General features: G+C 68.4%; 51 protein-coding genes and 4 pseudogenes (2 of these 55 only partly in view). 33 read left to right on the top strand and 22 right to left on the bottom strand.

Going from position 1 to position 56,594, the window contains the following annotated elements:
• The 5 genes in view from SGFS_RS11025 to SGFS_RS11005 are tightly spaced (at most 57 nt apart) and all read right to left on the bottom strand, a layout consistent with a single transcriptional unit that may run on beyond the window.
• On the bottom strand, nt 1-4 hold the 5' end (the start) of the coding sequence (locus SGFS_RS11025) for an aminotransferase class V-fold PLP-dependent enzyme (RefSeq protein WP_286249627.1). It extends 1,091 nt beyond the left edge of the window; the window shows 4 of its 1,095 coding nt (coding positions 1-4); its start codon is at nt 2-4; the stop codon falls past the left edge of the window.
• 10 nt (nt 5-14) lie between these two features.
• Nucleotides 15-1,655, bottom strand: a complete 1,641-nt coding sequence (locus SGFS_RS11020) for an ABC transporter substrate-binding protein (RefSeq protein ID WP_286249626.1) — start codon at nt 1,653-1,655, stop codon at nt 15-17.
• Between the two features lie 57 nt (nt 1,656-1,712).
• On the bottom strand, nt 1,713-3,614 hold the full coding sequence (locus SGFS_RS11015) for a dipeptide ABC transporter ATP-binding protein (protein ID WP_286249625.1): 1,902 nt from the start codon (nt 3,612-3,614) through the stop codon (nt 1,713-1,715).
• Nucleotides 3,611-4,489, bottom strand: a complete 879-nt coding sequence (locus tag SGFS_RS11010; RefSeq protein ID WP_286249624.1) for an ABC transporter permease — start codon at nt 4,487-4,489, stop codon at nt 3,611-3,613. Before SGFS_RS11010 ends, SGFS_RS11015 begins: the two co-directional genes overlap by 4 nt.
• Complete coding sequence (locus SGFS_RS11005) at nt 4,489-5,451, bottom strand: ABC transporter permease (RefSeq protein ID WP_286249623.1); 963 nt, start codon at nt 5,449-5,451, stop codon at nt 4,489-4,491. Before SGFS_RS11005 ends, SGFS_RS11010 begins: the two co-directional genes overlap by 1 nt.
• 276 nt (nt 5,452-5,727) lie before the next feature.
• Between SGFS_RS11005 and SGFS_RS11000 the strand changes: the two genes are divergently transcribed.
• The 3 genes from SGFS_RS11000 (at nt 5,728) to SGFS_RS10990 (ending at nt 7,712) form a co-directional block, all read left to right on the top strand.
• Nucleotides 5,728-6,408, top strand: a complete 681-nt coding sequence (locus SGFS_RS11000; RefSeq protein ID WP_286249622.1) for a helix-turn-helix transcriptional regulator — start codon at nt 5,728-5,730, stop codon at nt 6,406-6,408.
• 83 nt (nt 6,409-6,491) lie between these two features.
• Complete coding sequence (locus tag SGFS_RS10995; protein ID WP_286249621.1) at nt 6,492-6,980, top strand: TetR/AcrR family transcriptional regulator; 489 nt, start codon at nt 6,492-6,494, stop codon at nt 6,978-6,980.
• A 306-nt stretch (nt 6,981-7,286) separates the two neighbouring features.
• Entirely contained in the window at nt 7,287-7,712 is a 426-nt protein-coding gene (locus SGFS_RS10990; RefSeq protein WP_286249620.1) for a hypothetical protein, read from the top strand.
• Between the two features lie 195 nt (nt 7,713-7,907).
• On the opposite strand, the gene SGFS_RS10985 is transcribed toward SGFS_RS10990, so the two are convergent.
• Nucleotides 7,908-8,510, bottom strand: a complete 603-nt coding sequence (locus tag SGFS_RS10985) for a hypothetical protein (RefSeq protein WP_286249619.1) — start codon at nt 8,508-8,510, stop codon at nt 7,908-7,910.
• A gap of 106 nt (nt 8,511-8,616) precedes the next feature.
• On the opposite strand from SGFS_RS10985, the gene SGFS_RS10980 reads away from it, so the two are divergent.
• Complete coding sequence (locus tag SGFS_RS10980; protein ID WP_286249618.1) at nt 8,617-9,201, top strand: TetR/AcrR family transcriptional regulator; 585 nt, start codon at nt 8,617-8,619, stop codon at nt 9,199-9,201.
• 206 nt (nt 9,202-9,407) lie between these two features.
• Here SGFS_RS10980 and SGFS_RS10975 read toward each other — a convergent pair whose 3' ends face one another.
• Genes SGFS_RS10975 through mhpA form a run of 4 tightly spaced genes read right to left on the bottom strand, consistent with a single transcriptional unit; the run spans nt 9,408 to nt 14,033 of the window.
• The gene (locus SGFS_RS10975; protein ID WP_286249617.1) at nt 9,408-10,490 is read right to left on the bottom strand and encodes a maleylacetate reductase; all 1,083 of its coding nucleotides are present in this window, start codon (nt 10,488-10,490) and stop codon (nt 9,408-9,410) included.
• Nucleotides 10,487-11,356 (bottom strand): dioxygenase family protein, encoded by an 870-nt coding sequence (locus SGFS_RS10970; RefSeq protein WP_286249616.1) that lies wholly within the window; start codon nt 11,354-11,356, stop codon nt 10,487-10,489. The genes SGFS_RS10975 and SGFS_RS10970 overlap by 4 nt, the downstream gene beginning before the upstream one ends.
• Before the next feature lie 2 nt (nt 11,357-11,358).
• Complete coding sequence (locus tag SGFS_RS10965; RefSeq protein WP_286249615.1) at nt 11,359-12,480, bottom strand: alpha/beta hydrolase family protein; 1,122 nt, start codon at nt 12,478-12,480, stop codon at nt 11,359-11,361.
• Nucleotides 12,477-14,033 carry a bifunctional 3-(3-hydroxy-phenyl)propionate/3-hydroxycinnamic acid hydroxylase MhpA gene (mhpA, locus tag SGFS_RS10960; RefSeq protein WP_286249614.1) on the bottom strand — a complete coding sequence of 519 codons (1,557 nt, stop codon included), beginning with the start codon at nt 14,031-14,033 and terminating at the stop codon, nt 12,477-12,479. Before mhpA ends, SGFS_RS10965 begins: the two co-directional genes overlap by 4 nt.
• A gap of 251 nt (nt 14,034-14,284) precedes the next feature.
• Here mhpA and SGFS_RS10955 point away from each other — a divergent pair, with 251 nt between their 5' ends.
• The 3 genes from SGFS_RS10955 (at nt 14,285) to SGFS_RS10945 (ending at nt 17,210) form a co-directional block, all read left to right on the top strand.
• Nucleotides 14,285-14,932 carry a TetR/AcrR family transcriptional regulator gene (locus SGFS_RS10955; RefSeq protein WP_286249613.1) on the top strand — a complete coding sequence of 216 codons (648 nt, stop codon included), beginning with the start codon at nt 14,285-14,287 and terminating at the stop codon, nt 14,930-14,932.
• Between the two features lie 47 nt (nt 14,933-14,979).
• Nucleotides 14,980-15,855 carry a PaaX family transcriptional regulator gene (locus SGFS_RS10950; RefSeq protein ID WP_286249612.1) on the top strand — a complete coding sequence of 292 codons (876 nt, stop codon included), beginning with the start codon at nt 14,980-14,982 and terminating at the stop codon, nt 15,853-15,855.
• A gap of 185 nt (nt 15,856-16,040) precedes the next feature.
• Nucleotides 16,041-17,210 (top strand): acyl-CoA dehydrogenase family protein, encoded by a 1,170-nt coding sequence (locus SGFS_RS10945; protein WP_286249611.1) that lies wholly within the window; start codon nt 16,041-16,043, stop codon nt 17,208-17,210.
• A gap of 43 nt (nt 17,211-17,253) precedes the next feature.
• Here the strand turns inward: SGFS_RS10945 and SGFS_RS10940 are convergent.
• Nucleotides 17,254-17,494 (bottom strand): annotated as a pseudogene (locus tag SGFS_RS10940) (IS5/IS1182 family transposase); the annotation flags it as partial.
• On the opposite strand from SGFS_RS10940, the gene SGFS_RS10935 reads away from it, so the two are divergent.
• From SGFS_RS10935 to SGFS_RS10920, 4 genes are all read left to right on the top strand, one after another.
• Complete coding sequence (locus tag SGFS_RS10935; protein ID WP_286260454.1) at nt 17,437-17,637, top strand: hypothetical protein; 201 nt, start codon at nt 17,437-17,439, stop codon at nt 17,635-17,637. The pseudogene SGFS_RS10940 and the gene SGFS_RS10935 overlap by 58 nt on opposite strands.
• An 86-nt stretch (nt 17,638-17,723) precedes the next feature.
• On the top strand, nt 17,724-18,692 hold the full coding sequence (locus SGFS_RS10930; protein ID WP_350283992.1) for a GntR family transcriptional regulator: 969 nt from the start codon (nt 17,724-17,726) through the stop codon (nt 18,690-18,692).
• Nucleotides 18,693-18,853: 161 nt separating this feature from the next.
• Nucleotides 18,854-19,081: a hypothetical protein gene (locus tag SGFS_RS10925; protein ID WP_286249609.1), complete on the top strand. Its 228-nt coding sequence runs from the start codon at nt 18,854-18,856 to the stop codon at nt 19,079-19,081.
• Nucleotides 19,078-20,208 carry a DUF3500 domain-containing protein gene (locus SGFS_RS10920; protein WP_286249608.1) on the top strand — a complete coding sequence of 377 codons (1,131 nt, stop codon included), beginning with the start codon at nt 19,078-19,080 and terminating at the stop codon, nt 20,206-20,208. Before SGFS_RS10925 ends, SGFS_RS10920 begins: the two co-directional genes overlap by 4 nt.
• A 26-nt stretch (nt 20,209-20,234) precedes the next feature.
• Here the strand turns inward: SGFS_RS10920 and SGFS_RS10915 are convergent, their stop codons facing one another.
• The 3 genes from SGFS_RS10915 to SGFS_RS10905 all read right to left on the bottom strand — a co-directional run bounded on the left by SGFS_RS10915 (nt 20,235) and on the right by SGFS_RS10905 (nt 23,074).
• On the bottom strand, nt 20,235-20,978 hold the full coding sequence (locus SGFS_RS10915) for an IclR family transcriptional regulator (RefSeq protein ID WP_286249607.1): 744 nt from the start codon (nt 20,976-20,978) through the stop codon (nt 20,235-20,237).
• Between the two features lie 149 nt (nt 20,979-21,127).
• The gene (locus tag SGFS_RS10910; RefSeq protein ID WP_286249606.1) at nt 21,128-21,946 is read right to left on the bottom strand and encodes an alpha/beta fold hydrolase; all 819 of its coding nucleotides are present in this window, start codon (nt 21,944-21,946) and stop codon (nt 21,128-21,130) included.
• Between the two features lie 18 nt (nt 21,947-21,964).
• On the bottom strand, nt 21,965-23,074 hold the full coding sequence (locus SGFS_RS10905; RefSeq protein ID WP_286249605.1) for an LLM class flavin-dependent oxidoreductase: 1,110 nt from the start codon (nt 23,072-23,074) through the stop codon (nt 21,965-21,967).
• Nucleotides 23,075-23,346: 272 nt separating this feature from the next.
• Between SGFS_RS10905 and SGFS_RS10900 the strand changes: the two genes are divergently transcribed.
• From SGFS_RS10900 to SGFS_RS10890, 3 genes are read left to right on the top strand one after another with little or no spacing between them, the layout of a single operon-like run.
• The gene (locus SGFS_RS10900) at nt 23,347-25,113 is read left to right on the top strand and encodes an FAD-dependent monooxygenase (RefSeq protein ID WP_286249604.1); all 1,767 of its coding nucleotides are present in this window, start codon (nt 23,347-23,349) and stop codon (nt 25,111-25,113) included.
• Nucleotides 25,114-25,168: 55 nt separating this feature from the next.
• Nucleotides 25,169-25,753 (top strand): flavin reductase family protein, encoded by a 585-nt coding sequence (locus SGFS_RS10895; protein ID WP_286249603.1) that lies wholly within the window; start codon nt 25,169-25,171, stop codon nt 25,751-25,753.
• On the top strand, nt 25,750-26,631 hold the full coding sequence (locus SGFS_RS10890) for an LLM class F420-dependent oxidoreductase (RefSeq protein ID WP_286249602.1): 882 nt from the start codon (nt 25,750-25,752) through the stop codon (nt 26,629-26,631). Before SGFS_RS10895 ends, SGFS_RS10890 begins: the two co-directional genes overlap by 4 nt.
• A gap of 44 nt (nt 26,632-26,675) precedes the next feature.
• Here the strand turns inward: SGFS_RS10890 and SGFS_RS10885 are convergent, their stop codons facing one another.
• The 3 genes from SGFS_RS10885 to SGFS_RS10875 all read right to left on the bottom strand — a co-directional run bounded on the left by SGFS_RS10885 (nt 26,676) and on the right by SGFS_RS10875 (nt 28,365).
• Nucleotides 26,676-26,900: a hypothetical protein gene (locus SGFS_RS10885; protein ID WP_286249601.1), complete on the bottom strand. Its 225-nt coding sequence runs from the start codon at nt 26,898-26,900 to the stop codon at nt 26,676-26,678.
• Between the two features lie 116 nt (nt 26,901-27,016).
• Nucleotides 27,017-27,853: an SDR family oxidoreductase gene (locus tag SGFS_RS10880; RefSeq protein WP_286249600.1), complete on the bottom strand. Its 837-nt coding sequence runs from the start codon at nt 27,851-27,853 to the stop codon at nt 27,017-27,019.
• Between the two features lie 83 nt (nt 27,854-27,936).
• Complete coding sequence (locus tag SGFS_RS10875) at nt 27,937-28,365, bottom strand: nuclear transport factor 2 family protein (protein WP_286249599.1); 429 nt, start codon at nt 28,363-28,365, stop codon at nt 27,937-27,939.
• A 148-nt stretch (nt 28,366-28,513) separates the two neighbouring features.
• Here SGFS_RS10875 and SGFS_RS10870 point away from each other — a divergent pair, with 148 nt between their 5' ends.
• From SGFS_RS10870 to SGFS_RS10850, 6 genes and pseudogenes are all read left to right on the top strand, one after another.
• Nucleotides 28,514-29,740 (top strand): CaiB/BaiF CoA transferase family protein, encoded by a 1,227-nt coding sequence (locus SGFS_RS10870; protein ID WP_286249598.1) that lies wholly within the window; start codon nt 28,514-28,516, stop codon nt 29,738-29,740.
• 10 nt (nt 29,741-29,750) lie between these two features.
• A complete protein-coding gene (locus tag SGFS_RS10865; protein ID WP_286249597.1) occupies nt 29,751-30,635 on the top strand; it encodes a fumarylacetoacetate hydrolase family protein in 885 nt (294 codons plus the stop codon).
• 5 nt (nt 30,636-30,640) lie between these two features.
• Entirely contained in the window at nt 30,641-31,423 is a 783-nt protein-coding gene (locus SGFS_RS10860) for an enoyl-CoA hydratase-related protein (RefSeq protein ID WP_286259885.1), read from the top strand.
• 118 nt (nt 31,424-31,541) lie between these two features.
• On the top strand, nt 31,542-33,170 hold the full coding sequence (locus tag SGFS_RS10855; RefSeq protein ID WP_286249596.1) for a class I adenylate-forming enzyme family protein: 1,629 nt from the start codon (nt 31,542-31,544) through the stop codon (nt 33,168-33,170).
• 406 nt (nt 33,171-33,576) lie between these two features.
• Nucleotides 33,577-33,719, top strand: a pseudogene (locus SGFS_RS51805) (IS481 family transposase); the annotation flags it as partial.
• Between the two features lie 224 nt (nt 33,720-33,943).
• Nucleotides 33,944-35,080 carry a serine hydrolase domain-containing protein gene (locus SGFS_RS10850; RefSeq protein ID WP_286249595.1) on the top strand — a complete coding sequence of 379 codons (1,137 nt, stop codon included), beginning with the start codon at nt 33,944-33,946 and terminating at the stop codon, nt 35,078-35,080.
• A 326-nt stretch (nt 35,081-35,406) separates the two neighbouring features.
• On the opposite strand, the gene SGFS_RS10845 is transcribed toward SGFS_RS10850, so the two are convergent.
• Nucleotides 35,407-37,206: a CocE/NonD family hydrolase gene (locus SGFS_RS10845; protein ID WP_286249594.1), complete on the bottom strand. Its 1,800-nt coding sequence runs from the start codon at nt 37,204-37,206 to the stop codon at nt 35,407-35,409.
• Here SGFS_RS10845 and SGFS_RS10840 point away from each other — a divergent pair.
• The 13 genes and pseudogenes from SGFS_RS10840 to SGFS_RS10780 all read left to right on the top strand — a co-directional run.
• Nucleotides 37,205-38,203 carry a PaaX family transcriptional regulator gene (locus tag SGFS_RS10840; RefSeq protein WP_286249593.1) on the top strand — a complete coding sequence of 333 codons (999 nt, stop codon included), beginning with the start codon at nt 37,205-37,207 and terminating at the stop codon, nt 38,201-38,203. The two genes, SGFS_RS10845 and SGFS_RS10840, sit on opposite strands and share 2 nt — an antisense overlap.
• Nucleotides 38,204-38,347: 144 nt before the next feature.
• On the top strand, nt 38,348-38,995 hold the full coding sequence (locus SGFS_RS10835; protein ID WP_286249592.1) for a TetR/AcrR family transcriptional regulator: 648 nt from the start codon (nt 38,348-38,350) through the stop codon (nt 38,993-38,995).
• A gap of 213 nt (nt 38,996-39,208) precedes the next feature.
• On the top strand, nt 39,209-40,438 hold the full coding sequence (locus SGFS_RS10830) for a cytochrome P450 (RefSeq protein WP_286249591.1): 1,230 nt from the start codon (nt 39,209-39,211) through the stop codon (nt 40,436-40,438).
• 25 nt (nt 40,439-40,463) lie between these two features.
• Entirely contained in the window at nt 40,464-40,655 is a 192-nt protein-coding gene (locus SGFS_RS10825) for a ferredoxin (RefSeq protein WP_286249590.1), read from the top strand.
• 31 nt (nt 40,656-40,686) lie between these two features.
• Complete coding sequence (locus SGFS_RS10820; protein WP_286249589.1) at nt 40,687-41,838, top strand: NAD(P)/FAD-dependent oxidoreductase; 1,152 nt, start codon at nt 40,687-40,689, stop codon at nt 41,836-41,838.
• Nucleotides 41,839-42,007: 169 nt separating this feature from the next.
• Nucleotides 42,008-42,814: pseudogene (locus SGFS_RS10815) on the top strand (SDR family NAD(P)-dependent oxidoreductase).
• A 144-nt stretch (nt 42,815-42,958) separates the two neighbouring features.
• On the top strand, nt 42,959-43,261 hold the full coding sequence (locus SGFS_RS10810) for a transposase (RefSeq protein ID WP_286249588.1): 303 nt from the start codon (nt 42,959-42,961) through the stop codon (nt 43,259-43,261).
• Nucleotides 43,258-44,142, top strand: a complete 885-nt coding sequence (locus SGFS_RS10805; RefSeq protein ID WP_286249587.1) for an IS3 family transposase — start codon at nt 43,258-43,260, stop codon at nt 44,140-44,142. Before SGFS_RS10810 ends, SGFS_RS10805 begins: the two co-directional genes overlap by 4 nt.
• 142 nt (nt 44,143-44,284) lie before the next feature.
• The gene (locus SGFS_RS10800; protein WP_286249586.1) at nt 44,285-44,938 is read left to right on the top strand and encodes an FAD-binding oxidoreductase; all 654 of its coding nucleotides are present in this window, start codon (nt 44,285-44,287) and stop codon (nt 44,936-44,938) included.
• Nucleotides 44,939-45,228: 290 nt separating this feature from the next.
• Complete coding sequence (locus tag SGFS_RS10795; RefSeq protein ID WP_286249585.1) at nt 45,229-45,399, top strand: FAD-linked oxidase C-terminal domain-containing protein; 171 nt, start codon at nt 45,229-45,231, stop codon at nt 45,397-45,399.
• 329 nt (nt 45,400-45,728) lie between these two features.
• Complete coding sequence (locus SGFS_RS10790; protein WP_286249584.1) at nt 45,729-47,987, top strand: LuxR C-terminal-related transcriptional regulator; 2,259 nt, start codon at nt 45,729-45,731, stop codon at nt 47,985-47,987.
• Nucleotides 47,988-48,463: 476 nt separating this feature from the next.
• Nucleotides 48,464-48,598 (top strand): hypothetical protein, encoded by a 135-nt coding sequence (locus SGFS_RS10785; RefSeq protein ID WP_286249583.1) that lies wholly within the window; start codon nt 48,464-48,466, stop codon nt 48,596-48,598.
• A 172-nt stretch (nt 48,599-48,770) separates the two neighbouring features.
• A pseudogene (locus SGFS_RS10780) lies at nt 48,771-49,756 on the top strand (sugar ABC transporter permease); the annotation flags it as partial.
• A gap of 287 nt (nt 49,757-50,043) precedes the next feature.
• On the opposite strand, the gene SGFS_RS10775 reads toward SGFS_RS10780, so the two are convergent.
• From SGFS_RS10775 to SGFS_RS10760, 4 genes are all read right to left on the bottom strand, one after another.
• Nucleotides 50,044-51,972 (bottom strand): pectinesterase family protein, encoded by a 1,929-nt coding sequence (locus SGFS_RS10775; protein WP_286249582.1) that lies wholly within the window; start codon nt 51,970-51,972, stop codon nt 50,044-50,046.
• Between the two features lie 318 nt (nt 51,973-52,290).
• Nucleotides 52,291-54,222 carry an ATP-binding protein gene (locus tag SGFS_RS10770; RefSeq protein WP_286249581.1) on the bottom strand — a complete coding sequence of 644 codons (1,932 nt, stop codon included), beginning with the start codon at nt 54,220-54,222 and terminating at the stop codon, nt 52,291-52,293.
• A 585-nt stretch (nt 54,223-54,807) separates the two neighbouring features.
• Nucleotides 54,808-56,181 carry a 3-hydroxyacyl-CoA dehydrogenase gene (locus SGFS_RS10765; protein WP_286249580.1) on the bottom strand — a complete coding sequence of 458 codons (1,374 nt, stop codon included), beginning with the start codon at nt 56,179-56,181 and terminating at the stop codon, nt 54,808-54,810.
• Nucleotides 56,178-56,594: the 3' portion of an acetate--CoA ligase family protein gene (locus tag SGFS_RS10760; protein ID WP_286249579.1), read on the bottom strand. It continues 1,752 nt past the right edge of the window; 417 of the gene's 2,169 nt are visible here — the last part of the coding sequence; its start codon lies beyond the right edge, outside the window; the stop codon is at nt 56,178-56,180. Before SGFS_RS10760 ends, SGFS_RS10765 begins: the two co-directional genes overlap by 4 nt.

The following is a 56,594-nucleotide window of genomic DNA, read 5'->3' as shown; positions in this document are numbered from 1 at the left end:
TCATCAGCTGGTCCTCACTTGGCCTGGGTGGCCCGGAGGTTCAGCGCCCACCGGCCGTCGAAGTAGTCGTCGACGGTGACCTTTCCGGTGGATGAGGCGAACCCCTTGCCGACAGCCATGAGGAAGTCCTGTGCGGCGAGCGGTACGTAGGGAACCTGGTCGGCGATCTGGGTCAGCAGTGTCTGCGTGGCGTCCCAACGGGTGGCGTCGGTACCCGCCGTGTTCACCACGGGGAGCGACTTCTCGACCTCGGGGGTGGTGAAGTTGGCGATGTTGACCTTCTGGGGGCCGATGTTCTCCTTGCCCACCGCAGAGCCGAGCAGAGAAGCCGGATCCGTGCCTGAGGTGGTGAAACCGAAGGCCAGGGAGATGCCGGTCAGCTTGTGCTCGTAGAACTTGGCGGACCAGGCGTTGAGGGTGACGGACTTGACGGTGACGTCGATGCCCAAGGTTTTGAGGTTTTGTTGGAGCGACAGTGCCAGCGCCTTGGTCGCCGGCACGGCGTCGATGTACTCGATCGTGGTGCTGAACCCGTCGGCGTGACCGGACTTGACCAGTTCCGCCTTGGCCTTCTTCAGGTCGATGGCCTGACTGGGCAGGGAGTCGAGGAACCTCTGCGCCGCCTCGTTGCCGCCGGCCACCCCGGCGAGGTTCTTGGCCGGCAGGAAGCCCTTGAGCGGTGTCGCCTCACCTCCCCAGGCGGCCTTCACCAGGCCCGGGATGTCCGTCGCGTAGGCGACCGCCCTGCGTACGTGCACGTCGTCGAAGGGAGCCTTGGTCACGTCCATCGCGAGGAAGTTGACCGCGTCGGAGGCTGCGGAGTAGACGTGGGTGCCCGGCACGGCGCGCCACTGCGGCGCCGACTTGACATTGGTCAGCACGCGCATGTCGACGTCGCCCGAGCGCATGGCCAGTTGGGCGCTGTTGTCGTCGGTGATCACCTTGAGGTTGAGCTTCTTGACCTTTGGCTTGCTGCCCCAGTAGCCGTCCCTGCGAGTGAGCGTGACGCCGGAGGCATTGGCCGAGGTGACCTCGTAGGGACCCGTGCCGACAGGGATCGCGGCACTGGTACCCAGCTTCGAGGCGTGAGCCGTGGCGAACTTCTTCTCCTGGACGAGCGTCGCGCCTGCCAGCCCGGCCCTGGCCGTGGGTATCGCGGCACTGAGCTTCACCGTCACCTCGAGATCCCCGGTCACCTTCGCGCTGGAGAAGCCACGAACGCTCGCAGAGGTCTGCGCGGGCGGGGTCGCCGTGTGCGTCAGGCTCCAGGCGACGTCCTCAGCGGTGAGCGGCTCGCCGTCGGAGAACTTCACCCCCGAGCGGAGCTTGTACACGATGGTCCTGGAATCGGGCTGGACGACCTTCTCGGCGAGGGCCGGGATGTAGGAGCCGTTCGGTGCGACGCGCTCGAGCGGCTCCGTGACCAGGGACATGAAGCTGCCGGTGACCACCGGCTGGGTGCTCGTCGCCTTGTCGTAGCCGGGAGGCTGCGAGGGAAGCGCGAACGTGAACGTGGGTATGTCGTCGTCGGTCAGCTTTGCCGCGGCACCGTCGTCGGTGGTGTCTGTTCCGGCGCACGCGGTGGCCGTGAGGCTCATCAGAAGCAGACCGCCCAGGACGGTGGGCGCCGTGCGTCGTGATCGTCTGTTGAGCATGAGGAGGGAGTTCCTTCCTGGGAACAGGGGGAGGGGCAACGACTGGGCGGGAGCGCGTCAGGGTTTGCGGGAGGGCTCCCGCGAGCCGTCACCCGAGGTGGTGTCGACCGTGGCGGCTCGGGGGCCGGGCACGGAGGCGACCAGACTCTTGGTGTAGGGGTGCCGCGGAGCGTCCAGGAGCTGAGCGGTGTCGCCTGCTTCGACGATCGTGCCGTCCTTGAGGACCAGGGTCCGATCGGTCATCTGACGTACGACTGACAGGTCGTGGGTGATGAAGAGCATGCTGGTGCCGTAGCGGGTGCGGATGTCACGGAGCAGTTCGAGGATCTGGGCCTGGACGGAGACGTCGAGCGCGGCCACCGGCTCGTCGCAGATGAGCAGTTTGGGCCGTACCGCCAGCGCCCGGGCGATCGCGACGCGCTGTCGCTCACCGCCGGACAGGGCACTGGGGCGGCGTCGAGCGTGGATCTGTGGCAGACCGACGAGGTCCAGCAGCTCGGCAACCGTCCCGGGTGCGCCGTGAACGCCCGCTCCACCGGCCGTGATGGCTTCTCCCAGAGCCGTCTCGATCGTCATCGACGGATTCAGCGACGCGTAGGGGTCCTGGAAGACGACCTGGACAAGACGGCGTACCCGTGCGCGCTGCTCGCGGGAGAGTCGCCGGTAGTCACTGATGTCGAACCCGTCGAGCTCGATGGCGCCGGATGTGGGGGTGGACAGACCCAGGACGCACCGAGCCGTCGTCGTCTTGCCCGATCCGGTCTCCCCCAGCAGGCCCAGCGACTCGCCCTCGGCTATCTCGAACGTGACGTCCGCGAGTGCGACGTTCTCCTTGCGCCGGCCGGTCAGGGAGGCCGTTCGGAAGGTCTTGCTCAACGCCCTGACCTGCAGCAGTGGCGCGCCGAGACCGCGTACGGGTGGCTCGTCCGCGGTGGTGGACCGGGAACGTATCGCGGCGTCCAGCTCGTCGCTCAGGTCCGCGGCGCGGACACATGCCGAGTGGTGCTCGACAACAGCGCCTGGCGCACTCACCTCGGCCAGGAGTGGCGGGCCCGAGGTGCACGCGTCACGGCGCCACTGGCATCGGTCCGCGAACGCGCAGGTCTGTGTGACGGAGTGGGCCGGCGGCACGTTTCCGGGAACCGAGGCGAGGCGTTCCTGATAGCGGTTGACCGGCGGTTCCGCCAGCATCAGACCGAGCGAGTACGGATGACGGGGCCGACGCGCCATCTGCTCGGCCGGCGCGTGCTCCAGAACGGTTCCCGCGTACATCACCATGATCCGGTCGCACACCGAGAACGCGACGCGGAGGTCGTGGGTGATGAGGATCAGTGCCATGCCGCGGTCGCATTGCAGCGTGCGCAGGAGTTCGAGGACCTGTGCCTGAGTGGTCGCGTCCAGGGCCGTGGTCGGCTCGTCCGCGATGAGGAACGCGGGGTCCTGGGCGAGCGCCGTGGCGATGGCCACCCTCTGACGCATGCCGCCGGACAGCTGGAACGGATAGCGGTCGGCGACCTCCGCCGCGAGACCGACCTCGGCCAGCCGCCGCGCGACCTCGGTACGGGCTTCCGCCTTGTTCCTGCGGACGGCCGGCCCCAGCGACTCGCGCAGGTGCTCGCGAACGGTCTGCAGCGGATTGAGAGCCGTGAAGGGATCCTGCAGCACCATCGCGATGCGGGACCCGCGCAGGGGACGCAGTTCACGCTCGCTGATATCGAGCAACGAAGTGCCGTCGAAGACGACTTCGCCCTCCGCCGAGACACCGTCGGCCAGAGCACGTGCCAGCGCGCGGGCCGTCATCGTCTTGCCGCTGCCCGATTCCCCGACGATGCCGAGTACTTCACCGGCCCTGAGGTCGAAGCTCGTGCTATTGAGCAGGATCCGGCCCTGCCGGGTCTTCACCCGCAGGTCGCGCACGGACAGCAGGGGCGCCGCCGACTGCCGCTGTATGCCCGTCACCGTTGTCCTCCTCGGGCGGAGTAGCGGTCGTACATCCAGTCTCCCAGGAGGGTGATGCTGGTGGCGGTCAGCAGGATCAGCAGGCCGGGGGCGAGGGAGACCCACGGGTTGACGGTGAGCATGCTCTGGCCGTCCTGGAGGAGGGATCCCCAGTCGGGTGTTCCGGGGGGAGCGCCGAGGCCGAGGAAGGAGAGTCCTGACAGACCGATGAGCGCTCCGACGAAGTCCAGCAGGAAGGTGGCGAGGATCGTGGGGAAGATGTTGGGAAGGATGTGGCGGAAGACGATGCGTGGGACGGACAGCCCCAGTGTCCGGGCCGCCTCGATGTAGGGCAGGCGTACCTGGGCAGCCGCCACGCTGCGCGTCATGCGGAACGCGGTCGGCAGGGACAGCAGCAGGAGCACCCCGACGGCGAGCCAGTAACCTCCGCCGAGCACGCCGACGATGACCACGATGACGAGCAGTCCGGGCAGTGCGTACATGAGGTCGGCGACTCGGCTGATGAGGGAGTCGACGAATCCGCCCTTCCATGCCGCGGCCATGCCGAGCGTCGTACCGAAGAGGACGGCGCCCGCCGCGACGATGACCGGACCGATGACCGCGATGCGGGCTCCGGCGAGGAGGAGGGACAGTACGTCCCGGCCCAGGCTGTCGGTGCCCAGGGGGTGGCCGCCTCCCGGGCCGGCCGCGGTGTTCATCAGATCCTGGTGGGTCGGGTCGAACGGAGTGGTCCATGGACCGATCACCACCAGAACGGCGATCGCCGCGGCGACTGACCCGGCCAGGAGGATCAGAATGGGCGGTCGCTTCCGTCGGCGCCCTTCGATCTGCTCGGGTGCTTCCACGGTCTGGGCGACAGCGGTCAGTTCGGCCATCACGCACCGTCCTTCACGGCGAACCGCGTCCGCGGGTCCAGTGCCAGTCCCAGGAGGTCCACGGCGAGATTGGTCAAGATGACTGAGGCGCCGAGCACCAGCACCGCTCCCTGCACGACAGGCACGTCGTTGTTGGTCACCGCCGCCAGCAGCAGCGTGCCGATTCCAGGCAGCGAGAACACCTGCTCGATGAAGAGCGTGGAGGTCAGAGCCGCTACGAGGATGAGGCCGAGGCTGGTGACGACGGGCAGTGCGGCATTGCGCAGTGCGTAGCGCACGAGGACCCGGCCGTGGCTGAGACCGCGCAGCCTGGCGAAGGTGATGAAGTCCTGGGACACCGCCGTGAGCATGGCGGCGCGGGTCTGGCGGACCAGAATGCCGGACAGCACGGTCGCCAGGGCGACAGCGGGCAGGGTGAGGTGCGAGACGCGCTCGGCGAAGCCGGTACCGGTCCCGTAGACCGGGAACCACCTCAGGGCGACTCCGAAGACGTAGAGCAGGACGATCGCGAGGACGAAGGCCGGTGCGCTGATGGCGACGGTCGCGCCCGCCGAGATGGCCCGGTCCGTGCGGCGCCCCCGCCGGATGCCGGCCAGCATGCCGAGCGGGATGCCGACGAGCAGGATCAGAACGAGGGCGTAGCCCCCCAACTGCAAGGTCAGGGCCATCCGTTCGGAAAGGATCTGCCCGACCGGGGCGTCGCTCTGCACGGAGATCGACTGCCCGAAGTCGAGTGCGCAGACGCCCGCGAGCCATCGCCCGTACTGCACCAGGAAAGGGTCGTCGAGGTGGTAGCGGGCGTTGAGGGAGTCGACCAGCTCGGGTGATGCCGGCCTGGTCCCCAGCAGGGCTTGGAGCGGTGTGCCCGGGCTGAGGCCAAGCAGGCAGAACACGAGGAAGCTCAGCGTCAGCAGGAGCAGGATGCCGGCCCCCAGGCGTCTCAGAACGAAGGTCGCTACCATGGCCGGCCTCCTCTCGGCGGGCATGCGAGGAACATGCTGGGCACCTCGTTTCTGGGTCTGTCAGCGCCAAGCTCGGTGGAAGTGTCAACTTGCTGTTGATGTTCTCGACAAAAAGTTGCACATAAATCGCAGCGATGGAAGCCCTGTGCGGCTGGGTTCTCCGGGGATCTACCGCATTGACTTCGCAGACCTGCCACTGCCACACTTTGTGGAATGGCAGCCAATCCGCGTCCAACCCGCAAGCGCCCAACCGAGGAGACCGGTTCCGGCAGGGGGATGGCGTTCACGCTGAGCCAACGCGCCTACGCCGCACGGGTGGTCGAGATCGTGGCCCCGATCGTCCCTGCCCTGGCGAAGGCGCTCCAGCCGCGCACGGAAGTGGTTCTGCACGACCTCACCCGCATGCCGAACACGATCGCGGCCATCGCCGGTGCCGTCACCGGCCGTGAGGTCGGTGGTCCGCCGACCGACCTCGGTCTGCGCACGTTCCGTTCGAATCAGCCCGAAGACATGATCAACTACCGTACGGAGACCGCGGAGGGGCTGGTGCTGCGGTCTTCGAGCATGTTCTTCCGCACCCCGTCGGGCGTTCCGGTGGCCTGTCTGTGTGTCAACTCCGACGTTCACGACCTCCAGCGGGCCAAGGAGGTCCTGGAGGCACTGACCGCTTTCAACGGCGCGACGGGAGCATCGGTCGCGGAAGTGCCCGTGGAAACCTTCCCCGCCACGGTGGACGACCTCGCTGACGGCATCATCCGTCAAGCCATCGAGGACGTGGGTGTCCCGCTCCACCTGATGAAGAAGAGTCATAAGGTGGAGGTGGTGCGCGACCTGGACCAGCGCGGGTTCTTCGCCATCCGGGAGGCTGTGGATGTGATCGCGCAACGGCTGGGTGTGAGCCGCTACACGATCTACAACTACCTTAACGAGATCTCCAGCGATGCGGAGACGGGCTGAGCGGCCGATGCCGGTCGGCCTCCTGGATCCCTTTGAGTTCGGCGTTTCGTTGAATCTTTCTCTCTTTCGTTGAACGTTCCTGCATGGCTTCCACCAACGGTCTGCGTGTCCGGCGCCGTCGGCAGACGCGGCGAGATGTCCATGCGGCCGCACTGTGGCTGGCTCGGGAACATGGCTTCGACAAGATCACCGCCAACATGATCAGTGCGGAGGCCGAAGTCTCGCCGCGCACGTTCTTCAACTATTTCCCGAACAAGGAAGCGGCCGTACTGCCAGGCCCCACCGAGCTGCCCGAAGGGTTGGCCGCGGAGTTCATCGCGCGCGGAGCCGCGCACCCCAGGGAAGTACTCGCGGACCTGACCCAGCTGCTGGTACGGGATCTGGCCGACAACGCGCCGCAACGTCAGGAGACGCACGCCGTCTTCGCGCTCACGCGCAGCCACCCCGCCCTGCCGGCCGCGATGCCGACCCGCTTCGACTGCTTCCAGCGCTCGATCGCCGAGGCGGTCGCGCAGCGGCCGAGCAACGGCCCGACGGTGAGGTGCCGGCCTTGCTCGCCGCCCTCGCCCTGACCGCGATGCACACCGGCCTGGAGCGCTGGGCGTGCGAGGAGTCCCAGAGCGCGACGGACGAATCCCGGTCCCGTACGTCGAACGCTCCGCGGAACTCCTGCGCACCCTGCTGCCCCCGTGACGGCCGGATCGGCCCTACGCGAGCCCGGTCCCGATGCGTGACGTGCTCTTCTCCACAACTTTCGATGTCAGGAGCCTCGTTGAGCGACTCAACCCCGGCCGTGGAGGCGGGGAGCAGAGCTCCTCCGGCACTCCGCGCCACTTCGGCCTCGTATTCGCCGCCCGCATGGCCGCGATGCTGTCGCCATGCCCGTCTACGGCCGCCTCGGCGACCCCGGCACTGATGCGGGCACCGCGACCTCCGCCCACGACTTCTTCCGCGAGATCGGCGCCACCCTCGACACCTCGGGTGTCGGCGCGGTGTTCACCCACCGCCTCACCGACCAGCTGGCGACCGCCTCAGTGGCGCCTCCGCCGGGCGCGGTGGGCGACACCCGCTCGCCCACTCCGGCGCTGGTCCACTCCCTCCCCGACAACGTCCAGGACGCGGTGATCCTCTCCTGCCAGCACGCCCTGACACCGGTGTTCCGCTACCTGGTGCCCGTGGTCGTTCCCGGACTCGTACCCACCCTCCTCCCCGAGAAGGAACTCGCCGACGGCAACGGCAACGGCAACGACGTCGACTCCGACGCGACGCCCGACCAGCCCGCGGAGGCCATGACTGGAAACTGACGCGGAACGCAGCTACCCGGAACGTGCTCATGTGACTGGCAGCCCGAACGCTGGTCGCTGGTGCGGGATGTGGAATTGCACGTCACGGCGCGGCGCACACAGCCGTGTGGGCGGGCCCATATCGGGCCCGCCCGGATCGTGCAGGGTGCGGGGAGTCGGGGTGGCGCCGTTTCGTGTCCGGGCCGCTCGCGCCGGTTACGCGGTGATCTTCTGCTTCAGCGTTGTGACGTGGCCCTTGATTTTCTGCTCGGCCTCGGCATGCTTGCGGCTGCGCTCCTGCTTCGCCTCCTCCTTCCTGATCCGGTCCGCGGCTTCCTCCATGGCCTTCAGTTCGGTCCGAGCCGAGTCGGCCGGGCGGCGCTCGAGGACGGCGTCGTAGCGCATGGCCAGCAAATCCAGTGCCTGAGTGTCGGACTCCCGCACCTCGGCGAGGACGGCCGTGCCCCCCGGCGGGACGTGCGGCGTGAACGCGCCGACGGCGCCGGTGGCCTCGGTGACCCGCTTGTAGTCGTAGCCCGAGCCGATCGCCGCGCCGATGCCCCAGCCCATCAGTACGCCGAGGGGGCCGCCGAGGATGCCGACCAGTGAGCCCACCAGCCCGCCGACGGCTGTGTTACGTCCTGCCTTGGTCTCCAGCCCCTCGGGGATGCGGACCGTGCCGTCTTCCAGGCGCTCGATCAGGACCGCGCCGCGGACCTCGGTGGTGGCGGAGGTCAGGTGCTTGAGGTCGCTGAGCGCCTGGTAGGCGGTGGCCCGGTCGGCGAAGCGGAGGGCGATGGCGTTTTCGCTCATGGACATGTGATGCCTCCTTGGACTCTTGCCCGTCATCTGTGAGACAGTATGTATCGAAGAGGAGTTGTGAGTCAATACGTCTCACAAATTGATGTGTGAGAGAGGCAGCCAAGTGCCCCGGAACAGCAACGACCCCCGCGCCCTCCGCAGCCGTGCTTCCGCCCTGGCCGCTGCCACCGCACTCCTCGTCGAAGGAGGACCGGAACGGGTCACCCATGCGGCGGTCGCTGAGCGTGCCGGAATGGGACGGGCCACCGTCTACCGGCACTGGCCCGACCTGCAATCCCTCCTCCTCGACGCCGTGGCCCACGGCGCCCGCCCCCTGCTCACGCTGGACGACGGCCCGGTCCGCGACCAGTTGGTGACCCAGCTGCAGCAGCAGGCCGACTGGCTCAACCAGCCTGTCTCCGCTTCGGTCATCGCCACGGTCATCGAGCGGGCGGAGCGGGACGAGGGCGTGCGGCGTGTCCGAGAAGAGATGTTCGGCCGCGCCGACGAGCACCTGGCGGACGTGCTCACCGCTGCCGTCGAGCGCGGTGAACTCCGCCCTGGCGTCCAGTGGAACGCCAGGCAACTGGTCGCCCAGATCCTCGGTCCGCTGCTGTTCCAGCGGTTCATGCTCGGTGCCAGGCTGGACAACGAGTTGGTAGTCGACGCAGTCGACGCAGCGCTCGCACCCTGGTATCCCGGCGCATGACGGTGGTCAGATCCGCGTGTTGCGTGACGCACCCGGGATCTGACGGTTTGCGCGGGAGAAGTACCTACTGAAGTTGGTGGGTTCGGTAGTGGGAGGTCCGCAGTGAACAGGGCTCTCGTGGCATCCGAGTCCGCGGGTCGCCAACGCGCGTCAGCGACAGGCGTTGTACGACCTGACCTCAGCACCGGCATTCTCGACGTACCGGATCACTCCGGGGATCTGGAGGATGCCCGAGGGGCGAGGGTGCCCCGCAGGGCGTCTGTCAGGATCGCGCGGACGTCGTCGGCGGAGACGGGGCGAGGGTTGGCGTAGGGCCGCCTCTGGGCCTGGGCGATCACCTCGGTGAGGTCGTTCTCGGTGAGGCCGAGTTCGTCCAGAGACCGCGGTGCCCCGAGTTGAGTTGCGACCCGCGCGAGGTGTCCCGGTACGTCGTCGGTGGCAAGGGCGCGGCGGAGGACACGCTCGGCGGCCGGAGCGGTGGGGAGGTTGAAGGAGGCGACGTAGGGGAGCAGGACGGTGTGGACGGGGGCGTGGGGCAGGTCGAAGGTGCCGCCGAGGATGTGGCAGAGCTTGTGGTGCAGTGACATGGTGGTCGCCCCCAGACAGCTCCCGCAGAGCCAGGCGCCGCGCAGCGCCGCGGTGCGGGCGTCCAGGTCGTGCGGGTCGGCGGTGAGGGCCGGTAGCGCGGTGGCCAGGGAACGTACGCCCTCCTCGGCCATCAGGGAGACGATCGGTGAGGCGTCCGGCGCGTACAGGGCCTCAACCGCATGCGCGATGGCGTTGAAGCCGCTGGTCACCGACACGTCGACCGGCAGGCGCAGGGTGAGTTCGGGGTCGTAGACCACGCTGCGTGGCAGGACGGACCGGTCCCGGCCGGTCTGTTTGCGGCCGTTTTCGGTGAGTCCCCAGATGGGAGTCATCTCGGATCCGGCGTAGGTCGTCGGCGCACTGATGACCGGTAGTCCGGACTTCAGCGCGATCGCCTTTCCCAGGCCGATCGTGGAGCCGCCGCCGACGGCCACGCAGCCGTCCGCGGCGACGTCGCGAGCGACCTCCAGAGCCTTCGCAGCGACGTCGGCGGGCACGTGCATGCGCGCCTCGGCGAAGACTCCGGCGCAGGAGTCGCCGAGCAGCGCGGCCGCTCGTTCTGCGAGGTCCCGCTGTCCGGGCGTGGACAGCACCAGCGGCCGGTGCAGGTGCAACCGCTCGGCCTCTTGCGGCAGCCGGTCCAGGCTTCCGGCGCCGAAGACCACGCGCATGGGCACGGCCTCGTACGTGAAGGTGTTCATGGCGTGTGGTCCGGGGCCGTCGCCAGGACGATGTCGAACGTCGCGTGCCGGAAAGGGGTGGTCACGCCGAAGCGCTCGGCTTCCTGCTGGTCCCGCGACTCGGCGAAGTCGGTGATCAGCCCTCGTTTGACTGCGAAGACGGCGTCGGAGTCCACGTAGGGGCTGCCCGCGACGAACGCGTGCGTGGTGACGGGCCGGTGGCCTGGGGTACCGGCGATGAAGTGCACATGGGCGGGCCGGTAGGGGTGCCTGCCGGTGGCACGGAGCAGGCCGCCCACCGGTCCGTCGGTCGGGATCGGGTAGTGGGAGGGGACGACGGTACGGAACCAGTAGCGGCCCTCGACGTCCGTGTGGAACAGCCCGCGCCCGTTGCCCGGTGGCTGTACGTCGGGCTGCTGCACGTCGTAGAAACCGTCCTCGGTGCACTGCCACACGTCCAGCTCGGCCCCGGCCAGGGGAGTGCCGTCGGGACCGGTGACCCGGCCGGAGACGACGCAGGGCCGACCGGTGCCCATCAGGTCGATGGAGTCACCGAGTTCGCGGCGTGGCGACTCGGTCATGTGGAAGGGGCCCAGGACCGTGCTCTCGGTGCCCTGCTCGTCCCCGTTCATGGTCTCCACGAGCATGGAGACGCCCAGAACGTCGGAGAGCAGCACGAACTCCTGCCGGGTGTCGTCGCACTTCTGGCCGGTGGCGGTGAGAAAGCCGATCGCGGCCTCCCATTCCTCCATCGTGGGTTCGGTGTCCTTCACGAATGCGTGCAGATGGCGTGTCAGGCTCTCCATCACCTCCCGCAGCCGGGCGTCCTTGGTTCCCCGGAAGCTCTCCACGACCGCGGCGGTGGCCGTCTCGACGGTGAAGTCCATTGCTACTCCTCGCTCTTCGGGACGATGTTGCCAGTGAGGTGGTCCGTGAACCAGTCCGCGGTGAACGCGTCGCGTTCGGCGGCATGGTTGTACAGGGTGTGTTCGCCGTCCGGCCAGATGCGCAAGGTGGCGGTGGCGGGACCGGCGGCGCGCAGGAACGGCTCCTGGTCCTCGTAGCGGGCGAGCGGGTCGCGGCCGCCGTGCAGCAGGAGCAGCGGGCAGGTGATGCGGTGCGTGTCAGGGGCGAAGCGGAGGCTGTGCATGACCTCGGTCACCCGGTCCAGACCCTCGGTGCCGACCGCCGCGGAGATCTGTTCGCGGGCGGTGCGGAACTCGGGTGTCGTCGGTGCGGCTGGGGCACCGTTGACCACTACCGCGGCTACGCGTGGGTCGGCGGCGGCCAGGTGCGCGGCGAACAGACCGCCGAAGCTGATGCCCTGGACGCCGATGCCGCCGGCGAGGCGGGAGTCGGCCTCGGCGAGGTCGATGAAGCGGGCGAAGCCTTCGGTGACCTTCTCGTCGAAGTAGAGGCCGTGACGAAGGCGCGATTCCCCCTGGCCGGGACCTTCGGCGAGCAGACAGGCCAGTCCGCGCGCGGTGTAGGCGTCGGCGATGCGCAGGTACGCCGCTCCCCATCCGCTCAGGCCGCCCCAGACGACGACGGTGGCCCGGGCGGGGCCGGTGGGTGGCAGGCAGAGCCAGCCGGTCAGGGTGCTGTCGCGGTGAGGGATCTCGACCCGTTCGATGCGTGACGCGTAGGGAACGGCGAGGCCGGCGGCCGATGCGGTGGCGGCGGTGTGACGGGAGTACAGCTCGCGCTTGTCGTCGTTGTCGGTCTGGTACGCCATCTGCGCGAACATCAACGCGGCGGACGCGTACCGGTACGACTCACGGGCCGTCGTGAGATGCCCGGCCTCCTCGGCGAGACGGGCGCGCTCCAGCCAGGTGTCCGCGAGGAGCGCGGCGGACTCCTCCCAGGGCGTCCCACCGGCTGTGTCGGAGAGGAGCCGGCGGGCATCCGCGTGATCCATCCCGCAGTCGACGAGCCGGGTGAGGGGCATGGCCCGGTGCTGCGCGGCCACGAGCGGCGACAGCGGGGCGGTCTCCGGGTTCTCGAGCGTCATACGGCTGTCCTCACTGTTCCGAAGAGAGCTGCGTTCAGGTCGTCCACCAGCGTGCCGAGGTCCGTACGGTCCACGGCCGAACCGAACAGCACGAAGTCGGGGCGGGCCAGATAGCCCACCGCGCCAAGTCGCCGGAGGTAGGCCCCGTGCCGGCCGTCGAGGTCTTCCACGGTGTCGAGCGAGACCACGGCGCAGCCCAGGCGTTCCAGCAGGGCCAGGCGCTCCGGTCCCAGAGCCTCCGTAGGGTCCTCGGCCGTGACCAGGGCGAAACCGAAGCCGGTGAGGTCGTCGAACCGCCCGGTCGTTCCGTCGACGGTCCGGATGCGGCCCTGCGGAGTGAGGATGCCGACGGGGGTGACGGCGTTCTGCCGCAGGACGCCGTTGCTGATCGGCGGGAAAGGAGGCGGGGGAGGAATCCTGCCGGCGGCGAAGGCCGCGTCCCGGGCAGCCGCGGCCTCCACGTCATGGGTGTTGGCGACCTTGCCGAGCCCGATTGCCGCATGGGTGAGCACGGTGACGTGCGGGCGGCGCTCGCTCTCGTAGGTGTCCAGCAGAGTGTCGGGGGTCTGCTCGCCGAGCACCAGATGCAATTTCCAGGCGAGGTTGGTCGCGTCGCGCATGCCGCTGCACGCGCCCTGGCCGAGGTACGGGGGCATGGTGTGGGCGGCATCGCCCGCCAGGAAGACGCGCCCCACCCGCCAGCGGGTGGCGATGCGAGCCTCGAAGCTGTACACCAGCCGACGAACGACCCGCAGGTCGTCGGGCCCCAGGTCGTGGTACTGGCGCAGGAGACGCCAGGCGGATTCCGGGGTGGTCATCTCCTCGGTCGTCTCCCCCGGCAGCAGGGCGAACTCGAAGCGTTGACGGCGGGTTCCGATGTTGATGGTCATGTGACCGCGCGCCGGGTCGCAGTACTGCGTACCGACCGCGTACTCGGGAGGCTGAGGGCGCAGCCATTCGGTGTCGATGTTGAGCCACTGCTCGTTGAAGCCGAAGTCCTGGCGCTCCACGCCGAGCAGTTCGCGAACCCCGCTGCGGCTGCCGTCCGCCGCGATCACGTAGCGGGCGCGGACCTGGTCATGCGGACCGTCTGCGGTCACCGTGTCGGCGTTCCATCCGCGCAGCCGCAGGGTGACGGCGTCCGCGTCCTGCTCCAGATCGGTCACCGCCCAGCCCTGGCGGACATCCACGGTTCCGTAGGTGCGCAGGCGCTCGTCGATGGCGCACTCGACGTCGGGCTGGTACATGGAGATGTGGTCCGGAAAACCCAGCGGACCGTTGGGGTCCGCCGGGATCTTGATCAGAGTCTGGCCCTTGCCGTTGACCCACACATACTCGGACAGGGACGAGTCGCGCAGCGCGTGGTCGATGTCGCCCGCCGCCTGGATGGTTCGGGCCGCCTCGTGGTCGATGTGGGTGAGTCGGGGCAGCCCGTACAGGCCGGGCCAGCGTTCGCATACAACGACCCGGTGGCCGAGCCGGCCCAGCAGCGACGCGGCGGTGAGTCCGGTCGGTCCGTACCCGACGACGGCGATGTCGTAGATCGGGTCCACAGTGCACCTCCAGAAGAGCCCCGCGCCGTTGTGGGAGAGGGTTTGGGCGTGAGGAGTGGGAAAGGGGCGATCGGCCTCTGAGCCGATGACGATGTGCATCAGAACTGGCACGCGTGAATTACGGTTCACAACATGGCCAACGTTGACAACAGATCTGGCCTGTGAGGCACAGCAAGTGTCGCCCTTCGAATGAATCGAGATTCACATAACGGCAACATGAACGTCAAGAGTCCGACGGATAAGATGCGCGAGTGACTGACTCCACCGTGCGTAGACCGGCCGCTCTGCAGGAAGGCGGTCGCCGTTCGCAACAGGACATCCTTCGTGCCGGGCTCACGGTGCTCGAAGGAGGCGGGGTGGACGCGCTCACGGTCGCTGCCGTCGCCGAGCGCGCGGGCGTGGCGGTCGGCAGCATCTATCGGCACTTCGGTGACAAGGAAGGGCTGTTGTACGCCATTCAGCGCGCCTTCACCGACATGATCCGGGCCGAGATCGCAGAGCGGGTGTCCGCAGAGCGGCTGCGAAGCCTCCCGGACCCTGCCGACGAGGTCGCCGAAGCGGTGGGGGCGATCGTCGACGCCTTCCGGACGCACGAACACCTGCTGGGTGTCTTCCTTCTCCTCGGCACCCGCCATGATGCGGTGAAGACGTTGGGTTCGCGAGTCAGCGTCGAGGGCAACCACCGCTTCGTCGAGGCTCTCGATCACATACCCATCGCTCACTCCGACCGGGCCGCCGCCCTCGACTTCGCGTACCGCCTGGTCTACGCCGCTGTGGCGCACCGGGTCACCCAGGGTGAGTTCCTCGAGTCGGATCGGCCCCTGCCATGGACCGAGCTGAGGAAGCAGCTCCAGGCGGCGGTCATCGCCTATCTGCTGGGCGCGTCGCAAGGGCATTGATCGGCGTCTTTGGATGTATCCGTGTCGACCGTCTAGGATCTGCCGAAGTGGCGTGTGACGAAACGGCGAATGTGGACGCCGCGAGGCAGGAGCCCGGCGATCCCGACAAGGAAGACCTCACGCGCGGACTGCCTCAGGAACTTGTCCTGGCTCTGGTAGCAACCGTCGTGCTTGATCACGGTCACGGCGAGGCGATTCCGTCGCAAGTGTTCGTACGGGTTCTCGGCGACGTCGGCGTGAACGAGAGCGCCGCCAGGGCCGTTCTGTCCCGGATGGTGCGGCGAGGCGTGCTGCTCCGCGTCCGGCAGGGGCGGACGGTCGCCTTTCACCTCAGTGACGCCGGGCGTGCCCAGCTGACCCGGGGCCGGGACCGGGTCCTGTCCCCCCGCCCGTTCGATCATGCCTTCGGCGAGTGGACGCTGCTGAGCTTCTCGGTTCCGGAAAGTCGGCGTGACCTGCGATACCGGCTGCGGGCGCGGCTCGCCTGGGCAGGCTTCGGCGCGCTGCGGGACGGAGTGTGGATCGCCCCGGGAGCGCCCGAGATCGAGGACGTGCTGGCGGGCTTTCCCGAAGCGGACGAACTGACTGCCACGGTCGACTTGTTCACCGCGACACCACGGCGCCCCACGGAACTGCCCGCCCTGATCGCCAGAGTCTGGGACCTGAATGTCCTGCGCCGGGAGCACCAGACCTTCCTGGACCGCTGGGAAACCGCCGAGAAGCGCCGCGGTGGCGAACTGGCCCGTCTCATCTCCCTGTTGGCGGACTGGTTCCGCCTGCTGCGGGCGGATCCCGGACTTCCCCCCGCACACCTGGGCCCGGACTGGCCGGCCACCAGGTCGGCCATGACGTTCCGTCGGCTCTACGAGGTGTGGGAGCGACCGGCGTACGAGGAATTCCGCACCCTGGTGCGACATACGTGACGCGATGTGTTCGGCGAGTCACGGCGCCTTCGGGTCGTCCGACCGTTTTCAAATTTCGATGATTCATTGACGGTCGTCGAAAGTATGCCTAACGTCAAGGCGTGACGTGCCTGCCGCCGCTCCGGAGAGCGGCCCGTTGCGGCACCTTCGCTTCCCACTCCCCTCCGAACCGTTCTGGAGGACGGATGAAACGACATGTCTTCGACGTGATGCACGAGCAACTGAGGTCCGTGGCGCGGGACTTCGCCGAACGCGAGGTGGCCCCTCACCTCGACGAGTGGAACGCCGCCGGTGTCGTCGACCGCGCGCTGTACGCCAAGGCGGGCGCCCTGGGGCTGCTGGGCATGGGCGTCGACGAGCGCCACGGTGGGGGCGGCGAGCCGGACTTCCGCTACAGCGTGGTGATCAACGAGGAACTCACCCGTGTGGGGGCGACCTCGGTAGTCATGGGCCTCTCGGGCTTCAACGACCTCGTTGCTCCCTACCTGGACGAGTTGTGTACCGACCAACAGAAGGCCCGCTGGCTCCCGCAGTTGTGCGCCGGCGAGCGCGTGGCCGCCCTCGCCATGACCGAGCCCGGCACCGGCAGCGACCTCAAAGGGATCGCCACGACCGCGGTTCCCGACGGCGACGACTACCTCCTGAACGGCACCAAGACCTTCATCAGCAACGGCATCCTCGCCGACCTGGTTGTCGTCGTGGCCAAGACCGATCCGGCACCGCGCAGCGGGCACCTCAGCCTGTTCGTGGTGGAACGCGACATGCCCGGATTCAGCCGCGGCCGCAAACTCGACAAGATCGGCCTGGCTGCCCAGGACACGGCCGAACTGTTCTTCGACAACGTCCGCGTGCCGCGCGGGAATCTCCTCGGGAAGGAGGGTGAAGCGCTCAGCTGTCTGCGCCAGAACCTGGTGCGCGAGCGGCTCAGCGTGGCGGTGACCGCGGTGGCGAGCATGGAACGCGCGTTCGGCCATGCGCTGTCCCACACCACTGAGCGCCATGCCTTCGGGCAGCCGCTGACGTCGTTCCAGGCGACTCGCTTCACTCTTGCCGAGCTTGCCACCGAGGTGCAGGTCGCCCGCGTCTTCGTCGATCGGTGCATCGACGAGTACGTCCATGACGGGCTCTCGGACATCGAGGCGGCAATGGCCAAGTGGTGGACAACCGAACTGCAGCAGCGCGTGCTCTCGCAGTGCCTGCAACTGCACGGCGGATACGGCTTCATGCGTGAGTACGCCATCGCGCGCGAGTTCCTCGATGCCCGTGCCAGCACGCTTTACGCGGGAACCACAGAGATCATGAAGGAGATCATCGGCCGGGCCGTCACGCGCGAGCCCACCCGACGGCTCAGCTGATCCACTGCAGACCGCCCCCGCGCGACACACCCCATCCCTCCATCTTGAGAGCCCGCAAGCCGGCCGGGTCGATCGCGCACCTCGACCAGTCCAGCTCACCGCGGAAACCGAATTCGTCCAGGACCAGGCCAGTGCAGCTTTGCCCGCACCCGGGCCGTGGACCATCCCATGAAACGGCGATAAGCGGTGGCCCAGGGCGGACCGAACGCTGACGGGACCTGCGCCCATGTGCAGCCGGGATGTGATCTATCCCCGGTACCTGAACGGCTTCTTCCCGAAGGCCGGTATCCGCGCACATGGCTTCTGGACCAGCCCCGACGACAAGGAACCACGGCTGTTCGTGCTGGCGTCGATGGATGAGGGCGCTGACCCCACCGAACTGGCCGAGCGCTTTGGTCGGAGTCCGGAGCTGGCGGCGCCCGTCTGAGCCGGCCTCCGTGAGTCGGGCGCCGGCCAGTTCCTTGCCGACCTCGAAGGATTCGACCCGTCGAAGATCACTGGAGTCGAGGTCACATGCTTGAGCCCGACGGTCAGTTCACCTCTGCAGTAACCCTCACAACTGCGACACCGGCTACTGACCAAGGGATGGATGCCCTCGTCACCGGCGGAGCCGGCCCCTCGGTGCGGCTCCACCCAAAACCGTCTTGTCCTCGTAGTGCGGTACTACCCCGCAGTGACACATCACTGGCAGTCCCGTGCAATGTAGCCTGTAGGTTAACGAAGATGTCCACCTACAGACGAGGACCGATGACCTTGAGTGACCGTGAGCTGGATACGGGGTCCCTCGGCGAAGCCGCCTACCTCCGGATTCGGGCTGACATCGTCAGGTGTCGGCTGGCCCCGGGGGAGCGGCTCACCGAACGCCGGCTCGCGACCGATACGGGTTTCGGGGTGTCGCCCATCCGTGACGCACTTACTCGCCTGGATCACGAGGGGCTGGTGCGCACGCTTCCGAGGAAGGGCTACCAGGTCAAGCCCCTCACCATCAAGGCGGTCGACGATCTCTTCGACTTCTGGGCAGTCCTCGGGCCGGAGGTGGCCCGTCGCGGTGTCGTCGGCGCCACTGAGGAGCAGCTCGACCGCATCATCGCCTGTGGCGCGGAAATTGCGAGTCTGACGAAGGAGCAGGGGCGCACGCGAGAGGCCACACAACGCACTGTCGAGATCATCGACCAGATGTTCACCATCCTGGCCGAGGCCACCCGCAACGACTACATGATCAGTACCTGCGCCCGTTTGTCTGGAGAGTTGACACGGGTGTGGATCCTGGTCATCGACTCCGAACTGCTGGACTACGGGGAACCGCTTGTCCCTCTGGGCAGGTGGAAGGACAACTTCCTCCTGCGTGACGGTGACAAGTTCGCGGAGTTCGCGCGGTACTACATCGAGCAGTCCCACAACCGGGTCCTGCGTACGCTGGCACGCTGGCCGTCCGTGGTCGCGACAGAGGTCGTACCGCTGCGGAAGACGACCCCGCAATAGCCGCAGGTGCAGCAGGTTGACACAGTGATGTTTCAAATCTAACTTGTGACATATCAGCGCGCTGACAGTATGACTTTGCTTGCGCGCCCTCTGTCCCTGCCTCAAAGGAGTGGCGTGTGTATCTCCGCGTAGACACCCGACGAGTCCCTCCCACCGTCGAGATGTGCGAACAAGAGGACTTCACCGCGTTCAAGGTCGTCCTTGTCACGTCCACGCACGCATGGGTGAAGCCGGACACGCTCACGAACCTGGCGGGGCGTGCGGAGGATGACGCATGGCAGGACAAGCTCGCGGCGATGATTGCATACGCCGAACGCCAGGGATGGACAGACGAGCAAGGCCGTGTCCGCGCACATGTCGAGACGACCGCCAGCGACGGTGTGGCATGACGATCGAGACGACTGGGACAACAGAGGTCTACGAGGCACCGGAGACCATCCGCCGCATGTTGGTGACCACATGGGCGTTGCTGTACAGCATGGACGGCGCTCAGCGGCGTGAGTGCGAGTTCTCCATGGACGACCCGGGCCGGGTGGACTGGGACTTCATTCCCAAGCCTGATCGTCAGGGGGTGCCGCTGGCTGGCTTGAACTCCCACCAGCGCACGCTCGTGCACAGTCTTCTCGCGGCGTCGCTGAGCGAGCAGGGCTACAGCCAGGTGCTGCAGATCATGGCGATGGAGAACATCCTGCGCGAGCGCGAACAGCAGATGCTGGGCGCACCGACGGGCGACTTCCGCAACAGCGACCAGTACTTCCTCGCGTTCTTCGGCCGACCAGGTTTCGAGGACACCTGGGGTTGGCGCTTCCTGGGCCACCACATCTCCCTGAGCTACACCATCATCGGGCAGCGGTGGCTGACGGTCACCCCGTGCAACCTCGGGGCACAGCCTGCCAGTGCCGGCTTGCTCGCTCCCTTGGCGCACGAGGAGGATCAGGCCTTCGCGCTGTTGCGCTCACTCACGCCCGTGCAGCGGGACCAGACGGTGATCCACACGGTGGCACCTGCCGACTACGCCACCCGGCAGGTCCCCTTCATCGGCAAGGTGGAATACCCGGATCACGAAGACCTGGGTATCCCGTGGTACCGGATCACTGACGAGGACCGCGAAGCGCTGAAGTTCAGCAAGGACGATCCGAAGGGCGTCTGTGGCAAAGACCTGACCACTGACCAGGGCGACGCACTCGTCGAACTCGTCGGGACCTACCTCTGGCGGATGCCCGGTGAACTCGCGCGCAAGCAACTCGCCCGCGTCGAACGTGAAGGACTGGACAACCTCTACTTCTGCTGGGCGGGCGGCCAGGAACCCGGAACCCCCCACTACTTCCGCATCCAAGGCAGCACCGTGCTGATCGAGTTCGACAACGCCATCGACAACGGCAACCACATCCACTCGATGTGGCGGGACTACCGGAACGACCTCGGCCACGACCTCCTCGCCGAGCACTACGAACGGGAACGCGCCACCGGTCACCACTTGACCACACGGCTCCGCTCGAGCGTCCCCGACAAGTAGGACCGACCGGCACATCGGCTACCCGGTCATCGGGGCGAAGGAGCGTCGGCGATGGTGTTGGCTGCCTGGTGGACCTTTTTTCCGTAGTCGGACCAGAGCGTCCTGGGCATCCGTGCCTTCGGCGCTGAGATGGACAGGGAGCCGACGGGGCGTTCATCGGCGGCGAGGATGGGCGCGGCTACGGAGACCACGCCGTCCTGCAGTTCCTCGTTGGCAACCGCGTAGCCGCGCTTCCTGATGAGGGCCAGTTCCTCGTAGAGCTTGGCGGGCTCGGTGATGGTTCGCTCCGTGACGGCCGCCAAGCCGTGCTCCACGTAGCGGGCTGCCTCCTCGTCCGGCAGATGGGCGAGGATCGCCTTTCCGTTGGAGCTGGCATGCAGGGGGGCGCGCGCGCCCAGAGGGGCGAAGGCGCGCACGGGGTGCGGGCTGTCGAGGCGTTCCATGAGCACGGCCTGGTGACCGTCAGGGATCATCAGGTGGATGGTTTCCTGAACCTCAGCCGCGAGCGCGTTCATATGGGGCAGGGCTCGGTCGCGCAGGCTGCCTCGATTGGCGACCGTACTGCCGACGACGAACGCCTTGGTGGCGACAATCCAGCGCGCGCTGTCCGCCTGGTCGCTCTCAAGCCAGCCGGCTTCGGCGAGGGCGACAAGACCCCGCTGGACCGTCGTCTTGGGCAGGCCGAGCTGCCGACTCAGTTCGCTGAGTCCCACCGGTTGCAGCTGGGAAACGGCTTCCAGCACCCGCAGAGCGGTCAGGACGCTTCGCATTGCTCTCCTCGCACGGTTCGGCAGGCCTGCACCAGTCCCCAGAGTAACAATGCTGGTCCACCATGCGGACCGAGTGCGCCGACGCAGCCTGCCCCCTTGCCCGACCGGCGGTCGGGCAAGGGGGCAGGCGCTCTGCGTCCTCTTCGCTCTCAGGGGTTGATGAGAGTGGACTCCTCGGGGAGGGCGAACGACCATCCGCGGGTGAGGAAGTCGCCGACGACGTCGGCGAAGGCTTCGGGCCGGTCCGCCTGGATGTCGTGCGCCGCGTCATGGACGAGCACAAAGTGGCTGTTCGGCATGTGGCGCCGGAAGACGCGCCCGTTGTCGGATGGGGTCACGCCGTCGTAGTCCCCGAACACGACGAGCGTGCGGACCTGGCACGTGGACAGGCGTGCCACGAGTTGCTCGTCGTACTCCGGAGTCTCCGCCAGCAGTCGTCCGACCAGCGGCCACACCCGGGCCGCCGCCGAGGGGTCCGGCGGTTGCCACGCCGGGACCCGCTCGGGGTGCCTGCGGAACATGCGGCGCATCTCGTCCGGTGCCAGATGCGGCCCGGGTGGGGTGCTGCCGACACGGAAGGTCGCCGGGGCTTCGAGTACGAGGGAGGCCAGCCGCTCCGAGTGGTTCAGCGCGAGGTGCGTGGCCACGGCACCGCCGAAGGAGGTGCCGAGCAGGTGGTAGAACTCCAGGCCGAGTGCCCGTGTCGCCGCGTCGATCGTGGCGGCCATCTCGGCGAGCGACTGGTGGCGGTCGTTGGGCTGCTCGCCGAAGCCGGGCATCTCGAAGAGGATCACCCGGTAGCGGTCGGCGAGGATGTCCAGCGCCGGGGAGAACACCGGGCCGCCGGCGCCGTGGAGCACGACCAGGGCATCGCCTTCGCCTGTCTCGAAGTACCGGATGGTGAATCCGTCGGCCTCGACCGCGTGCTCAGTGAAGGCGGCGCCGGGCACGGTGGGTGTGGTTGTCATCGTGGGCTCCTCTGTCGGTCAGGCGGCGGCAGGCGCGTCGGCGTGAAGGGCCGGGATGAGTTCCCGGCCGATGAGTTTGATGCAGCGGATCACCTGTTCGTGGCTGAGGCAGTTGCTCGGCGGCACGATGGCGAACTCGACGCGGCCCATTCCGATGTGCCGCTCCGCCTCACGGATCTGCGCCAGTACGGTCTCGGGGCTGCCGAGGAAGGGCTCGCCGAACTTGGGCGCCATCGAGGGATCCAGAGGTGCCCCCTTGGGAGCGCCGGCCAGGGCCGCGCCCGCCGTGGCCATCGCGATCAGCTGGTCGAGGTTGTCGGTGGCGAACAGTCCTTTGCCCTGCGGCCACTTGTCGGCGGTGTCCTCGCGAGCCTGCTCGTCGGTCTCGGCGATGTAGGCGAACTGCCGGTAGAGGATGTTGTCTGCGGTCGGTGCCCAGCCGGCCTCGGCGGCTGCTTCACGGTAGGCGGCCACGACTTCCCCGCACTTCTCCGGCGCCATGAAGCTGATGCCAGCGTCGCAGCGCATCCTGCCGGCGAAGCGCGCGGAGGCGACGCTGTTGGCCGACAGGAGGATCCTCGGGTGGGGTTTCTGCACCGGCTGTGGGAACAGCGCGATGTTGCGGGAACGGAAGTACTTGCCCTCCCAGCCGAACGGCTCGGGCTCGGTCAGGGCTCGGATGACCAATTCGACTCCTTCCTCGAACTTCTCCCGAGCCTCCCAGGGGTTGGTGCCGTAGGTCATGTACTCGTTGGGAGTTCCGCGCAACAAGGCGAACCGCAGTCGGCCGCCGAGCAGGTTGTCGAGCATGGCGTACTGCTCGGCGACCATGATCGGATTGTGCAGCGGGAGGTCGGTGCCGTTGACCGCGATCTGGGCATCGGGCAACCGCTCACCCAGTGCCGCGGCGAACAGGTGGGGGACCGGGGTCAACTGGGACGTGTAGTGGTGCTCGGCGAGGTTGAGCGAGTCGAACCCGCCCTCGTAGGCCGCTTCCATCTGCTCGAAACCGAACTGCATGGATTGCATGCCGTGCTCGCTCTTGTACCACCGCGGTCGCAAGGGCCACGTCTCGTACGCGTCGAGATCGCCGTAGTACGCGACCGGTGTGAAGAGTTCGACCTTCATGTGCGGAACCCCTTCATGGAAGACATCGGGGTCGGGGCCGGTGCGGCACCCGTGTGACGGCGGCCTGAGCTATGAGACTGGCCGCTGTGAGATGTTACGAACTATCGTATGAGGCATTACATGCGTCAACCGGTGCGGCAAATTTCAACGACTCCAGGCTGTCGAGCGGCTTGACGCTCCGCTGAGCGCTGACTTAGCTTGCCAGTGGTCCGTATGGCGGTCCGATGGTCCGAAATGCGGATCACCGTGGCAGTACTGGATGAGGAGCGGCTATGACACATGACAGCGGCGCTGCAGGCGGTGTGGTGCACACCGACGTACTCGTGGTCGGCGCGGGGCCGGCCGGCTTGACCGCGGCCGCTTTCCTGGCCGAGTACGGCGTCAGTGCGATCACGCTGACCAAGTACGGGTCGACGGCGCACACCCCGCGCGCTCACATCACCAATCAGCGGACCGTGGAAGTGCTGCGCGACCTGGGCATCGAGGACCGCCTGCGTGAGATCGCGATGCCCGCCGAGTTGATGGGTACCAATGTGTGGGCGACCTCGTTCGCCGGGGTCGAACTGGCGCGCATGATGTCCTGGGGGCAGGGGCAGGACCGGCGTGCCGACTATGAGGCGGCGAGTCCGTGCGAGATGTGCAACGCGCCGCAGACCGTGCTGGAGCCGGCAATTCTGGCCGCGGCGCGGGAGCGCGAGGCCGACATACGGTTCAACACCGAACTCGTCGACATGACGCAGGACGACGAGCGTGTGCGGGCCAGAGTCCGGCGCCGCGACGACGGAGTGGAGTACGACATCGAGGCGCGCTACGCGATCGGTGCCGACGGCGGGAACAGCACGGTCGCCCGCAGCCTCGGGTTCTCCATGGAGGGCGCGACCGCCATCGGGTCCGCCTTCACGGTCTGGATCGAAGCGGACCTGTCCAGGTTCGTCGAGCATCGACCCGGCGCGCTGTTCTGGGTCTCGCCCCCCGGGACCAATGTGGCGGTGAGCCCCTGGACCGCGGTGGTGCCGCACACAGAGTGGAACGCCCTGTTCCTGATGCATGACATGCTGCCCGCCGACACTTCGGACCAGGCCGTCGCCGAGCTCGTCCGGGCCGGGATCGGGGATCCCGACGTCGACTTCACGATCAAGCACATCGGGCAGTGGGACATCAACCAGTTGGTGGCCGAGCGGTACCGCAAGGGCCGGGTCTTCCTGGCCGGTGACGCGGCGCACCGGCATCCGCCGGCGAACGGGCTCGGGAGCAACACCTCGATCCAGGACTCATACAACCTCGCCTGGAAGCTCGCCCATGTGCTGCGCGGACATGCCGGTCCTTCGTTGCTCGACTCCTACCACGACGAACGCAAGCCGGTAGGACGTCAGGTGATCGACCGGGCGATCAAGAGCATCCAGGATCTCCAACCGCTCGCCGAAGCCCTTGGGGTGGCTCCCGGGCAGACCGCCGAGCAAGGATGGGCCGCTGTCGACGAGCTTTTCGCCCCCGGCAAGGCTGGTGAGACCCGCCGAGCCGCTGTGCTGAATGCGCTCCCCTTGGTCGATTGGCAACTCAACTGCCACGGAGTGGAGTTGGGGCAGCGTTACACCTCCAGCGCCGTGGTCGACGACGGAACGCCATTCCCCGAGTACACAAGGGATCCCGAGCTCTTCTACCACCCGACCACGCACCCAGGGGCCCACCTGCCCCACGTCTGGCTCCAGCATGGCACCGGGCATGTCTCGACCCTCGACCTCGTCGGGCACGGCCGGTTCACCGTGCTCACCGGGGTCGGTGGTCAGGCGTGGACCGAGGCGGTGGCGGCGATCTCGCGCGAGACCGGCATCGCGGTCGACGCCCGGACGATCGGCTTGCGTGCCGAGTACGACGATGTCCTGGGGGAGTGGACCAGGATCCGGGAGTTCGACGACGACGGCTGCCTTCTGGTCCGCCCTGACCGCCACGTGGCATGGCGCTCGCGGGGCCTTGTGGACGATCCGGCGGCCACACTGCGCGGCGTCATCGCCTCCGTTTTGGGCAAGCCGAGTCCTTGATGCCACGTGATCACGTACTGAATCGCGATCTTCATAGCTGAAATATCAGGAGCCGATGACGGCACACCTGCATCGGCGTCCGGCCCTCTCGACAAAGGCGGTGCCTGTGAATGCCAGCGATTTTCCACCTCCGGCGTCGCCACCGGCCCCTGGATACGTTCCCGGCGAACTCTTCCGCCGAGTCATGGGTTCGGTGTGCACGCCGGTTTCCGTAGTGACCACCTTCAGTCAAGGCCGACCTCACGGCACCACGGTCAGCGCCTTCTCGGCACTGTCCCTGGAACCGCCGATGGTCCTGGTCGCCCTGGACCGCAACTCCACGCTGCTGTCGCTGCTGCAGCAGAAGAGACGATTCGGCCTGAACGTGCTGGGCGCCGATCAGGGAGAGCTGGCGATAAGGTTCGCCGGCAAGGGAGCCGACAAATTCGCGGGCGTGCCCTGGCAGGTCGACACCGGACTGCCTCGTCTGCAGGGCGTCACCGGCTGGCTCGCCTGTGAGGTGACACGGTTCGTCGATGGCGGTGACCATCTCGTGGTGATGGGGAGGGTGGTCGCGGCCTCGAGCCGGGACGGAGCGCCGCTCACCTATCACCGGCGTGAGTTCGGCACCCATGCCGTGCTGGAAGAGCGGTCGGCATGACCATCCGGCTCGGGTGTGACCTGCCGTACTTCGAGGATCCGTCGGCGATCCGTGACTTCGCCCAGGCCGCGGAGGAGCTGGGCTACGACACCCTCAGCTTCTCCGAGCACGTGGCGGCCACGACCGACAGTCCCTTTCCGCCGGGCTTCGCCTTTGACGACCCGTGGCACGAGACCATGACCCTCGCCGCCTATCTGGCGGGCGTCACGAGTCGCATCGAGATCACCACCTCGATGCTGTTGTTGCCCCTGCGGCCCACGGTCCTCGCCGCCAAACAGGCCGCCGAGGTCGACCTGATGTCGGGTGGACGGCTGCGTCTGGCTGTGTCGCTCGGCTGGAACGACCGTGAGGTCGCTCTCCTCGGCCAGGACCCCCGCCGCCGCGGCGCCCGCCTGGAGGAGCAGATCGAGGTCATGCGTCTGCTGTGGAGTGAGCCCAGTGTGAACTACTCCGGCGAGTTCCACGACCTCGACGGTGCGGGCATCCACCCCCGGCCCACACGCCGCATCCCCGTCTGGATGGGCGCGGGCAGCATGGCCAGTGGCGGAGTCCCCACCGACAGAGCCCTGCGCCGCATCGCGCGATTCGCCGACGGTTACAAGATGTTCGCCCCGCTCGGCCTCGACCCCGCCAAGGCCCGCGAGGTGGTTGCCCGTCTTCGGACCCACGTGCGCGACGCAGGCCGGCCCGCGGCCGCCGTCGGACTCGAGGCCCGCCTGCTCACCCAGGCTGTTCCCGGGCAACAGTGGCGTACCGTCATGGAGGAATGGGCCGAATCCGGCGCCACCTACCTCGGGCTCGGCAACCGCATCGTCGGCGGCACCCCGGACGAGCAGATCGCCGTCATCACCGACGTCATGCGGGTCCTGCGCGGCTGACCCGCATGACGTCGGTTCCCTGACCTCCGGTGGCGGTGATCGCCCTACCGGTCGGCCGAGTTGGCCTCCGCCGCGGCGGACGCTTTGCGCTGATGCACCAGGAGTCCGATGAACCCGGCTGCGAAACCGCTGATGAGGCCGCTCACGGCGTGATTCACGGCGTTGGCCGCCGCGCCCTCCGGCACGCCGACGAACGCGTAGTTGACGAGGGCGCTCAACACCGCCCCGATCAGTCCGCCGAGGAGGCCGGAGGTCAGCGAGACGCGCATGGCGGACGGTGGTCTGGTGCTGGACGCTGGTGTACTTGGCGTGGTCACGGTTCACAGCCCTTTCCGGTACTGAAGCGATGAGATCGAACTGGAGCTGGAGCCTTGTAAGGGCTCGCTCACAGGAAGAAGTCTGTTTCGAGGCTCTCCTCGGTGGCACCGTCGTGCAGGTAGCACGACAGGTCAAAGACGCCGGCCGAACGCAGCACCTCCTCGTCGACGTAGCACTGTCCATTGCTCTCGGATGCGGGGAGAGCGAGAATCGCCGCGGCCGCGTCGGCCATGATCTCCGGTCGTCGGGACGCCCGCATTCCGTCCTCGCCGCCGACGACGTTCCGCACGGCGGCGGTCGCCACCAGGGTCCGCGGCCACAGACAGCCGGCCGCGATGCCCTGCTCCCGATACTGTTCGGCCACACCGAGCGTCAGCATGGTCATCGCGTACTTGCTGACGGTGTACGGCGCATGCCGGGCCAGCCAGCGGCGGTCGAGGTTGAGCGGCGGCGAGAGGGTGAGAACTCGCGGTGCCGACGACTTGAGGAGGTAGGGCAGGGCGGCTGATGTGAGGGCGAAGGTGCCGCGTGCGTTGATGTCCTGTATCAGGTCGTAGCGCTTGAGGGGCAGCTCTCCGACACCGGTGAGGGCGATCGCCGAGGCGTTGTTGACGACTATGTCTATCCCGCCGAAGCGGGCGGCAGTTCTCGCCACGGCGTCGAAGACGGTGTCGTCGTCGCGGATGTCGCCGACGATCGGGAGAGCGTTGCCGCCGGCGGCTTCGATCTCCGCGGCCGCCGTGTGGATTGTACCCGGCAACCGGGGGTCGGGGGCGTCGGTCTTGGCGATGAAGGCGACATTCGCGCCGTCACGTGCGGCACGGACAGCGATCGCGAGGCCGATCCCGCGACTGCCGCCGGACATCAGGAGTGTGCGCCCGGCGAAGGGGTGTTGCGTGGACATGGGCGTCCTTCTCTGCGATGCGGAGGACCGATCGCGACGTCAGGTTTGTTCGGTGGAGTGGGTGGGGGCCGGCTTCCGCCGTGTCATGTGGGTCGGATGACGAACACTGGCTCCGACGTCCGGAAGGAGAGCTTCCAACCGCTGTCGGTGAGCCGGAACCGGTCGTGGAAATCGCCTACGGCGACCGGGCCTTGGACTGCGGCCGGCCGACCCGGTGCCGTCTCGGCGCGGAAGATCATCGCGTAGCTGGTCGAGGCGCATTCGTCCGGCGACAGCTGGGTGACGTGGATGGTGGTCATCACATGTCGCTCGAGTTGGGTGAGCGGTCGTTGCTCGAGCAGGGCGAGGATCTGCTCGGGGCCCTCCAACCGCTCACCGTGCCTGTCCCAGACGCCGTCGTCGGTGAACAGAGCCGCCACGCGGTCGAACTCCCGGTGATCGAGGTGATGGGCGAAAGCCACCACCAGGCGGCGACATGCTGCTTCCGCTTCGTACGAGACCGGTGCTGTCATGTCAGACCTCTTCCGTCCTGCCAGTCCGGCGGCTCACAGGTATGCGGGACGTTGCTTGACGCCCCGGTGAAATATCACCTAGCTTGCCATCAGGCCGTTATTCGGTCCAGTGGTCCACGATGCGGACCGATGGGAAGGGGCAGTGCCGATGGGCTGGACGACGAGAGTGGCGCCGTTTCTGGATGGCGTCAGGGTGCTCGATGTGACGGGCGCCCTCGCGGGGCCGTACTGCACCATGATCCTTTCCGATCTGGGCGCCGAGGTGATCAAGATCGAGCCGGTCGACGGAGACGGTATGCGCCGGCGAAAGATGGGTCCCGACCGCCGCTCCCTGCCGTTCGATCTCATTCATCGTGACAAGGGCAGCCTGGGTGTCGACCTGAAGTCCCCCGGCGGCCGACAGATCGTCATCGACCTGGCCCGCCGCAGCGACATCCTCGTGGAGAACTTCAGCGTCGGCGCGATGTCCCGGATGGGCCTGGGCTACGAGGATCTGCGGGCCGAGTGTCCGGACCTGGTCTACTGCTCCATCTCCGGGTTCGGTCAGTTCGGGCCGATGCGGGACGCCAAGGGCATCGACCTGATCGCGCAGGCCTATGGCGGCCTGATGAGTGTTACCGGCACCGACGACGGCCGTCTCGCCAAGGCCGGCTTCCCCCTGTCCGACCTCGGCAGCGGAATGTGGGCCGCGATCGGTGTGCTCGCCGCCCTGCTACGTGCCCGGGCAGGGGGCGGAGGCTCATACGTGGACATCGCGCTGGCCGACACGGTGGCCGCCTGGTCGCTCTGGGAGGTCGCCGACCACGTCGCCACCGGAGAGGTGCCCGGCCCGCTCGGCACCGCGCACCGCCTGGCAGCGCCGTACCAGGCCTTCGGCTGCGGTGACGGGCAGACCCTCGTCATCGGCGCGGTGGACCGCTCCTGGCCGCGGCTGTGCTCGGTGCTGGGCATCGATCTGTCCGGTGACGAGCGGTTCGCGACCGAGTACGAACGGTTCCGCCATCGCAAAGAACTGGCCGACATTCTGCAAGAGCGCTTCATCACTGCCCCGCGCGATCATTGGATGGCCGCGCTCCGGGACGCCGGAGTGCCCTGCGGGCCGGTCAACACCATCGACGCCGTCGTGGCCGATCCGCAGTTTCGCGTGCGCGGCATCTTCCCCAAGGACCCGCAACGCCACGGCGAGCCGGTCATCGTGAACACACCCGTCGTTGCCGACGGTGCGCCCCGCGCCCGAGGCGGGGCGCCGAGGCTGGGCGAGTCCGCTCCCGCGCTCCTCGCCGAACTCGGCTACAGCGCCGAGGACATCCAGCAACTGGTGGACGCCGGGGTCATCGCCGGCACCGATGCCTACGAAGACGCCGGTACGAAATGAGGAGACTGCCATGACGGAGCAGAGCTGGGCCGCCGAAGCCGGCCTGGGACGAGCGGAACTGGCGGACGGCCCGGCCGCGGTGCTGTTCCGGCCGGGAGCCACGGCAGCGCACATCGCCACGGTCGACGGGCTCGCGTTCACCGACCTGCCCGCGCTGCTGGAGGCCGCCGAGGGGCAGTCCGGCCGTATCCAGCCGGGCAAACCGGTCGCACTGAACGAGGACGCCCTGCTCAGCCCCGTCGGACGGCCGCGCAAGATCATCTGTGTCGGCCAGAACTACCCCGCACACAGCAGGGAGACGGGCCGCACCTCCGCCCCCTCCTACCCGGACCTGTTTCCCAAGTGGGACAACGCCCTGGCAGGCCCCTACGCGGATCTCGCACTGCCACCGGAATCGGACAAGGTCGACTACGAGAGCGAACTCGCGGTCGTGATCGGCCGACGGTGCCGCCGGGTCGCCGCCGAGGACGTGGCCGACGTGGTGTTCGGCTACACCATCGCCAACGACGGGTCCGTACGCGACTACCAGCTGCACACCCCCGGCCGCACCGCCGGCAAGGCGTGGGACGGTCTCACCCCGCTCGGGCCGGTCGTCGTCCCCGCCGAGCGGCTCGGCGGCGTCCACCCCGACCTTCGTGTCACCGGACTGCTCAACGGAGAGACCGTGCAGGACGACCGCACCAGCAGCATGGTCTACGGCGTCACCGAGCTGATCACCTACCTCACGACCTTCCTCACGCTGGAGCCCGGCGATCTGATCCTGACCGGAACCCCGGCCGGAGTCGGAGCCGTCCGGCAGCCACCCCGATATCTGACCGACGGCGACGAGTTCCAAGTCCACATCGAAGGCATCGGGGCGCTGTGCAACCGCTACCACGCGGAGAAGCGGCCGTGAGCGCGATGCCGCCCCCGGGCACCGTCCATGGGAAGGCAGAGGACTCCGTCGGCTGGGTCACGATCAGCAACCCGGGACGCCGCAATGCCCTGTCGATCAGCATGATGGGCCAGTTGGACGAGATTTTGCGGCGCCTGGACGACGATCCCACGGTTCGGGTGATCGTCCTGCGCGGGGAGGGCCGCGTGGCCTTCGCGGCCGGCGCGGACATCTCCGAGTTCGAGGCCCAGCAGACCAGCGCGGTGACCCGGTCGCTGGCCGAGAAGACGGAGGCGAGCCTCTTCGGAGGGCTCGCGACGCTCTCCACACCGCTGATCGCCATGATCCACGGCCACTGTCTGGGGGCGGGCGTGGCAGTCGCTCTCGGCGCGGACATACGTATTGCCGCGGACGACAGCCGGTTCGCCATCCCGGCCGCTCGCCTCGGCATCGGCTATCCCGTCACGCTCACCCACGCTTTGGTGCACGCCGTCGGGCCGGGCTACGCGGCCGAGATCCTCTTCACCGGTCGTCCTCTCGCGGCAGCGGAAGCGCTCCATGCCGGCCTCGTCAATCGTGTCCTGCCCGCAGGGGAACTCGAGGAGGCGACCCGAGCGTTGGCCGCGGCCATCGCGGCCAACGCGCCGCTGACGGTCCGTGCCGCGAAGGCCGCGATCAAGTCCGCCGTCGACGCGACGAGGCGGGAAGATGCCGAGGCGCTCGTCGCCGCGTGCGCCGAATCGGATGACGTGCGCGAGGGGCAACGTGCCTTCATGCAGAAGAGGCGACCCGAGTTTTCAGGACGTTGACCCCGGCTTCCGGCCACCACAACAGACCTCCGTCCCCATCTGTGAGGACCCGCCTGTCGGACTGTCCCGGCTGTCCGTTGCAGCATTCAGGCTGAGCGCCCTCGCGCCGTAGGTCGCGATGATCCACGGCATCCGTCCCTTTTTGAAAGCTGTTGTCAAAGGAGATCGCAGCATGCAGGGAACATTGGCTTGGCCTCTGGAGAACGCGGCCCGCTCCCACGGTGCCCGGACGGCTGTGATCGAGAGGGAGCGGCGCCTGACCTATCGTGAGTTGCACGACCGGGTCCGGCGTATCGGGGCAGGTATGGCGGAGGCCGGGATCCAACCGGGGTCGGTCGTCGCGGTACTGCTGGCGAACTCCTTGGAGCACCTGGAGAGCTGGCTGGCCGTGCCGGCGTACGGTCGCGTCCTCACCACCCTGAACACGCGGTTGGCTGTCCCTGAACTGGCCTTCATGCTCGAGGATTCCGGCGCCGAGATCCTCATCGTCGATGCGCCGAACCTTGAGGCGGGCCGCCGTCTTCGCGAACGCATCCCCGGCCTCAGGCAGCTGCTGTTCGCCGGCGACGGCACCTGTCCCGACGACTGTCTGCCCTACGAGTCACTCATGGCCGACCAGGGCGTCGCGCCCCCCGATCTCGATCCCGACTCGCTCGCCGTCATCATGTACACGGGAGGCACGACGGCAGGCCCCAAGGGCGTCATGTTGAGCCATGCGAACATCCTGTCCAACTGCAAGCACAACTTCCACCAGGACGGGTTCCAGCCCGAGGACATCGTTCTCCACGCCCCGCCCTTCTTTCATGCGGCCGGTGCGCAGATGATCCACACGGTCACCTGGGTGGGCGGCACCCACGTGCTCCTGCCCCGGTTCACGCCTACCGGTTACGCACAGGCGGTGGCCGAGCACCGGGCCACCGTCGCATTCCTGGTTCCCACCATGATCCACATGCTGCTCGACCATCTCGACGACCATCCCGCCGATTTCAGCAGCCTGCGGCTGGTGCACTACGGCGCTTCTCCCATGTCGGGAAAGCAATTGCGCCGGGCGACGAAGGCACTGGGCTGCGAGTTCATTCAGGGGTACGGCATGACGGAGGCAAGCCCCGGGTGCACCTTCCTGTCGCCCCAGGACCACCGAAGAGCACTCTCGGGAGAGGTCCCGGAGCGGTTGAACTCGGTCGGCCATCCGCTTCCGGGTGTGCAGCTGGAGATACGCGACGCCGACGGCCGCCCCGTAGCCGACGGCACGGTCGGCGAGATCTGGGTCCGGGGCCCGAACATCATGCTCGGCTACCTCAACCGTCCCGAGGCGACCAGCCAGGCCCTGGTGGACGGCTGGTACCGCACAGGCGACGGCGGCTACCGCGACGCGGACGGTTATGTGTTCCTCGTAGACCGGATCAAGGACATGATCATCACTGGCGGGGAGAACGTGTATTCCCTGGAAGTGGAGCGCGTGCTGGACACGCACCCGGAGGTGGCCGAAGTAGCGGTCATCGGCGTGCCCGACAAACGCTGGGGCGAGCGCGTGCACGCGGTGGTCGTCACCCTCACCGGAACCGGCGTCACAGAAGGGGACCTGATCGAGCACTGCCGCAAGCACATCGCCGGCTACAAGGTGCCGAAGACGGTGGAGTTGCGCACCGAGCCTCTGCCGAGGTCCGGCGCAGGCAAGATCCGTAAAAGGGAACTCCGCGGAAAACATGTGCGCACTGAACCGTCGACGGCGGCGGCACAGGACTGAATCAACAGGCGCCCGTCATAGAGCGGGTGGGCACCTAGGAACCGGTCCGCGGAGCTCAGCCTCGCCAGGGCCGGGTCCCGTGCGCCGGGGCGGCGCTACTGACTCGCCGGACGGACGACGAGGTTGGCGACGCCGCCCGCTGCGCTCGTGCCGGCTGGGGTGACCACAACGGTCCGAAGATCGACTGCTGTCGGTCCATCATGGAGTGCAGTTCGATGGGCACTTCACCGGCTGTCGCACCGATGTTGACCGCGCGCCCTCCGCGGGCCGCCGAGGAAGGTGCTGTGTGGTGCACCGGGGCCGAGCCGCTCGCCTCGATGCCCAGGGGTGGCGTGGCGGTCGCAACAAGTACTTCCGGTTCACCGCCATCGACGATTGCACCCGGCTGCTCGCGTTGGTCGAGGTCATCCAGACCGACAGCGGCGCCGAATCCAGTGCGTTTTCCACTGGCACGTGCTCGACGAGGGCACCGCCCCCACCTACATCAAGCCCCGCACCCTGGGGCTGAACGGCAAGGTCGAACGTTCCCACCGGATCGACGCCGAGGACGCCCTCACAGCGGCCTCGGCGACCAGCGTCAGTGGCACACCGTCACCGGCTCATGGCCGGCTTGACCGCCTCCCGCCATCGGCCGGGACCCTTGCTGTGACCTGCGACCACCGTCTCGCCGCTCGTCCACACGACTTCGGTGATCAACGGTGGCCGTACCCGTTTCCGCACCAGCCTCGAACCAGCAAGATCATGATCTACAGCTGGAGTATCAAGGAGAAGACATGGACAAGAGCTCGCCGCAGGCGAGGTTGGACGAAGCGGTGCTCCAGGAGCTGTGCGAGCGGGTACGACGCGAAGTCGAGGAGGGTCAGCTGCGAGCGGCCTCGTTCGCGGTCGGGCTCGATGGCGAGGTCGTCTTCGCACGCGCCTATGGAGCGGCGGTTCCGGAGACGCCGATGGTCGTGATGTCGCCCTCCAAGACGGTTCAGGACGCCGCCCTGTGGCTGCTGGTGAGCGAGGGGGCGATACGCCCCGAGGATCCGGTCGCCCAGCACGTCCCCGACTTCGCCGACAACGGCAAGGAGCGGGTGACGGTCGAGCACGTCATGACGCACACGGGCGGATTTCCGGACGCTCCCCTGGACTGGCCGGAGTGGACCGACCGCGACAGGCGGCTGCAGGCGTTCTCCTCCTGGACCCTGACTCAGGAGCCGGGCATGCGGTACGCCTACCACCCCGCGTCCGGAAGCTGGGTTCTGGCCGAAGTGATCGCTCGCGTCTCGGGCCTGGACCACCGCGAGTTCCTCCGCAGCCGCGTGCTGGAACCACTGGGCGTGGCTGGGATCCACGGTGTGTCCCTGGGGGAGTCGGCCGCCGAGCAGAAGAAAGTCCTGGAGCACACCTACTTCCTCTCGGACGAGACTCTGACGATGCTGCCTCCGGTCTTCACGTCGAGCGATGGAACCGTGCTCACTCCTGGTGGCCTGGGAGAGACGGAGGGTCGCGCCGCCGGATTCCCTGGCGCCGGCTGCGTCGGAACCCCCACGGGGCTGGCGCGCCTCTACCAGGCATACCTGCACAATCCCGGCACACTGTGGGACCCTGCCGTCCTGGCCGATGCCACCGGACATGTCAGGGTGCACATGACGGGACGCTGGGGCCGTCCGGTCACCCGCAGCCTCAGCATGTACGTTGCCGGCGAGCCGGGTGCGAGGCCCAGATCGGAACTGGCATTTTTCGGTTCGACGGTGTCGCCACGCGCGTTCGGGCATGAAGGTCAGGGTGGCAATGTCGTCTGGGCCGATCCCGACTCCGGCCTGTCGTTCGCCTTCCTGACCAATACGGTGACGTTCATGCCCTGGGAGCACAACGACCGTGCCAGAGAGCTCTCGACGCTGGCCGGACGTCTCCTTGGGTAAGGCTGTACGTCGGACGACCGGGACGCGGTGATCCGCAGGCGTAGACCTGTGGTTCCGCGTGGGGCGGGTGGTTCCCGTAGCCGCCACCCCCGGCGTCAGGCCCACGGCAGCGGTGGCGTCGACCTGGAATTTCCGCTGGGAAGAGCCGCGTCAGTCGCCGGCCTTGGCGACCCAGGCCGCCGGGCCACGTCCGGCAGGTTGCTCACCTTGGACAGGGCGGCGTTCGGCCTCGGTGCGGGAAGGGCTGGGCTTGTGCGCCCCGGCACGGCTGGAAGCGGTGTCGGGGCGCATCGGCGGCTCGGCTGCGCGGCAGGGCGGATGGCCTGTCAGTGATGCACGTCGGCCGGCGGGACCACGGGCAGCAGCAGGTGGGAGTCGTAGGTGCCGCCGGTGCGGATGAGGTGGGCGCCCTTGTTGCGGGTGCGGATGTCGGGGTTGCCGCCGGGCAGGGGCGGCAGGGCGATATCACCCACGGGGTGGCCGGCGATCTCGACGACCAGGTGCTCGCCGGGATGGACGAGCAGGGAGGTGGGCCACAGGGCGAGTTCGACCGGGACGCACTCGCCGGGCGTGAGGAGCTGTTCCTCTGCGTGGGTGAGGTAGGGCTCGGCCGGGGTGGAGCGCTCGGGGTCCTTGGCGCGATGGGACACGCGCAGCCGGCCGTTCGGGCCCGAGTAGGTGATTCCCGCGGGCATGTGGCTACCTTCTGCCATGGCACGGACCGCGGCGCGGGCCTCCTCGCCTCGCACCTCGTAGTGGTACAGACGGTTGCCGTCGCTGTCGGTCTTGTACACGGCGGCGAACAGGTCCATGTCCTCCGCGGCCTCGGCCTCCACCCACAGGTGCAGGTTGAGGTGGCCGGTGATCTCGGTGTCCTCGTCGAACGACAGGGTGAAGGTGACGGAGGAAGTGCTGTCATTGCCCTGGTAGCGGGCGATGGCCTCCTGCGTGGGTGGCTTGTCCGACAGGGTGCCGTCCGCCGCGTCCAGGTGGAGGGTGCGCCATTCCTGCCGGGCGAGGGGCCATTCGTTCTCCGGTCGGCCGACCTGGTCGGTGCCGCCGGGGTCGAGCACGGACAGGCGCACGCGCGGGGTGTCCTCCCAGCCGTTGTCGATGTCCTTGAGGTAGCGGTCGAAGAAGCGGTTCAGGTCGGCGACGTTGTCGGGGTCGGCGATGTCGACCCACTCCAGTTCGTTGCTGACGCGCAGCCACTTGTCGGTCGAGGCGATCCCCCGGAATGCCGCCAGCGTGCCGCGGGTGTGCAGACTGTTGGTCCAGCTGGCGACGACGTAGGCCGGCACATCGATCTGCTCGATCCTGGCGCGCTTGTCGGCCCAGTAGCCGTTCATCAGTGGATAATCCTCGAGCATGGCCGCGGCGTCCTCGAAGCGGTTCTCGCCGTAGAGGAACGCCAAGATGTCGCGGTTGTGGAAGTCCATGTCGGGGATGCCGCCACGCACGGCGTTGTCCCGGTACATGTCGCTCAGTGCCTCCCACGGGGCGATGGCTGCGAGGTGCGGGGGCCGTTCCGCAGCGCCGAACCACTGCATGATGGCGAGCTGGGAGTTGCCGTTCATGCCGACCTTGCCGGAACACCATTCCTGTTCGGCGAGCCACTCGACGGTGTCGTAGACGTCCCGCCCGCCGGCGCTGCCCCAGACCAGGAGGTCCCCACCGGAGCGGCCGGTGCCGCGCACGTCGACCACGGCGATCGCATAGCCGTGGTCGCACCAGTAGGCGGGGTCGGGGGCTTCGAAGGCCTGCAAGCCCGACAGGTCTTTCGGGTCCACGCCGAACGTGGTGGGATACATGTTCTTGTTCCACCATCCCCCGGACTTGCCGTACGGGGTCCACACCAGGATCACCGGCACCTGCTCGTCGCCCGTGGGCCGATAGACGTCGCCGTAGATCACCGTTCCGTCGCGGAGCGCTATGGCCAGGTCGCGGTCCAGTCGGATGTCGCACGGCAGCGGCTTGCCCCCCTCCACATGCACCGACCCCTTGGGCAGCACGGTGGTACCGGGCTGGAACGGCGTCAGGGGAGGCTCTGAGGCGGCCAGTGGGGTTGCCTTCAGATAGTGGACCTCGACGCCGAGGTTGTCCTGCTCGTACACGTTCATCGTCATGTTCCTCTCGATATCGCGACCGGCGAATCCGACGGATGCGCCCTGGGGTGATGCATCCAGAAAACATGATGCAGAGATTCGTGTCAACACGAAAAAGAGCAACACGTACTGGGTTGTCGCGTACGATCGAGGTATGCAGGAACAAGGAGTCGAGGAGGTCGGCCAAGCGGCCGGACCCCATGAACTGGTGCTGGCTTTCTTTGGCTTGTACGTGTTCGGCAGGGAAGTGGGCGAGGAGCGGAAGGCGCCGCCGCCCGTTCCGACCCAGATGCTCCTGTCCGTACTGAGCAGGCTGGGGATCTCCGAGTCGGCCACGCGCGCGACACTGAACCGGATGGTGCACCGCTCCCTGCTGACGCGTCACAGGCAGGGCCGTGCCAGTGCCTTCGAACTGACCGAAGAGGCGAGAGCGTTGGTGCGAAGGGGTGGCGGCCGGATGTTCTCGCCGGAGCCCTTCGATCACGCCGAGGGTATCTGGACGGTTTTGAGCTGCCCTGTCCCGGAGCGCTTGCGCAACGTGCGTTATCACCTCCAAGGCCGGCTGTCCTGGGCCGGATTCGGCGTTGTCCAGCCCAACGTGTGGATCGCCCCCGGCCGGGTGGACGTCGAGGAACTGCTCGACGACCTCCCGGACGCGCTCGGGCTCGTGGAGGCCTTCCATGGCACACCAGCCGCCCCGAGCCGCCCCGAGCAGTTGGTGCGCGAGGCCTGGGACCTCGAAACCTTGCGCGCCACCCACCTTGCGTTCCTGGCGCGCTGGGAAGGCGAGGAGCTGCCGGCCGCCGAGGCCCTGCCGCGACTCCTGCAGCTCCACGACGACTGGGGCCGACTCTTGCGCGCCGACCCCGGCCTGCCTGCTGCCTACCTGGGTGAGGACTGGCCCGCCCACCGCTCCACGCAAACGTTCCGACGGCACCAGGCAGAACTTGGCCCCCTCGCGGACCGACAGTTGCGGGCACTCCTGGACGCGCATCACCCGTCGACCGGTGAGCGGTAACGGTGTGTCGTCGCTCCTCGGGTGCGCGGGAGTTTGTTCGGGGGCGACAGAGGAGGCTATGTGAGCGCCTTTTCACAAGGGGCACGTGAGCTGAAGTTCACATATGTCCATCGACGTCAACGCTTCGGTCGGTAAGATGCCTGGGTGACCGAGTCCACCGCCCGCAGGCCTGGCGCCCACCAGGAACGCAGCCGCCGTTCGCGGCAGGACATCCTGCAGGCCGGATACACACTGCTCGCAGAGGGCGGAGTGGACGCCCTGACCGTGGCCGCCGTTGCCGAACGGGCGGGTATGGCGGTCGGTAGCATCTACCGGCGGTTCGGTGACAAGGAAGGGCTGCTCCTTACCATCCAGCGCGCCTTCACCGAGAACCTTCAGGCCGAGATCGCCGAGCGCGCATCGGTGGAACGGCTGCGCCTCCTGCGCGATCCGGCCGTCGCGGTCGCCGAGGCGGTCGGAGCGCACATCGACGCGTTCCAAGCGCACGAGGCCCTGCTGCGCGTCTTCATTCTGCTCGGCACCCGTCAGGAAGAGGTCCGGAAAGAGGGCGCGCGCGTCAGCGTCGAGGGCAACCGCCGTTTCGCCGAAGCGCTGGACCACGTCCCCCTCGCGCATCCGGACCGCGCGGCCGCGCTCGACTTCGCGTACCGCCTGATCTACGCCGCGGTGGCGCACCGCGTCACCCAGGGCGAGTTTCTGGAGTCCGACCGTCCGCTGCCGTGGAGTGAGCTACGCAGTCATCTCCAAACCGCGGTCATCTCCCACCTCTTCAGCGCCCCACGGGAGTACTGAGCCGCGCCCGGAGCGCGGGCCCGGCGCGTCGGCTGCCCTCGAACAGAATCGTGCGTAAGTCTTGACTGGCGATCGACGTTATGTGAACTTGGCCAAGGCTGAATGTGTATTCACGTTCATAGCGGGGTTCGGCAGCCATCAGCCACCCGCCAGCAGCGCACCTCAGCCCGTTCGGGCCGTCTGCCCGGCCCTGCCGCCGACGTCAGGAGCCACATGTCAACCGCCTCGCCATCCCCCCAAACCGCCTCTGCCGCCTCCGGCCAGACCGGTGTCCCGGAGTTCGACATCGACCTGTTCTCCGAGGATGTCGTCGTCGACCCCTACCCGCACTACCGTCGGCTTCGTGCCCTGGGTCCTGTCGCATACCTCGCCTCACAGCAGATGCACGCGGTGGGACGCTACGACGAGGTACGCGCCGTCCTGGCCGATGACGAGACGTTCATCTCCGGCCAGGGCGTTCACTTCAACGATGTGTTCAACGAGCTGATGCGGGGCGCGATCCTGACCAGCGACGGGCCGGAACACGAACAACTCCGGCAAGTCGTCGCCCACCGGCTCACCCCACGGGCATTGCGCGAGGAACGGGCGTCCATCGAGGCCAAGGCCGACGCCCTGGTGACCGCCCTGCTGGAGCGCGACGAGGTCCTCGACGCCGTCACGGACATCGCCCAGGTCATGCCCATGTCGGTGGTCCCGGACTTCCTGGGCTTCCCCCAGGACTGCCGTGACCGGCTCATCGACTGGGCCCTCGCGGGCCTGGAAGCCGGTGGACCGCCTTCGGAACGCCATGCGGCGTCGATTCCGGCGGCCATCGAGATGGGGGAATACACCGGCGGCCTGGTGGCGCAGCGGCGCACGCTTCCCGGGTCCCTCGGGCACGATCTGCTCGCGGCTGCCGACCGGGGGGAGGTGGCCATGGACCGGTGCCCAGCCCTGCTGATCGACTATTTCGGCCCCTCGCTGGAGACCACGATCAGTGCTCTGGGTTCGGCGATCGCGCTGTTCGCACAACACCCCGACCAGTGGGACCTACTGCGCGCGAACCCGGACCTGGCGGGCTCGGCGTTCAACGAGGTGATCCGTCTCGAGAGTCCGCTGCGCGCCTTCACCCGGGTCGCCGGCCGGGACACCGAGATCGGGGGACACCCACTGCCGAAGGGCTCACGGGTTGCCGTCTTCTTCGCCTCGGCCAACAGGGACGAACGCAAGTGGGACCGCCCCGACGAGTTCGACATCACCCGGCAGAACGCCGACCACGTGGCGCTCGGCTACGGCGTCCACGGGTGCGCCGGGCAGGGACTGGCGCGGCTGGAGATCACCTCGGTGCTCACCAGACTCGCCCGGTCCGTGGCCCGGCTGGAGCCCGCTGGTGAACCACGGCCCGTCGTCCACTCCATCGTCCGCTCCTACACATCGGTGCCCGTGCGCCTGCGCGCGGCCTGAGGACAGGAAGACAGGGAGAGACACCATGCGGATCCAGACCGACACATCCCGCTGTGAAGGGCACGGGCTGTGCGCGGACGTCGCCCCGGAGGTCTACGACCTCGACGAGGATGCCGTCGTCGTGCTCCGGCACGACGTTCTGCCCGAGGCGCTCCGCGCCAAAGCCGAGGCGGGGGCACGGGCCTGTCCCGTCGCGGTGCTGCGAGTCGTCGAATGAGCGAGGCCGGTGCGCTGAGAGGACGTGGGCGGTGACCGCGCCCCGCGACGTGGTCGTCGTGGGCGGCTCGATCGCCGCCGTCACAGCGGTCAACACGCTGCGCGGCGAAGGGTTCGAGGGGCACATCACGGTGCTCAGCGAGGAGCCGGTACCGCCCTACACGCGGGTGCCGCTGTCGAAGGGCGTCCTGGCGGGCCGTCAGCCACCGGAGGACATCGAGATCGGGCCGCTGCCTTCAGGCGTCGAACTGCGTCTCGGGGTACGTGCCACCGGGCTCGACATGCGGGCCCGGGTGGTGCGCACGACCCGGGGCGACGTGTCCTACGACGGTCTGGTCATCGCCTCGGGTGCCCGTGCCCGCCGCCTGGGAGTGCTCGGAAATCCGGTGTCGCGGGAGCTCGTCCTGCGCTCTCGGAGCGACGGTCTCGACCTGCGTGACCGGCTGTCCCACGTCTCGTCCGTCCTCGTCGTCGGCGGTGGCTTCCTCGGCATGGAGATCGCGTCGACGTGCTGCGAGCTCGGCAAGCGGGTCACCGTCGTCGACATCGTGCCGCCGCTGGACGCACTGATCGGCCCGTACGTCGGCGCGCTGGTCCGGGAATCGGCTGAGCGCGTCGGCTGCCGGATGATCGTGGCCGACAAGGTGACCCTGCTCGGCAGCCCACACCCGTGCGCTGTGGCGACGGCCGACGGTCGGCGGTTCGAGGCAGACCTGGTGGTGACGGCCGCGGGAGACGTGCCGAACGTCGAGTGGCTGGCCGACTCCGGACTACGGCTCGGACGCGGCGTCCACGTCGACGAGCGCTGCCGGGCGGCCCCCGGCATCGTGGCGGCCGGCGATGTCGCCGCCTGCCTTCACCTGGACTCGGGTCCGGCCGGGACGCGCATCCCGACCTGGACGAACGCCGTGGAACAGGCCCGGGTCGCCGCCCTCGCGCTCCTCCACGCCGACGACGCGCCGAGGTACCGGCCCTCCCGCTACGGCTGGACCGAGCAGTTCGGCTGGGACCTGAAGATGGTCGGTGCCGAGGCACCGACCGGGAAACCCGCCGTGCTCGACGGAGACCTCACGACCGGTCATGCCGTTCTGGCCTGGCCCGACGCCGAGGTGCGCCACACGGTCATGGCCGTCAACCACCCCACACCGCCTGCCAAGCTCAAACGTCTGCTTCGGGCCACCTGACCTGGCCCCCACCCAACCGCCGTCGACAACCGTCGGCTTCGCGTGGGCTATACGGACGAGACCACCCCACAGCTGAAGCAGCCCACGCGTGGAGTTCATGAGCCGACCGGCCTCCACCGGCCCCTGAGGCGGCTCCCACGAGTAGAACTCACACCCGAGGTGTTTCCATATGGCTGGATTCAGTGATTTCAGCGGGCGCGTTGCCGTCGTGACGGGCGGAGCGTCCGGAATCGGCAAGGCACTGGCAGCACGACTCGTGGCCGAAGGAGCCACGGCCGTCATCGCGGACAACGACGCGGACCTCCTCGCGACGACCGCCAAGGACATCGGCGCGACGTCCTACGTCGTCGACGTCCGCGCCGCCGCCGTACAGCAGTTGGCCGACTGGACCGTCGGCGAGTTCGGACGTGTTGACTTCGTGGCGGACAACGCGGGGGTCGGACCGCTCGCGCCGTTCGACGAGCTGACGCACGACGACTTCCGCTAGGTCCTCGACATCAACGTCCACGGTGTCGTGAACGGCATGTAGGCGTTCCTCCCCTTGCTGAAGGCCAACCCCGCCGGTGCCCACATGGTGAACACCGCCTCGATGGCCGGACTCGTGGCCGGGCCTGGTACGAGCGCCTGTTCGGCATCCAAGTACGCCGTCGTCGCCCTGACCGAGGCCATCCGGGCCGAACTGGCAGCAGAGGGCGGTTCGGTGGGTCTGTCCGTGCTGACACCGGCACAGGTGAAGTCGAACATCGGTGAGAACGCGCTGAAGCGGCCCGGGCCACAGGGCGGCGCGCCGCGCGGGAGCAACGACGACCACCTGCCACCGGGCAACCGGTTGGAGGCGGACGAAGCCGCCCGGATCATCCTCGACGGGGTCCGACGCAACGACCTCTACATCATCACGCACCCTGAGGAGTTCCCGCCGACCTCGGCGCGGCACGAGCACATCACGCAGGCCTACACCACCGCGGCCGCCCGGTGACCCCGTACCAGCGACAGAGTCCCGGGAGCACAGACATGGAGCAGACCGACAACAAGCAGGCAACCGCCGCGCACATGAGGTTCCCCCGAGATGCGGGGAAAGGTGACAGCAGGTCAGATGGGTCTCATGAGAGGAGCCCAGACGATGCCTGCCCCGAGGAAGTACCCGCTGGAGTTGCGTGAGCGTGCGGTGCGGATGTACCGGACAGCCGAGCCGAAACCCGTGATCCGCCGCATGGCCGAGGAACTCGGCGTGCATCACGAAGCCCTGCGGAACTGGATCTGGCAGGCCGAGGCCGACGAGCGGGACGACCTGCTCACCACCGAGGAGAAGAACGAGCTCGCCCAGCTGCGGCGCGAGGTGCGCGACCTGCGCCGGGCGAACGAGGTCCTGCGGACGGCCTCGGCTTTTTTCGCCGCGCAGCTCGATCCGACCCGGTCCAGGTGAGAGCGCTCCTTGACGAACACCCGCACCTGGGGGTCGAGCCCGTACTGCGGGAACTGCACATCCCCTCCTCCACCTACTACCGCTGGCGCCGGTCCGAGACCGAACCCTGTGAACGTCGCCGCCAGGACACCGAGCTGACCGGGCAGATCCGGCAGATCCACCAGGACTCCGGCGGGATCTACGGATCGCCCAGGGTCCATGCCGTCCTGAAGCGCGAGGGCGTCCACGTCGGCCGCAAGCGGGTCGAGCGGCTCATGCGCCAGGCCGGCCTGGCCGGGATCAGCCCCCGCCGGAGCAAAGGCTTCACCCGCCGCGACCCAGACGCCGACCTCGCCCCTGACCTGGTGCAACGCGACTTCACGGCACCCGCGCCGAACCGGCTGTGGGTCACCGACCTGACCATGATCCCCACCCTGGAGGGACCGCTGTGGCTGTCGGCGATCCGCGACGCCTTCTCCCGCAGAGTCGTGGCCTGGGAGACCTCCGCCCGCGCGGACGCCGACCTGGTCCTCACTTCGCTCGAGTACGCGCTGGCCAGCCGCGAGGTCGCCCCCGGCGAACTCGTCCACCATGCCGACCACGGCACGCAATACACATCCATCAAGCTCACAACACGCCTGGTCAGAGCAGGAGTTCAGGCGTCCATGGGCTCGGTCGGCGACTCCTTCGACAATGCCCTGGCGGAGAACCTGTGGATGCTGATCAAGACCGAGTGCATCCGCGGACGGACCTTCGACACCAGAGCCGAGGCGAATCTCGCGCTCTTCGAGTACATCGACGGCTTCTATAACCCCCGCCGCATCCAAAAACGGCTCGGCTATCTCAGCCCCATCGAGTTCGAAGAGAAGCACTACGCCGACAGGCAGCGGCCGAACCAGTGAACCTGAAACCACGTCAACCCGCCCTGACCAGCTAGTCAGCCACTCCCGCACAGCGGGGGAAACTCAACACTGCGTCCGGGGACCTGTGGACGGCTCCGGCCCGCTGGCGCGATGCGCTGGGCCCGGAGCACGTACTCACCGGATGAACCGGGTGCTGGAGATCGACGAGGACCTCGCCTACGCGGTCGTGGAACCAGGCGTGTCCTTCAAGGACCTCTACGAGGCCGTACAGGCATCGGGCAAGAAGCTCTGGGTGGACATCCCTGACCTGAGCTGGGGCAGCGTCATCGGCAACACCCTTGAGCACGGCAACGGCTTCACCCTGTACTCCGATCACCTGGCGGCCCAGTGCGGCATGGAGGTCGTCCTCGCGGACGGTTCGGTGGTGCGGACCGGTACGGGCGCGATGACGGGCAGCAAGACCTGGCACCTGTCCGAACGCGGCTTCGGCCCGAGCACGGACAGCCTTTTCATGCAGTCCAACATGGGCATTGTCACGAAGATGGGCTACTGGCTGATGCCGCAGCCCGACGCCTTCAAGGACTGCGAGATCAAGGTGCGCCGGGACATTGACCTGGAAGCCCTGGTCGAGGCGTTCCGACCGTTCATGGTCGACCGCACGGTCAGCAACTGGCCGATGCTGTACTGTCCGCTCTCCGTGATACGTGGAATATCCGTTTCGCTCTGTACGGCGACCGGGAGGTCGTCGAGCGTGACTTCGAGCGCATCCGCACGGCGATCGCATCCATCCCCGACGCCGAGATCGTCGGCAACTCCATCAACCCTGAGGAGGTGAAGCCCGGCAGCCCCGCCCCGCCCCGACCGACCAGAAGGCACATGTGATGGCGGGCGTACCCGACGAGACGATCCTGGACGTACTCAAGTGGTACGGCACCGACACCGGCGGTCAACTCTCCTTCGCCTCCACGATCCCCCCTAAACCAGCGCCACGCCATTCACGTCTCCCTGCTCCTCTACGACGTCGCGAACGAGCCGCAGGTGATGGCGGTCAACCAGCTCTACCGGGACATGGTGGTCGAAGCGGCCCGGCCGGGGTACGGCGAGTAGCGCGCCCACCCCGCGTTCATGAACCTCGTGGCGGAGCGGTTCGACTTCGACGACCACTCCCACATGGCCATGGTGGAAAGGATCAAGGACGCGCTGGACCCGTCCGGCATTCTCTCGCCGGGCAAGCAGCGCATCTGGCCCCTCAGCTGCGTACGGGGCGGTGAAGCCACTCTGCGCGTCTCCACGTGAGCGGAGCTGACTCATGGCTGGGCGAGGGTGGACGAGGACCGCAGCTCAAACGCCGAACCGGATATGTCACGTTATGGTATTGATCATATGAAACGGTAACCTCTGCCGGCAGGATTGTCCCTGCCTTGCCCGGTGACGGGCGACGGGTGCCCGAGGGCAGCGGTGCCCATCGGCGCGCGCCGCCGTGGTCGTCGAGGGTGTGCGTGCGCCGGCTGCTGCTCAGCCGTGATAACTCGTGCGCCTCTGTACAGGCGGCCCGCGGGGTGGGCGCCGGCCGGCAAGTCGAGTGGGCGTTCTGACGCGCGGCTCAGCGGAGGGAGGCGAGGGACGTGACCGTCGTTGTTTCCCGGGTGGGGAACCTGCCCGCGGCGTTCACGACGTTCGTGGGCCGGCGGCGTGAGGTCACCGAGGTCTGCCGGCTTCTCGGGAGGGCGCGGCTGGTGACGCTCACCGGGGTGGGTGGGATCGGCAAGACGCGGCTGGCGCTGGAGGCGGCCGTGGCGTCGGCGGAGGCGTTCCCGGACGGGGTGTGGCTCGTTGATCTGGCTGCCGTGCGGGAGCCGTCGGCGGTGGTGAGCACGGCGGCGACGGCGCTCGGTGTGCCGGACCTGGGCTCCCGGCCTGCACTGGAGCAGCTTGCGGTGCGTCTGGCCGGGCGCCGGGCGCTGGTCGTGCTGGACAACTGCGAACATCTGGTCGATGCCTGCGGTGAGCTGGCCAACGGGCTGCTGTCGGCCGCCGCCGAAGTGTGTGTTCTGGCGACGAGCCGGCAGACTCTGGGCATCGTCGGCGAGCATGTCTACACCGTTCCGCCTCTGCCGCCCAAGGATGCGGTCGAGCTGCTGCGGGACCGGACGACCGCGGTCCGTCCGGAGTTCCGGATCACCGACGAGACGAGTGACGCGGTCTCCCGGCTGTGTGCCGATCTGGATGGGATGCCGCTGGCGATCGAGCTGGCCGCGTCCCGGCTGCGCACCCTGAGCGTCGAACAGGTGCTGGAACGGCTGGAGGACCGGTTCGCGCTGCTCACCGGTGGCAGCCGGACCGCGCTGCTGCGGCAGCGGACACTGCGCGCGGCGATCGAGTGGAGCTATGAGCTGTGCTCGCCGGCCGAGCGGCTGCTGTGGAACCGGCTGTCTGTCTTCGCGGGGGGTTTTGCCCTGGAGGCGGCCGAGGGCGTCTGTTCCGGTGAGGGCGTCGAGGCGAAGGAGGTGCTGGACCTCCTGGATCGGTTGATCAGCCAGTCCGTCGTGTTGACGGCCGAGGCCGAGGGCCTGCCCCGCTACCGTCTGCTGGAGACCATCCGCGAGTACGGCCGGGAACGGCTCGCCGAGTCCGGCGAGAAGGACCTCCTGCGGCTGCGGCACCGCGACTTCCACCTCGCTCTCGCCCAGCGCGTCGCCGACCGCTGGTACGGCCCGGGCCAGGAGCAGGCCCTGGCCCGGCTGCGCGCCGATCACGCCGATCTGCTGGCCGCCCTGGACTGCCCCGGTGACCCGCAGGCCACGCTGGCGATGGCCGCCGCACTGCGCTACCACTGGTGTGTCGGCGGCTTCCTGGGCGAGGGGTACCGCAGGCTTGACCGGGCGCTGGCGGATGCGCCCGAACCCACCTCGGTCCGTGCGGGCGGGCTCCTGGCGGCCGCCTGGGTGGCGACGCTCCAAGGCGGCTATGCGCCGGCGGCCCGGTGGCTCGACGAGGCCGACGAGCTCGGCGGCCGGCTGGGCGACCCGGCGGTGCGCGCTCATGTCCGGACCCTGCGCGGCACGATCGCGCTGTTCGAGGCGCGGATGAAGGAGGCCCTGCCTCTGTTCGAGGAGGGGGTCGCCGCCTTCGCGGCGCTGGGCAGGGGATCCGAAGCCGTGCTCACGCTGGTCCAGCTGACCAATGTCCGGACCCTCCTGAGGGATCCGCGTGCGGCCGAGTCCGGCCGTCAGGCGCTCGCCGTCGCCGAGGCGCAGGGTGACCGGTGGGGCTACGCGATCGCTCTGTGGGCCCTGGCGCTTGTCGCCTACTGGCGCGGTGAGCTGGAGTCGGCGATGGAACTGACCCGTGACGCGTTCGAGATCGAGCGGGGCTTCGTCGACTACGTCGGGGTCGTGATGATGCTGGAAATGTATGCCTGCATGACCGCCTCCTGCGGCGACTACGAACGCGCGGCACGGCAGCTGGGCGCGGCTGGTGCCTTGTGGCGGGACGTCGGCACTCCCGTCTCCGCGAACCCGCAGTTGGCCGAGCATCACGCACGCTGCGAGCAGGAGATCGTAAGGGCCCTGGGCCAGGCCGCGTACGAGAAGGCGTTCGCGGCCGGGAATACGGCTGACGGTCCCGCTCAGGCCATCGCGCTCGCCCTGGACACCGGCAGCGAACCGGCTGCCCCGGCCGCCGCCTCGAGCCCGCTGACCCCCCGGGAGCGGGAAGTCGCCGCGTTGGTGGCCCAGGGCATGAGCAACAAGCAGATCGCTACCGTACTCGGACGGTCACCGCGCACGGTCGACGGCCACATCCAGAGCATCCTGGACAAACTCAGCTTCGGCAGTCGCGCGCAGATCGCGGCCTGGTGGGTGGTGCATCAGACGGTGACCTGAGGCCCCGGTGCCAGTAGCGGTATCCCATAGAAGTGCGTGTAGCTGCGGTCCGGGCCACGTGCGGGTCCTTCTGCCATGCGACAGATCGAGACCGCGGTCGGCGTGGCCTGCCGTGAATTCCCTGGTGACGTCCAAGACTGCCGATCATCGTTTGCACACGGCACCTGGAGGCCACCCGCCCTGAGGGTGCCGGTCGCCGGTAGGCCACGGCAGCCGGCAACGGCGGGGAACTCGCTTGGTGAACCGGAGCCGGTAGTCCGGGTACTGCCGCAACATCGAGGTGCGCGGCACTAAAGCGTGCCGCGATCATGCCCTGGAAAAGGATGGCCCGCGGTGGCCGCGCCTCAGCCCGATCACGCGGTCGCCCGTCGAGGCCCACGACGAGCGGTTGGTCCACGCGCATACGCAGTGGATGCTCGGGCTACGACGCCTGGAGGCGCGGCGACCTGGCGGGCCGCGCTCCTGATCCCGCCACCGTGCTCGAGAACGAGCAGGGCTTCAACGACTACCTCAGGGTCGCACTGATGCCGGAGCAGCTCGCCTGGGTAACGGCCGCGGGCGGTGACCACGAGCAGGCGGGGCGGTTGCTTGGTACCACGCGTGCCCAGTGACGGGACATTGATGCCTCCGTCTACGTGGGCGGCCCGTACACGGTCGACCAGCGCGACCAGAGCGAGAGACGTACGAGTCCTGCAGCGTACGGGAAGGCACTCGCGGAGGGGCGGGCGCCACCGCGTCCCCGATCCGAGCCGGACACCACGGCCCGCTCCCAACCCCGCTGCGGTCTTCGTGCTGCTGATCGGCGAGATCGACCTGTCGGTCGGCTCGGTCAGCGGCCTCGCGGCGGTCGTGTTCGCCGTACTGAGCGTGAACCGCGGCGTGCCGGAATGGCTCGCCGTCATCGCCGCGGTGCTCACCGGCGCGGCGATCGGGACCGTCCAGGGGTTCTTCTACACCAGACTCGGGGTGCCCGCGTTCGTCGTCACCCTCGCGGGACTGCTGAGCTGGTACGGCCTGATGCTCTACGTCCTCGGGTCGAGCAGCTCTGTCAACCTCGACGAATCGGGCCTGGTCGGTCAGCTGACCAACTACTACTTACCGATCCAGCCGTCGCGTACGGCCTGGCGGCGCTCGGCACGGCCACCTACTTCCTCACCGCCCACCACGACAACCGCCGCCGCAGGGCCGCCGGGATGCCGTGCCGGCCGATCCGCGAGATCTGGGTACGCACGGGCGTCCTCGCGCTGATCAATTTCGTGGCCGCCTGGGTGCTCAAGCGGTTCCTGGGCCTGCCGCTCGCCCTTCTGATCCTCCTCGTCGTCGCCGGCCTGGACTACGTGCTGCGCCGCACGCCGTACGGGCGGAAGATCTACGCCATCGGCGGCGGGGTCGAGGCGGCCCGCCAGGCCGGCGTCGGGGTGCGGCGGATCCGGCTGTCGGTCCTGGTGGTGTCGGCCACGATGGCCGCGATCGGGGGACTGTTCCTGGCCTCGCGGACCAACCTGGTAACCGCGAGCCCGGGCTCCGGCACCCTGCTGCTCAACGCCATCCCCGCTGCCCTGATCGGCGGCACCAGCCTGTTCGGCGGGCGCGGCAATACCCGGTCCGCGCTGCTCGGCATGCTGGTCATCCAGTCGATCGCCTCCGGCATGGCCCTCACGGACACCCCGGTGGCCGTCCAGTTCGTGATCACGGGTGGTGTGCTGCTCGCCGCCGTGGCCATCGACTCCCTCGCGCGGCGCTCCCAGCAGGCGCACGGCCGGGCCTGAACGGCCCGCGCCACCGTGGCGTGCTCCTCGGGGCCGTGCGCGGCGATCCGTGGCCGGAGATGGTCTTCCTCCTGCCTCGGTGCAGCAGCGCACGAACGAACCGTCGGGTCCGCCGAGTATGTCGAGGAGGTTTGGCAGCCGCCGCGCAAGAATCTGGTCCATGACGCTTGCGGATTACGCAGCGGCGGGGCCGGGACAGTCGTGCTGTCCCGGCCCCGCCATGGCTCACCCCGCCGCCAGGGCTGGGTCGTCGCCGGTGGGCAGTCCGCCTGTCACCTCGGCTGCGGTCACCAGATCGGGTTCCATCCGTCGGTGCCGGCCAGGTACTTCTGGCCGGTGTAATTGGCGGCCTCGGAGTCGGACATCTGGGGGGCGTTCGCCCCGACACCGGCACCGGCGCCGGTGTTCTTGTACTCCTTGAACCGGGCCTGCGTCCAGGAGTAGTCGGTGGTCATGTCGGTCCAAGGGTGCGCTGCGGTGATGCCCGAGTTCACCACGGTGTTGCGGATCACCGCCTGGGGCGAGACGGTCGACCCGTTGTGCCAGGGCCGGCCGAGGTACATCGTGTTCGCCGGCACGCCGTTGGTGTAGATCGTGCTGCCGGTGATCAGGATGCCGTACGTCTTGCTCTGGTCCGTGTTCGGCGCCAGCACCGTGCCGCCGACCCAGTTGCGCAGGGCGATGTTGCACCGGTCGATCACCGCGGTGGCGTTGCCGAAGATGAAGTCGATCGCGCCCTCGATGTAGCAGCCGACGAAGTACTGCCGGTACTGGCCGGTGGCCACCGGCGCCTTGACCAGGATCGTGTCTTGGCGGCCGATGATCCGGCACTGGGTGAAGGTCTGCCGGTCGCCCTTTGCCGCCACCGCGACGGCCTGGGTGTCGTAGGGGCTGATCTCCGGGTGGGCTTTGGGGTCGAACGTGTTCTGGATCGTGAGGTTGGCGACAGTGATGCCGGGCGCCTTGAACGTGGCCACGGCGCTGCCCTCGGTGCCGTACGGTGCGCCGGTCGCGGGGTTGATCATCCCGTGCGCCCGGTCGCCGGTGATGACGACGTCGGCGGCGTTGCCGGTGGCACCCTTGATGAACAGGTCTCGCGTGCCCGTCGGGACGGTGATCACCTCATTGTAAGTGCCCTTGGCGAGGTAGATGGTGCGCTGGACCCCGTCCGTGGGGGCGGCGTCGATCGCGGCCTGCACGGTCGGGTAGTCGCCGAATTCGTTGGGCTGGACATGCAGCACGTTGTCGGTCACGACCGTGAGGTGCCTGCCCTTGGTGTTCAGGTTCGAGTGCTTGGCCGTCATGAGTACTTGCGCGACGGCATACGTGGTCGCGAAGACGACGGCGCCGACCTCGATGGGAGCCGAGAGGAGGATGGCACCCGCGACAACCGCGCCAAGGAACGCCGTGCTCAGGACGGACCAGCTGTTGTGCTGCGCGATGTGTTGTGCGGTGAGAGTGAAGGGCACCCCCTGTCCGAACGCCGTCGCGGTCGCAGTCGCTTGATCCCGGTACCGATTGCCTTCGGCCAATGCCACGATCACCTGAAGGATCGCCGGCGCCGCGTTCGCCACCGGCACCGAATCACCGGTCTGGAGTTGCAGCACGGCGTTGTTGAGGCTGGCGGGACTGATCTGCATGCCGTCGCGGCGGGCTCCCTGTCCGCTCAGCGCGTCGTATCCGGCGAGCGTGTCGAACCGGGTGTTCGTCCTGCTGCCCGGGTCGCTCGCGCTGAGGGTGCCGGCCGGCCTGCCTTGTGGTATCCCCCCCTGGCCGTTCTGCAGGCCGGCCTCCAGCGGGAAGAAGTCGCCGAGCACCACGTTGCCGACGCCGTTCTCGGTGCCCTGGAACCAGCCCATGACGTAGGAGTTCTCCCGGCGCATGATCACCCGGATGAACTCGGGCCTGTCCTCGGCGTGCAGGTCGATGGTGATGTAGGTGGTGCCGGCGCTGTCGGTGACGTCGACGAGTGGGGCGCTGTCTTCCGAGCGGACCCTGCCGGCCCTGATTGCCGCTTTGATGGCGTTGATCAGGGCGGCGTAGCCGTTCCGGGCGTCGGCGGGCTCACTGGTGTTGCGCCAGGTGATGGTCGCGTCGGTCGCGGCGCTGGCGCTGGGGGCGCCGACAACCACCAGGCCGCCGGCCACCACGCCGGCGGCCACCATGGCGGCGATAAATGATCTCCGGGGAAGTCCATCCCGCATCTCGGTTGTCACGTGAGCTCCTTTTGTCATGAGCGACCCATCGGCTGGATCGCAGCGTGCGTCGGTTGCCGATCTTGGCGTTGACCGTCATGCCGGCGCGGGCCGCTCACGCACTGCTGGCGGGGCCGGCCGGCTGTCTCTTCCGGGTGCCGCGTGCGACGGGGCATGGAAGCGGTGACGCACATCGGTCGGGCTGAGTGCGGGTCCAAGGCCTGCGGCGCAGGAGGGCGCGCCTTGCTGTGCGTCATGCCGAAAGGCTCGTCGAGGGCTCTGCTCCGACGCCATGGGTACTTCTCCCGGGCCCGGGCCCCGCCCCGGGCCCGGGTATTTCTACGGGGTTGTCCTACGGGTGGGTGCCTGGTTCGCTGTCCACCAGGACGCGATCCGGGCACGGGAACTGAAGCCGAGCTTGGCCAGGATGTTCTCGACGTGGCCGCCGATCGTGCGTGGTGAACGTCGGAGCGCGGAGGCGATCTGCTGGTTGCTCATGCCCTTGGCGACCAGCGCGGCCACTTCCCGCTCCCGGGGTGTCAGCAGGCTCGGGGCGGGGGCCGTGGCGGTGGGTTCGGATTCGGTGCGCAGGGCGTAGGCGATGGCCTCGTCGGGGCCGCGGTGGCGCCCGCCCTCCGCGAGGGCATGCTCGTACGCTGCCAGGCCCAGGGCCCCTACGATGTCTTCCTCGCACTGGGCGTGTTGTTCGGCCATGTGCGGGCCGAAGGCGCAGACAGGGGTGTCGATGTCCCGCCACAGGGCACGCGCGGCACCCAGCAGCCGTCCCGCCTGCTGGTGGTTACCGTCCACGGCGGTGACCCAGGCGAGCTGCTCCAGCATCAGTGCGACCCTGACGTAGTCGTTGAAGCCCTGCTCGTTCTCCAGCGCGGTCCGGATCAGGACTGCGGCCTCCGCCAGGTCGCCGCGCCTCCAGGCGTCGTAGCCGAGCGTCCACTGCGCATGCGCGCGGACCAACCGGTCGTCATGCGCCTCGGCCAGGGTGACCGCCTGCCTGCAGGTCTCTGTGGTGCGCGGATCTCCGAGGTGGGACTGGGCGGTTGCCATCTGAATCAGTGCGTAGACCGCCCCGATCTCCTCGCCTGTCCCCATATGGGCGGCCACTGCCTCCTCCAACAAGGACACGGCCTCCTCCAGCCGGCCGCTGAACAACGCCAACGTGCCACGCAGGCTCTGGACGTGCGCGCACACCACCCGATCATCCAGCCGCTCGCTTAGTTCCGCGGCCTCGTCCAGCCACTGGTACGCCGCAGCGTGATCGCGCTGCAGCACCGCCACCCAGGCGGCGACCCACAGCGCCCTGGCCCGGTCCGGGCCGGGTTCGGGTGCGGCGGCGAGTGCGTGGTCGAGCCAGCGGCGTCCCTCACCGAGGAAGCCGCCCTCGCACCAGTGGAAACGCAATGCGGCGGCCAGCGCCAGAGTGGCCTGCGGGTCGCCGCCCCGGACCAGCGCCGCACGCAGATTGGCGTACTCGGCACGCAACCGGGCCAGGCCCTCCTGCTGGCCGGGGCCGAACCAGCCGTCGGCGATACGCTCGGCGATGCCCAGGTAGAAATCGTGGTGCCGCCGCAGCATCCGCTGCTCCTGGCCGGACTCGGCGAGCCGCTCACGCCCGTACTGGCGGATGGTCTCCAGCAGTCGGTAGCGCGGCAGGGCCTCGCGCTCGCAGGGCAGGACGAGGGACTGGACGACCAGTTGGTCGAGCAGATCGAGCACCTCGTCCCGGCCGATGCCGACGCCCGCACAGACGGCCTCGGCCGCCTCCAGGCCGAAGTCGCCGGCGAAGACCGACAGCCGGCTCCACAGCAGCCGCTCCGCGGGGGTGCACAATTCGTGGCTCCAGTCGATCAGCGCGCGCAGCGTCCGCTGATACGGCCGGGCGACCCGGCTGCCGCTCGCGAGCAGCCCGAAGCGGTCCTCCAGGCGGTTCACCGCCTCGTCGACGGTCAGGGACCGCAGCCGGGACGCGGCCAGTTCGATGGCCAGCGGCAGCGTGTCCAGGCCCTCGCGCAACCGGAGGACCTGCGCGCGGTTGCCGTCGGTGACCTGGAACTCCGGGCGCACGGCGGTGGCCCGGTCCCGCAGCAGTTCCACCGCGTCATCCGGCGCCAGCGGAGGTACGGCGAAGACATGTTCGCCGTAGATTCCCACCGCCCGGCGGCTCGTCGTCAGAATGCGCAGCCCGGGGGAGGCCGACAGCAGCGCATGTGCCAGCTCGGCGCACGCGTCGACGAGGTGCTCGCAGTTGTCCAACCATCAGCGGACCGCGGTGGCGGAGATGGCCGACGAGCTGGTCGATGACCGGCCTGGTGCCCAGGTCCGGCACCCCCAGCGCGGTTGCCGTGGCGTTCGCCACCAGCGACGGGTCCCGTACCGGCGCCAGATCCACCAGCCACACCCCGTCCGCGAAGTCCGCCGCCGACGCGGCCGCCACCTCCAGCGCCAGCCGCGTCTTGCCCACCCCGCCCATACCGGTGAGCGTCAACAGCCGCGCCGTCCCCAGACGGCGGCGCACTTCGGCGAGGTCCCGGCGCCTGCCCACAAACGTGGTCAGGGTCGCGGGCAGATTCCCCACATCCGATATCTGGATGGTCACGTTCCTTTTTGCTTCCAACTGCTCGCACATCGTCCTGGAACATCAAGGACGCCTGTCTGCGGTGGCAGCACGCTTCGCTTGCGGGCGGTTGGGGCCCAGCCCTGTCGCCGTACTCCGGTACTTCGCCATCGCGGCGCGGTCCTCGTCCGGCTCCGGCGCGGGTGCCTTGACGGAGGCGTGGACGTGGGTGTGCATGTCGATCGCGCTTATGACGTCGAGGTCGATCGCGGGTCGCTAGACGGTCATGACTGCCCTCCGCCGGCAGCGGCATCCAGGTTGGCGAACGTCGCTCCGGCGCGGCCGAGCCGCACCAGCAGAGGTGCCGGCTCCCACCACACGCCGTGCTGTCCGTGGAAGCGCTCGACATCGGCCAGCACGTCGGCCAGGCCGATCGAGTCGGCCCAGTACAGCAGGCCGCCCTTGTGGGCGGGGAAGCCGTAGCCGGTGACGTAGACGAGGTCGATGTCGCTGGGGCGGGCGGCGACACCCTGCTCCAGCAGATACGCCGCCCGGTTCACCAGGGCGTACAGGCAGCGCTTGAGGATCTCCTCGTCGCTGATCGCCCGGCGCTGGACCCCGGTGCGCGCGGAGTACTCGACGATGTGGCGGTCCATCTCCGGGTCGCGTTGCGGTGTCCGGTCGCCCTCGGCGTAGCGGTACCACCCGGCTCCGGTCTTCTGGCCGAGCCGGCCCAGGTCGACCGGCAGCAGGGCGATGTCGGCGTGGCGGCGGTCGTCGGTCCGCGTCAGGATCTCCTTGCGCTTCACCTCCGCGAGTACGCCGAGCCCCGACATGTCGCTCATGGTGTACGGCCCCATGGCGAGCCCGAACTTCTTCAGCACGCGGTCGACCTCGCTCGGGAAGGATCCCTCCTCGAGCAGGAAGTCCGCCTGGCGGAGATAGTCCAGGAGCATGGCGTTGCCGATGAACCCGTACTGGTTGCCGGCCCGGACCGGTACCTTGCCCAGCAGGCGACCGAGCGCCATCACCCGGGCCTCGACCAGAGGAGCCGTCTTGGCGCCGGGGATGACCTCGAGCAGGCGCATGACGTTCGCCGGGCTGAAGAAGTGCGTGCCGATGACCTGTTCGGGGCGACTGGTCGCGGCCGCGATGGCGTCGATGTCGAGTGCCGAGGTGTTGGTTCCCAGGATGGCCCCCTTCTTCGCGTGCCGGTCGAGGGCGCCGAACACGTCGAGTTTGAGCGGTAGATCCTCGAAGACGGCCTCGATGACGATGTCGGCCCGTGCCACGGCGGCGATGTCGGTCGCCGTGGTGATGGATCGCATCCGACGGTCCGCTGCGGACTGCTTCAGGCGGCCGCTGCGCACGCTGTGCGCGTAGGTGGCCTTGATCTTCGCCAGGCCGCCTAGGACGTCCTCGGTGCTGCGGTCGATCAGCACGACCGGGATGCCCACGTTCGCCAGCGCCATGGCGATACCGCCGCCCATGGTCCCGGCGCCCACCACCGCGGCCCGCATCGGGCGCCATGTCTCGCTCACGTCGGGCAGGCCCGGGATGTCCCCGGCAAGGCGGTACGCCTGCTGCACGTAATCCAGGGCCTTTCTCTCGTCGGCGGAGTCGTCTGCGATCGGGGTTGAAGTTCCGCTCTGGCTCATGCCTCGCTCACCACCTGGCGGATGGACTCGTTCTCCGGTGCGCACACGATCAACACGTCGAGTGCGGTGGCACCGTCGGGCGCCGCGAGCAGTGGGTTGATGTCGAGTTCGACGATGTCGTCGCGCGCCATCATCAGCCGCCCGATCCGGGCCACGATCCGCGCCACGGCGGCCAGATCGGCTGCGGGAGACCCTCGAAACTCGCCGAGCAGCTTCGCCGACCGCAAGCTGCGCAGTTCCTGAACGATCTCCGGCTCGGACAGGTCGGGTGGTATCAGCCGTACGTCGCCGATGGCCTCCACCCACACGCCGCCGAGCCCGACCATCACGACCGGTCCCCACGTCGGGTGCCGCTTTGCCCCGACCATCAACTCGACGCCCTTGGAAGCCATGGCCTCGATGAGGATGCCGTC

Origin of the sequence: Streptomyces graminofaciens (assembly GCF_030294945.1) — a bacterium.
Taxonomy (GTDB): domain Bacteria; phylum Actinomycetota; class Actinomycetes; order Streptomycetales; family Streptomycetaceae; genus Streptomyces; species Streptomyces graminofaciens.
The sequence above is the reverse complement of the archived record's forward strand: the minus strand, read 5'-3'. Positions and strand labels throughout refer to the sequence as shown.

Coding starts and splice junctions, on each gene's coding strand:
- SGFS_RS10890 (WP_286249602.1), top strand. CDS start 25,750: ATGACCATCCGGCTCGGGTGTGACCTGCCGTACTTCGAGGATCCGTCG.
- SGFS_RS10925 (WP_286249609.1), top strand. CDS start 18,854: ATGTGCGAACAAGAGGACTTCACCGCGTTCAAGGTCGTCCTTGTCACG.
- SGFS_RS10825 (WP_286249590.1), top strand. CDS start 40,464: ATGCGGATCCAGACCGACACATCCCGCTGTGAAGGGCACGGGCTGTGC.
- SGFS_RS10915 (WP_286249607.1), bottom strand. CDS start 20,978: ATGCGAAGCGTCCTGACCGCTCTGCGGGTGCTGGAAGCCGTTTCCCAG.
- SGFS_RS10920 (WP_286249608.1), top strand. CDS start 19,078: ATGACGATCGAGACGACTGGGACAACAGAGGTCTACGAGGCACCGGAG.
- SGFS_RS10840 (WP_286249593.1), top strand. CDS start 37,205: ATGTTCCTCTCGATATCGCGACCGGCGAATCCGACGGATGCGCCCTGG.
- SGFS_RS11005 (WP_286249623.1), bottom strand. CDS start 5,451: ATGGTAGCGACCTTCGTTCTGAGACGCCTGGGGGCCGGCATCCTGCTC.
- SGFS_RS10850 (WP_286249595.1), top strand. CDS start 33,944: ATGGACAAGAGCTCGCCGCAGGCGAGGTTGGACGAAGCGGTGCTCCAG.
- SGFS_RS10765 (WP_286249580.1), bottom strand. CDS start 56,181: ATGAGCCAGAGCGGAACTTCAACCCCGATCGCAGACGACTCCGCCGAC.
- SGFS_RS10985 (WP_286249619.1), bottom strand. CDS start 8,510: ATGTCCATGAGCGAAAACGCCATCGCCCTCCGCTTCGCCGACCGGGCC.
- SGFS_RS10910 (WP_286249606.1), bottom strand. CDS start 21,946: ATGACAACCACACCCACCGTGCCCGGCGCCGCCTTCACTGAGCACGCG.
- SGFS_RS10970 (WP_286249616.1), bottom strand. CDS start 11,356: ATGGACTTCACCGTCGAGACGGCCACCGCCGCGGTCGTGGAGAGCTTC.
- SGFS_RS10900 (WP_286249604.1), top strand. CDS start 23,347: ATGACACATGACAGCGGCGCTGCAGGCGGTGTGGTGCACACCGACGTA.
- SGFS_RS10975 (WP_286249617.1), bottom strand. CDS start 10,490: ATGAACACCTTCACGTACGAGGCCGTGCCCATGCGCGTGGTCTTCGGC.
- SGFS_RS10845 (WP_286249594.1), bottom strand. CDS start 37,206: ATGACGATGAACGTGTACGAGCAGGACAACCTCGGCGTCGAGGTCCAC.
- SGFS_RS11010 (WP_286249624.1), bottom strand. CDS start 4,489: ATGGCCGAACTGACCGCTGTCGCCCAGACCGTGGAAGCACCCGAGCAG.
- SGFS_RS10930 (WP_350283992.1), top strand. CDS start 17,724: ATGCTTGAGCCCGACGGTCAGTTCACCTCTGCAGTAACCCTCACAACT.
- SGFS_RS10880 (WP_286249600.1), bottom strand. CDS start 27,853: ATGTCCACGCAACACCCCTTCGCCGGGCGCACACTCCTGATGTCCGGC.
- SGFS_RS10810 (WP_286249588.1), top strand. CDS start 42,959: ATGCCTGCCCCGAGGAAGTACCCGCTGGAGTTGCGTGAGCGTGCGGTG.
- SGFS_RS10935 (WP_286260454.1), top strand. CDS start 17,437: ATGTGCAGCCGGGATGTGATCTATCCCCGGTACCTGAACGGCTTCTTC.
- SGFS_RS10800 (WP_286249586.1), top strand. CDS start 44,285: ATGAACCGGGTGCTGGAGATCGACGAGGACCTCGCCTACGCGGTCGTG.
- SGFS_RS10895 (WP_286249603.1), top strand. CDS start 25,169: ATGACGGCACACCTGCATCGGCGTCCGGCCCTCTCGACAAAGGCGGTG.
- SGFS_RS10860 (WP_286259885.1), top strand. CDS start 30,641: ATGCCGCCCCCGGGCACCGTCCATGGGAAGGCAGAGGACTCCGTCGGC.
- SGFS_RS10945 (WP_286249611.1), top strand. CDS start 16,041: ATGAAACGACATGTCTTCGACGTGATGCACGAGCAACTGAGGTCCGTG.
- SGFS_RS10995 (WP_286249621.1), top strand. CDS start 6,492: ATGGCTTCCACCAACGGTCTGCGTGTCCGGCGCCGTCGGCAGACGCGG.
- SGFS_RS10830 (WP_286249591.1), top strand. CDS start 39,209: ATGTCAACCGCCTCGCCATCCCCCCAAACCGCCTCTGCCGCCTCCGGC.
- SGFS_RS10875 (WP_286249599.1), bottom strand. CDS start 28,365: ATGACAGCACCGGTCTCGTACGAAGCGGAAGCAGCATGTCGCCGCCTG.
- SGFS_RS10885 (WP_286249601.1), bottom strand. CDS start 26,900: ATGCGCGTCTCGCTGACCTCCGGCCTCCTCGGCGGACTGATCGGGGCG.
- SGFS_RS10965 (WP_286249615.1), bottom strand. CDS start 12,480: ATGACGCTCGAGAACCCGGAGACCGCCCCGCTGTCGCCGCTCGTGGCC.
- SGFS_RS10870 (WP_286249598.1), top strand. CDS start 28,514: ATGGGCTGGACGACGAGAGTGGCGCCGTTTCTGGATGGCGTCAGGGTG.
- SGFS_RS10865 (WP_286249597.1), top strand. CDS start 29,751: ATGACGGAGCAGAGCTGGGCCGCCGAAGCCGGCCTGGGACGAGCGGAA.
- SGFS_RS10855 (WP_286249596.1), top strand. CDS start 31,542: ATGATCCACGGCATCCGTCCCTTTTTGAAAGCTGTTGTCAAAGGAGAT.
- SGFS_RS10795 (WP_286249585.1), top strand. CDS start 45,229: ATGAACCTCGTGGCGGAGCGGTTCGACTTCGACGACCACTCCCACATG.
- SGFS_RS10905 (WP_286249605.1), bottom strand. CDS start 23,074: ATGAAGGTCGAACTCTTCACACCGGTCGCGTACTACGGCGATCTCGAC.
- SGFS_RS11000 (WP_286249622.1), top strand. CDS start 5,728: ATGGCGTTCACGCTGAGCCAACGCGCCTACGCCGCACGGGTGGTCGAG.
- SGFS_RS11020 (WP_286249626.1), bottom strand. CDS start 1,655: ATGCTCAACAGACGATCACGACGCACGGCGCCCACCGTCCTGGGCGGT.
- SGFS_RS10990 (WP_286249620.1), top strand. CDS start 7,287: ATGCCCGTCTACGGCCGCCTCGGCGACCCCGGCACTGATGCGGGCACC.